The following is a 57,671-nucleotide window of genomic DNA, read 5'->3' as shown; positions in this document are numbered from 1 at the left end:
CGATGGCCTATGCGCAGGTCAAGGAAAGTCGAGTTCGCCATGGTCTGTGCTCGGTGCAGCAGAGCTACCAGCCCTGCTACGCCTGACCTCCTGCGGTTGTCTGAACCCGGAAGTGGTTGTTTCACATCGTATTCCACTATTGACGGCGCTCGCGCGTACGAGCTCTATCAGTCTCGGGACGCGAATGTGAACAAAGGTGGTCCTAGACCTGCGCACATGATTCGCTGGTTGATCGCGGACGGCTCCTCATGGTGCGATGAACCGTCCGCGACCAGTTCATCCGATCAGCCGCTCATTTTCGGGCCAGTAATTTTCGCGCAGAGCCCTTTTCAGCAGCTTGCCGTTGGCGTTGCGAGGTAGAGTCTCGACGAAGTCCACCGATTTGGGTCGCTTGTATCCGGCGAGCCGGTCTCGCAAGCCATCCAGCAACTCGGCTTCGGAAAGTGCGTGACCCTGGTTGACCACCACAATCGCTTTGACGGCTTCTCCCCACTTCGGATCCGGAACTCCGATGACCGCGACATCTCGCACGGCGGGGTGCTTAGCGATCTCGTTCTCCACTTCAGCGGGGTAGACGTTCTCGCCGCCGGATACGATCATGTCCTTCACACGGTCGACCAGATACAGGTAACCTTCGGCGTCAATCCAGCCTGCATCCCCGGTGCGCAACCAGCCTTCGTCGGTCCTGAGCTGGTTGGTTGCCTCATCGCGGTGCCAGTACCCGGGCGTGGATTGCACAGCACGTATTTGGACTTCACCGACATTCCCGACGTCCTTGCGCACGCCGCTCGCGAAGTCGACAACTCGCAACTCCACCCACGGGTAAGGTTTCCCGGCGGAGCGGAGAAGATGCTCACGAGGACCGTCTGGATCGTGGTCTGCAGGCATGAGCTGGCACACTGCACCGGTCGTCTCCGTCATCCCGTACACCTGAGTAACTTCGACACCGAACACGTCGATGGCACGGCGCAGTGTGGTCGACGTGATGGGGGATGCCCCGTACACGATCCGGCGGAGTGAGCTGAAGTCGCGCGTACTCACGGTGTGATCGTCCAGAAGCATCGCGATCATCGAGGGAACGAGAAATGCGTTGGTGATTCTATGGCTTTCGATCAGATCCAGGACGCCTTCGGTCGTGAAGTCGCCGAGGAGAACGTACTCGCCGCCCGCATGGAGACAGGACAAGGCGAGGTTGATGCCACCGATGTGGAACAACGGAGGAACACCCAGGACGACGGATCCTGCGTCGATCGCAAGTAGTTCGGTTGCGTTGAGGTAGTGTCCAAGGTTCGACTCGGTGATGATAACCCCCTTGGCAATTCCCGTCGTGCCTGATGTGTACTGCTGGAGGACGGCACGATCTCTCGACTTCGCGGCGCCGGCCGGGTCGGGCAACTCGACCTCGTTGTCTGCCTGTAGCCACTCTGTCCAGGACAAGTCGATGTCGACAACCTCCTCGTCAAGCAGGTCGGTGAGTCCAGCGGCGAACTCATGCTCGGTGAACACGAGCCGAGCGCAGGAATCTACTATCTGGGGCGCCAACTCGTGTGGCGTAAGCCTCCAGTTCAGCGGCACCAAGGCAGCACCGATCCAGGCACAACCAAACCACAGTTCGAAGAACTCCAGTCGATTTCGGGCGAGGAAGCAGATCCGATGGCCCGGCTGCACTCGCGCCTTCAGGAGTTGCTGCGCGACCCGGTGCGCGTTGTCGGACAGCTCCCCATAAGTACGTTGCCGCTCACCGTCTCGGATCGCGACAGCGGAGGCGCGTGCCGCCGCGTGGGCCCGCAGGAGTGCGGTCGTACTGAAGTCGTCGCCGAGGGCAATATCGCTGCCGAGGACGTGGGGACTATTGAAATCCTCATGAGCCACGACACTATGACAGCATGCATAGATCTCAGATATCAATACATTTGCCTTAAAACTTTGAACACGCTCCCGCTTGCGTGCACACGCCCAGGAACGGAGATCCTAGGTGTGCCCAACCTCCTTTATCACATCGGTGTCGTGGTCCCGGACCTCGACGACGCGCTCATGGTCTACATTTGCGCATTTGGCATGGAATCCACTCCACCGCAGCAGCACTCACTCGATCTCTGTGACGCGACGAGAACGTTTCATGACGAGTTGCGACTCGCACTCACGTCAAGGGCCCCACCGCCTCGAGGTCGTTGCGCTCGCGGAGTCCTTTCTGGGCCAGGACTTGTCGGCATTCGAGAAGCTCCATCGCCTGGCTCGTAAGCACATGGACAACGTCGCCAGGCGAAACCTGGAGCTCGGTGTCACGTTGCGTGAGCTCGACTCATTGACAGGCGAGGGATGTGCCGAGATGCAGGACCTCCGCGATCGCACCGAGAATCGCTGGGTCGATATTGTCCAAGAGGGCATCGACAGCGCCGAAATCGTCGATCTTGATCAGTTGTTCGTGAAGCTGATCCTCGGACTGGGGAACTACGCCGTACTGTGGTATCGCCTCGGCGGCACGTTGAGGCCGGATGAAATCGCGGACTGTACAGTTGATCTAATGCTCAGTTCCTGCGTGAGGCATGCTCGGCCCAGCTGACGCTCAGCGTCGCCGGATCGAGTACATCTACGACCACGCGTTCGGTCGCGATGACTACCTGCTTCAACCGGAACGATTCTGTGGATGGAAGCTTCCGGCCTCTCGGGTGCCACCCCGACGTTCGCGAAGCTCATCGGTGGCGGCGCGCAGAACGTGCGTTCTACGGCAAAGTTCCAGGACTCTCGGGCCACAAGCAACGGTGCAATCATGCGCGAGAGGGAAGTTTTGAACGCACTCGGTGTAGTGCGGATGTGACGTCCCTACGCCACTCCGTCCATCGCTCCGCCTGCGGAACCGAGCAGCGCGAGTGTTTGTGGGGAAGGAGGTACGGCCATGACGACCTCAACGATATCGGTCAGGTGGCTGACGAACAGCGGGCTCGATCCGCTGACCGCTGACCGCGCCCGCCGCGCCAACTCGACGTGCGCGAGTCGGATTGCAGTAAATCGCCGGTGCAGGGGCCGGCCGACCGAAGCGGCAGGCAACACCGGGTCGCACAGACTAATCCACCGCTCCATGCTCCCCTCATTGTCGTGAATGAGTGACCACAGAGCGTCACCAGGCGCTAGTTCCTGGCTTGCGCTATTCATCAGATGACTTACGACCTGCAGAAACGCTCGTCCAAACGGGCCTGAGTCGAGTTCGCCTATCAATGGGATGACGTAGAGCGAGGCCACGTCGCGCACTGTGGTGACACGACACTGGGCCTGGCGGTCGAGCAGTGCGTGGCGGCGAATCGCAACCGAACTCGCGCCCCGCTCGACCACGGCTTTGACCAAACCGGCCCGACCGCCGAAGTGGTACTGCAGCGCCGTGCTGTTTCGCTGGCCCGCCGCCCGGGTCACCTCCCGAAGGGATACACCTTCGATTCCGCGGTCGGCGAAGAGTTCCGCACCCGCACTGATCAATGCATCTCTACCCCCTCGGGTTCGTGTACGGGGGGAGCTGCTCGACTTGCCATCGGCCATGACGCCATTTTGCCAGACGCCGTCCGACCCAACCTGCATCAACTGCCTTTCGAGCCTTCGAACTGGCACTTACTATAAAGCAAGTGCCTTACTCGTGTGTGTTTCTGATTGCTTACAGTCGACTTGCCCGTCCAGGTGAGAGCGTGCGTCAGCTGCGCGCCCGGGCCGAGACCCTCGCCCCGTCAGCCATCTTCTGCGCCAAGTGCGCGTACACGAACGTGGTCATCGAGACGGCGCGAGGGCACGGACGTCGCAGGGAAGCCTCTTGTCTTCGACGCGCGAGCTCGGGGGATCGGTGTCGTGACACGTTCGGCAAATTCAACTAATTGGTTGACTACGAAGAATGGTGTTGTTACCGTCACATTTGCGAGGCGGCGGGTCGGACTTACTACTTCGTCGACGAATGTTGCACCCAAACGGATCTCATGGAAGAGCCGAGCACCCGATGGCTCGCGTCGATGGCGTTCGGCGGTCTCGCAATCCGTGGGCGGCACATGTGAGGTGATGTCGCAGAGTCTGCCGCCCCGTCGAGGTCGGGCCCTCGCGGACCTGAATTTCCGAAATGGCGACCCGACGGGTCTCCGCTGAGTTTCACCAATTTCGAAGGAGAGGACGCATGACCGTCGTTAACGAGGCGTCGATCGACTTGCCGGATTTCTCGGATCCGGCGACCTTTGCCGACCAGGTTCCTCACGAGGCTTTCGATCAGGTGAGGTCGATGTCCGGACTGTACTGGCAGCCGACCGAGTATGGCACGCTCCGCGAGGGGTTCTGGCTCGCCACGCGCTTCGCGGATATCGTTGCCGTCGAGGCTAAGAGCCAGGAAGTCACCTGCAAGCAGGGATTCAACTTTCCCTTGAACATCCTCAGCGAGTCGCCCGAACAAGCGGAGTTCAACTCCCACATGTTGATGCGCAAGGATCCGCCCGATCACGGTCGGATGAGGCGGGTGGCCGCCGCTGCCTTCGGTCCTCGAGTTGTCGCGCGCTTCGACGGCTGGATTCGTGACATCGTGAACGAGGCGCTCGATTCAGCGCTCGCGAAGCCGGAGTTCGACTGGGTGGTGGAGGTCGGGAAGTACATCCCGTCGCGTGTTGTGGCTCGGGTGCTCGGTGTGGCCGACGACCGTATCGAGGATGTTGTCGACTGGACCGACGCAGTCTTCGCGGTGTCCTCCGAGGCGGACGCAGGAGCGAAGCAGAGCGAGGCTGCTCAGGCGTTGTACATGTATTGTGCCGAACTGCAGCAGGCGAAGCTGCGTGCGCCGGACGACGACGTCGCTACCGCGCTAGCGCAAGCGGTGGAACGTGGTGACTTGAATGACACCGAATTCTTGACGTTCATCGGCTTGTTACTCGTGGCGGGTTACGAAACCACGCATACATTGATCAATCACTCAATGCGTCTGATCGTCGAGAATGATGAGATCCGCAAGTACGCCGGAGACGCTCTCGAAGAGGGCACCGTCGATCGTCTGGTGGACGAATTCCTGCGGTACATCACGCCGGCGATGAACATGGCCCGGATCGCTACGACGGATTTCGAGATTGCGGGAACGACGATTCGCAAGGACGACATGATCCAGTTGATGTTCGTGGCGGCAAACCGCGACCCGGCAGTCTTTTCGCGGCCTCACGAGTTCGATCCGCACCGGCCGGAGACCGCAACTTTGACGTTCGGAAGCGGCCCGCACCGGTGTCTGGGTAGTGCGCTGGCGAAGCTCGAGCTTCGAATTCTGTTCGAGCAGTTGGCTGAGCGTGGTGTCAAGCTTGAACTGAACGGTGAACCGAAACGCGGATGGAGTGCTTGGATCAACCAGCTGCACTCGCTCCCCGTGCGCGTCGTATAACGAGTGAAGGCGCCGATGGTGCGGAGAACTCGGGGTCGGTCTCCATTGTTGTGGAGACTACACAGGAGCGACTGCGATAGTCACCGCCGTTCGGGTGAAACGCTTTTCACCATGGTGGTGATGAGTTCGAGATAACGCTGCTGGAACTCCTTGGAGTCAGGCTCGGCGTGCGTGACAACCATCTTCGCCACTTGTGGCAACGAAGTGGTGATCCCGCTCATGGAAATGAGAAGCAGCGCGAACATCTCGTGGTCGAGGTCCGCCGATATCTCTCCGCGCTCCTGGGCGCGGCGAACGATCGCAACCCACCGTGACCACGACGCGGTCCTGGCAGCCTCGAGTCGAATCGTTCCATCTCCGCTCCCGTACTCGAGTCCCTCCCAGGCGAGGAGTCGACGCCAAACGGCACTGAATTCACTCCAGTCGCTGAGCCTCCACAATGCCGCCTCCAGCGAGGGCGCTGTTTCGAGGAAGTCCCACATTTTCGACGTCTCCTCGACCATGTGTTCGAGCACAGACTCGTACAGGTCGGACTTACTCTGAAAGTAGTAGTAAATCAACTGCTTGTTTGCGCCGGCAGATGCTGCGATCTCGTCGATCCGGACCGCGGCAAAACCTTTGTCCGCGAACTGCTCCATGGCAGTGTGGAGAATCCGATCACGCCTCGAGGAATCGTAATCGACGCGACCTCGCCGCCGGGTTCCCGTGTGTGCTCGTGACTCGGAACTCATGGCAGCAAGGTATCAGAAATAGAGACGCAAGGACCGTCTCAACTAAATAGTTGAAACAGGGTAAGATGGCTACAACGTCTCCATCAGGCGAGCCATGACTAGGGAAGGAATCCCCGATGCTTGGAACCGACACCGACGTTGACGCCTCATTCCTCGAGATTGGGACGAAAGCGGCGGATATCGCTGCCGAGCTGTGGTCAGGACTCGGGGGAGACGGTGAAGCATTATCGCGGCTGACCTTCGTCGGTTCCGGCAACCTCTTGTGTCCCTTTCCGGTGATGGATGTGGCTGCGGCGTCATTCGGTGTAGCCGGGCTCGCCGTCTCAGAATTGCTGGCTGCAGCTGGAATGGACGCTCCCACTGTCATGGTCGATCGACGCCAGGCAACTACTTGGTTCGACTTCCCGTTGGCGCCGAGCCGATTTCTGGATGTTGTCGAAGAACACGGAATCCATCAGAAGTGGATGGTCGAGTTTCAGACCCTTGACGACAGGTGGATTCGAATTCAAGCCACCTACCCGAGTCTGCGGCGACGAATGCTGTCAGCGTTGGAATTACCGATGTCCGCGGGGCCCGAGCACGTGCAGCGCGCAATCGGCGCGTTGACGGCCGACGAAGCGGAGACCCGTCTCGTCGCGGCGGGCGCTGCGGCCGCCGTCGCGCGGACCATCGACGAGTGGGATCGTCATCCTCAGGGGATGGCCGTGGCCAAGGAGTCAATCGCGGATGTCCGAGGGACTTTGCCCGGGGGGTTCGCGTGGCGGCCGACTGCAGGCCGACCGCTTCTCGGTCTGCGGGTCCTCGACATGACCCGCGTGGTTGCTGCTCCGATGGCAACCAGGTTTCTGGCTTCTCTCGGTGCTGAGGTTCTGCGGATCGACCGACCCGGCAGCGACGAGGTGTCGCTGATCGGAGTCCATGACGTCTCGTTGGGCAAGCGGTGGGCGGTCCTGGACGCACGATCCACCGAGGGAAGAAATGACCTCCGCGAGCTGATCGCCAGCACAGATGTGATTGTCCACGGCTATCGTCCAGGCGCGCTCGACGATCTGGGGCTCGATGCCGATGCTCGCGCGACACTCCGTCGCGGACTCGTCGATGTCACACTCAACGCGTACGGATGGACTGGCCCGTGGAGTGACCGAAGGGGATTCGACACTCTCGTTCAGTTCTCCAGCGGCATAGCCGATGAGATCTCGCGTTGGGCCGGTGCCGACCCTGGACGTCGGCTTCCCATCAATGCCCTAGGGCACCACGTCGATGCCAGCCGCCCCCGTCACATGCCGGTCGAGGCTCTGGACTTCGGCACCGGATACCAAATGGCGGCGGCAGCATTATTGGGGCTTGTGAGGCGAATGAAATCGGGTGTGGGGTCGTACACGAGATTGTCACTGGCGCGCACCGCTCGAGTCGTCGTGGATCATGCAATGGAACCAGCTGATCCCACGTTCCGACTGCCTGATGATTCGGCCCCGGTCACAGAAGAAATCTATGGGATGGGTGGGCGGCCGACTCGGCGACTTGCGCAACCGTTGGTAGTGGACGAGGTTCCGATGTTCTGGGACAGGCCTGCAGAGCTTCCCGGATCCTCCATGCCAGTGTGGTCCTCCCCGAGACCTGATTCCGCTGAGTCTGGCCCACGCGCATAAGGATTGGCGACCGTATCGCTTACGCCGTGCCCTGCTCGGGATTCGAAATCGCCAACACATCGGGGGTATCAACAGGTCCAGACGCGGTACGCCGACGGTCGTCCCGACGAGTTGCGCCGCGGCGTCGCCGGCATCGCCGCAGCACGTGAGTGGCAAAGTGTGCGCGGGCACGCGTTGCCACTCAGTGATACTGGTTGGGTTCGTTGACGCGGACGGTCTGACTCGTTGCCGCTCTGACGTCCGCAAGGACTGTCCTTCAGGTGATCTGTCGACCGGTCGCGTCGACGAACGCACGCGGCCGGTCGGGCGGAGTGACCTGATAGGAGCCTGACTTCGACAAGTCCCATCACTGAGTTGTCCGCCGTCCCGACCGGTGCGTGGCCACCTGATGAAAGGGACAGCCATGACCAGCATGACCGAAACCCCGCCGGATGTCAGCCTGACCATCCACGCCGGCGTCGACACCCACAAACACACCCACCACGCCGCGATCGTCGACCACCTCGGACGCCCCCTCGCCGACCGCGAGTTCCCCGCCACCGATGCCGGCTACCACCAACTCCTGAGCTGGCTCGCCGGCACCGGCATCGTCGCCTCCGTCGGGGTCGAGGGCACCGGCAGCTACGGCGCCGGCCTCACCCACGTGTTGCACGACGCCGGCCTCACCGTCGTCGAGGTGGACCGCCCCGACCGTCGTTCCCGACGGCTGCACGGCAAATCCGACCCGCTCGACGCCTACGCCGCCGCCACCGCGGCCCTGACCGGACGCGCCACCACCGTCCCCAAGACCCACGACGGGGACGTCGAGGCAATCCGGTTCCTGCACAACGCCCGCCGCAGCGTGATCAACTCCCGGGCCGAGGCGATCACCACCCTCAAGGCGATGATCGTGAACGCACCCGAAACCCTCCGCGCCGCCCTGCGCGGGCTGTCCGACACCGCCCTGTTCGCCGCCTGCGCCGCGCTGCGTCCCGCCCCGATCGCCCCCGGCGACTTGACCGCGGCCGTCAAGACGGCGTTGCGGTCCCTCGCCCGCCGGATCCGCGCCCTCACCGTCGAGGGCCGGGCCCTGCGCAGGAACATCGAGATCCTGGTCGCCCACACCGCACCGCGGCTGCTGGAGCGGTGCGGTGTCGGTGTCGAGACCGCCGCCCAGCTGCTGATCACCGCCGGCGACAACCTGGACCGCATCACCTCCGAGGGTGCCTTCGCGAACCTCTGCGGGGTCGCCCCGATCCCGGCGTCGTCCGGGAAGACGACGCGGTATCGCCTCAACCGGGGCGGTGACCGGCAAGCCAACCGGGCACTGCACGTGATCGTGGTCAACAGACTCAAGTACGACGACCGCACCCGCGCCTACCGGGACAAACGGCTCGCCCAACACAAAAGCAAACGCGACATCATCCGTTGCCTCAAACGAGCCGTCGCCCGAGAAATCTTCGCCCTCCTCAACCCCGCAAACCCGGGTTGACGCTCATAGGAGCATCACCTGCGGTCAGGTCCAGACGGTGTCGATGTCGACGCCCTCGCGGGCCGGCGGGGTGGGAGCGCCGGCGGGGGTGCGGGAGAACCGGGGCGCCGGGGCGTGCTGGGTGACGCCGTCGAGGTCGATCAGCGAGCCGCGGGCGGCGAGGTGCTCGTTGGCGGGCGCCTCCGCGAACGTCAGCACCGGCGACACGCAGGCGTCGGTGCCGAGGAAGATGGCNGCCCACTCGTCGCGGGTCTTCGACAGGAACTTCTCGGCGAAGACCTTCTTCATCTGCGGCCACGCCGACACGTCCATCTGCTGCGNCAGTTCGGCGGGGTCGAGTTCGAGGCCCTGCAGCAGCAGGGCGTAGAACTGCGGCTCGATCGAGCCNACGGCCATGTACTTGCCGTCGGACGTCTCGTAGGTGTCGTAGAACGGCGCACCGGTGTCGAGCAGGTTNACGCCCCGCTCGTCGGACCAGACGCCGCGCCCGCGNANCGCCCACATCATGTGCGACAGNGCCAGCGCGCCGTCGACCATCGCCGCGTCCACGACCTGCCCCTTGCCGGACGACTGGCGTTCCACCAGCGCCGACAGGATCCCGAAGATCAGGAACATCGAACCGCCGCCGAAGTCGCCGACCATGTTCAGCGGCGGCACNGGACGCTCACCCTTGCGGCCGATGGCGTGCAGGACACCGGTCAGCGAGATGTAGTTGATGTCGTGGCCGGCGGCGCTGGCCAGTGGACCNTCCTGGCCCCAGCCNGTCATCCGNCCGTACACGAGTCGCTCGTTCCGCNCNAGGCAGACGTCCGGGCCCAGGCCCATGCGCTCGGTGACACCGGGCCGGAANCCNTCGATCACGACGTCGGCGCGCTCGATCAGCCCGAGCACCTTCTCGACCTGTGCGGGGTCCTTCAGGTTGGCCTCGACGACGCGGCGGCCGCGCTGGATCTGGTCGTACGGACCGTCCGGCGGGATCACGCCGGGGCGCTGGACGCAGACCACGTCGGCGCCGAGATCGGCCAGGAGGGCGGCGGCGTGCGGGCCCGGTCCGAGGCCTGCGAATTCGACGACGCGAATGCCCGCGAGGGGGCCCTTCTTCTCTGAAACTGGAGCAGACACGCGAGTTCCTCATTCCGGTGCGAGACGACCTGTCGAATCGACGTTAACTTGCGGTCGCCGGGCGGTGTGCCCCGGGTCACGGGATACCGCCGCTGGTGACGCCGCACTCTTGCCTGTCCACGGGTGCGCGGGGCACAGTTGATTCATGAGTCTTCAGGGTGAGCTCGTGAGTTTCGTGGCCAGCACCGACCTGGACGTCTCGGAGATGTTCTACGTGGAGACCCTGGGGCTGACGCGCGTCTCGCGGGACGAGTTCGCGTTGGCCGTCGACTGCAACGGTGCCCTGCTCCGGGTCACGCTGGTGCAGGCGAAATCAGACACCGGGTACACGGTGCTGGGGTGGAAGGTCGCCGATCTGAACGGGGTTGTCGATTCGCTGCGCAGCAAGGGCATCGAGTTCACCGAGTATCCGGGGATGGATCAGGACGAGCACGCGGCCTGGCTCGCACCGGACGGCATCCGGGTCGCGTGGTTCCGGGATCCGCACGGCAACGTGCTGTCGCTGTTCGAGGATCCGAACTGACGAGCGTCAGCCGCGGCCGGCGAGCAGTGCCTCGGTAGCGGCCCACAGCCGTGCGGCGAGTGCCGCGTCCCGTGCGTCCTTGCCGGGCTGAACGGCCTTGCAGCCCTTGATGTATTGGCCGGTGAACTTGCCGCTCTCCGTCGCGGTGGCGGTCCACACCGCGGTCTCCGCTGCCTTGGCGACCTCGGCCATGAACGGTGTGAGGAGTGTGCCGACCACCTGGTGGCCGAACGGCAGACCCCGGCCGAGCGCGGTGCCGCGGACGAATCCGGGGTCGGCGCAATTGACGACCAGCCTCGCGGGATCGGACCGGCGCGCCAACTCGCGGGTGAACAGGGTCAGGGCGAGCTTGGAGTTGTTGTACGCGCGCTGGCCGTGGAACGTGTCCTTCGTACCGTCGAGGTCGTCGAAGTCGAGGCTGCCGCCGCGATGCCCCGACGAACTGATGTCGACGATGCGCGACGGACGCCGGTAACCGGCGGCGTCGGCCGTCGACGCCCGCGCCATCGCCGGTGCCAGCGTCGTCGCCAGCACGAACGGCGCGAGGTAGTTCACGGCGAACGTCTCTTCGATGCCGTCCACCGTCAGCCGGCGCTGTCCCACGTCGACGCCCGCGTTGTTCACCAGCACGTCGATCCGCGGGAACCGATGCAGCAGTTCCCCGGACAGCGTGCGGACCCGGCCGAGCGAGGACAGATCGGCCGGCGCCGAATGCAGCCTGTCGCGGTCCGCACTCTCGGACAGGTCGGCGATCGCCGCGTCGATCCTGTCCTGGTCCCGGCCGACCAGGACGACGGTGGCGCCGCGCTGCGCGAGTTGGCGGCAGGTTTCCAGGCCGAGGCCCGAGGTGGCGCCGGTGACCACCATGGTGCGGCCTGCGAGGTCGTTCGACTCGGTCATTCTCGCCTCCCGAATGCAGGTCTCTACGAGAGTAGGGCAACCGGGAGGACCGCAACGGGGAACGCGCTGTCGGTCCCGCTAGCGCCGGTGCTCGTACCCCAGCCAGGCCCGCCGGCGCTGACCGAGCGGATCGTTCTCCACCCGGCTCGTGTCGTCGATGACGAGCGTTTCCCGGCGCTCCGGCGAGTACCGCGGCCATCCCGGCGCGGGGGTCCCGTGCCGGGCGAAATGCAGCCAGTGTGACTGGACGGTGTCGGTGACGGCCCGCAACCCGCGGCGTCCGCCGAGCGCGGTGAGCAACCGCGCCCACGGCCCGGTCAACCCGAACACCGCGTACAACTCCGTGGCGTGTGTGGCGCCCAACCCGAGGACGTGGAGCAACCGGGGTGCGAAGTCGTACCGGTAGCTGTAGGTCGGGGCGACGGTCGTGTGGCCCTGTGCGCACAGGACGGACGGTTCCCAGAACGTCACATCGCCGCCGAGGTCCGCAGCCGCACGCCGGCCAGGGTAACCGGGGTAGGCGGCGATCGCCCGCTCCTTCACCGACGCGTCCACGTGCGAGAACATCTTGTCGATCCGGGTGGGATCGGTGGGCAGAATGTTCAGGAACCGGGGAAAGACCCTGCCCTCGTGGCGGTTCGTGCCGATGATCAGCGGGACCGGGTGCCCCGATCCGGACGCGAAACTGTCAAGCGGATGGGTGGGAAGGAAAAAGCCGTCGACGACGGGCGCGAATGCGCGGGTGCCGGGTTCCTCGTCGGCGCCCCGGTGCGCCAGCGTCGTCCCCGCCGCGACGAAGTCGGCCGGATCGGCGGTCTCGAGCCACGTCGCGGCCTCGGACAGCGGGACCCCGGCGATCTCGAGGAATTCGCGCGACCACCGGGCCGCCCGCTCGGGATGGTAGGCGGAGGCCACCGGCGGGCTCTCGGCGATGGCCCGTGCGAATAGGCCTTTCGCGGCGGGTGTGGTCATCAGGGTGGTGACGGCGTTGGCGCCCGCGGATTCGCCGAAGACGGTGACGTTGTCGGGGTCGCCGCCGAATTCGGCGATGTTGCGCTGCACCCATTCGAGTGCGGCCACCTGGTCGCGGAGGCCGAGGTTGGAGTCGAAAGGTCTTTCGGGGGTGGAGAACTGGGTGAAGTCGAGGTACCCGAGGGATCCGAGTCGGTAGTTGATCGACACGTACACGATGTCGCCGCGGCGGACCAGCGACTGTCCGCCGTAGAGCGCGGTGGCCGACATGCCCAGCGTGTACGCACCGCCGTGGATGAACACCATCACCGGGCGCGCCCCGGACGTGCCGGGCGTGGCCAGCACGTTGAGCGTCAGGCAGTTCTCGCTGCTCGGCTGATATTTGCCCGGCCGCAGCGCGGTGAACTTCTTGTGCTGCACGGCGGCGTCGCCGAACTCGGTGGCATCGAGTTCCCCGGACCACGGCGTGACCGGCTGGGGTGCGCGCAACCGCAGCGGACCCACCGGGGGAGCGGCGTAGGGAATTCCCCGCCACGCGACCAGGTCGCCGACGCGCCGGCCCCGGACCACCCCTGCGGTCGTCCTCACCAGCGTGCCGGTTGTGAGAGTGTCAGACGCCATGTCGGCGACTATACGGAGACCGCCTGAGGAGACGCTGTCATCCGCCGGTGGTGTTCCGTTCGGGTCAGCGCCGCGCCTCCAGCAGTCGCAGCCACACCTCGCTCACGGTCGGGTACGACGGGACCGCGTGCCACAGCGTGTCGAGCGGCACCTTCCCGACCAGGGCGACGGTGGCGGCGTGGACGAGGTCGGCGACATCGGTGCCCGCGAACGTCGCCCCGACCAGGGTGTCGGTGGCCCGATCGACCACGAGTTTGGCGTGACCGCTGAAATCGTCGCGGGCCAGTGACGAACCGGCGACGGCGATGTCGACCTCCACGGTCTCGACGTCCACACCGGCGTCGCGCGCCTCCTGCTCGGTGACCCCGACGGCCGAGACCTCCGGATCGGCGAACACCACCTGGGGGACCTGCCCGTGGTCGGCGGTGGCCCGGAATCGGGACCCGTCCAGCGGCCTGCCCTCGGCGCGAGCGGCGATCACGTCTCCGCAGACGCGGCCCTGGTACTTGCCCATGTGAGTGAGCAGCGCGCGACCGTTGGCGTCGCCGACGGCGTACAACCACTCGTCGGCCGTCGTCAGATGGTCGTCGGTGGTGAGGTATCCGCGGGAGTTCAGCAGCCGCGCGTCGAGGCCGAGCGACGACGTTGCCGGGGTACGCCCGGTCGCGACCACGATCTCGTCGACGACGATCGGGTCCTGTCCCGCCACGTCCAGGGTGACCGGACCGCCGTGGATGCGACCGATCCCGGTGTCGCGGGCGTCGGCCCGTTCGACGCCGCGAAGGTCCGCGCCGAACAGGATCCGCGCACCCTTCTTCTCCAGGTTGCGGGCCACCCGTTCACCGGCGAACGGCTCGTTCTTCGGGAGCAGCGCCCGGCCGCGGACCACCATCGTCAGTTCCTGAGCGCCGAGGTCCAGCAGCCACGTCGCGCTCTCACAGGCGACGACGCCGCCGCCGATCACGGCGACCCGGCGCGGAATCTCCTTCAGGTTGGTGGCGTCCCGCGAGATCCACGGCAACGCCGCCCGCAGACCGGGGGTGTCCGGGACCGCGGCGGTCGTCCCGGTGGCGACCACGACGGCGTGCCGGGCGCGCAGCTCGCGGGAATCGCCGACCGTCACCGTGCGGTCCCCCGTGATGCGTGCCGATCCCCGGATGACGTCGATCCCCGCCGCGTCGGCCCACATCACCTGCGACGAGTCGTCGTGGTTGTTGGTGAACGAGTCGCGGCGCGCCAGCACGGCGTTCACGTCGAGCGGACCGGCCGACACCCCGGGCATGTTGCGGGCCGCACCGAGGACCTCACCCGGACGCAGCAGCGCCTTGCTGGGCATGCAGGCCCAGTAGGAGCATTCCCCGCCGACGAGCTCGTGCTCGATCAGCGCCGCCGTGCGGTCGCTGCCGGCGATGGCGTAACTCGCCGCGTTCTCACCCGCGGGACCGCCTCCGATCACGATGACATCGAACTCTTCCGCGCCGCTACCGGAGTCAGTCATACCTGTAACCGTAAGCCGGTCGGTGCACGATGTCAGAGGTTCCGGCGGGCCTCCCGCGTTGTTACCGCCGAGTAGATACTGTGTCGGGATGACACGGCAGAAGATTCTGATCACGGGGGCGAGCTCGGGGCTCGGCGAGGAGATGGCCCGGCGGTTCGCGGCGCAGGGCCGGGACCTCGCGCTGTGCGCGCGCCGCGTCGAACGACTCGAGGCCCTACGTGACGAATTGCGGGCGTCGCATCCCGGGATCGCCGTCGCCGTCCGCGAACTCGACGTCACCGACCACGACGCCGTCGTCCGGGTCTTCGGCGAACTGCGCGACGAACTCGGCGGACTCGACCGCGTCGTCGTCAACGCCGGACTCGGCAAGGGCGCCAGGATCGGAACGGGCCGGGCCGACGCCAATCTCGCCACCGTCCGCACCAACTTCGTCGGCGCCCTGTCGCAGTGCGAGGCGGCGCTCGGCATCTTCCGCAAGCAGAACTCCGGGCACCTGGTGCTCGTGTCCTCGGTCAGCGCGGACCGGGGTCTGCCCGGCCCGAAGGCGGCGTACTCGGCGAGCAAGGCGGGGGTCTCGGCACTCGGCGAGGCGCTGACCGCGGAACTGCGGAAGAGCCCGATCGCGGTGACCACCCTGCTTCCCGGGTACATCGCCACCGACATGTCGAGCAAGGCGGGCGACAGTTCCGGGCTGACGGCAAACCTCGCCGACGGCGTCGACGCGATGGTGGCGGCCATCGAGAAGGAGACGAGCCGCGCTGCACTGCCGGGCATCAAATGGCGGGGAATCGACGTCGCATTGCGCTTCCTTCCTCATGCATGGACATCCCGGTTCGTGTAGGACTGACCTATGACGACCGCCCAGGAATCCTCGTCCCTCGGCCTGCAGCGTTCGCGACCACGGGTCGTCATCATCGGGGGAGGGTTCGGCGGCATCTACGCGGCCCGCCGGCTGCGCGACGTCGACGTGGACGTCACCCTGCTCGACCGCGGAACCAGCCACGTCTTCCAGCCGCTGCTGTACCAGTGCGCGACGGGCCTGCTGTCCGAGGGCGAGATCAGCAGCCCGCTGCGCCACCTGCTGCGCGGGATCCGCAACGTGCACGTCGCCCTCGGCGAGGCGCAGGGAATCGACGCAGCCGGCCGGGTGCTGACCGCCAGCCGCTTCGACGGCTCCACGTTCGAACTTCCCTACGACTACCTGATCGTCGCGGCGGGCATGCGGCAGGCGTACCACGGACACGACGAGTACATCCAGTGGGCGCCGGGAATGAAGACCCTCGACGACGCACTCGCCATTCGCCGAAAACTGATCTCCGCCTTCGAGATGGCCGAATCGCTGCCCACCGCGGAGGAGCGCAGGCCGTGGCTCACGTTCGCCGTCGCGGGCGGTGGACCCACCGGAGTCGAACTGGCGGGTCAGATCCGGGAACTCGCCGTGCACGCGCTCGCCAACGAGTTCCAGTCCATCGACCCCTGTGAGGCCCGGGTGCTGCTGCTCCACGGCGGCGACCGCGTTCTCCCGTCGTTCAACCGGAAACTGTCCGCGGCGGCGCAGCGGACACTGGACAAGGTCGGCGTCGAAACGCACCTCGGTGTGCACGTCACCGACGTCTGCGAGACCAGCATCGAGACCACGGCCAAGAACGCAGCCCGCACCAAGAAGCGTTACGGGGCCCGCACCGTCCTGTGGACCGCGGGCGTCGAGGCCGTGCCGTTCGCTGCCGCTCTCGCGAATGCACTCGGCGTGAAGCAGATTCAGGGCGGGCGCATCGTGGTCGAACCCGACCTCACGGTGCCAGGACATCCGAACGTCTGGGTGATCGGCGACCTGATGTCGCTGAACGACCTTCCCGGTGTGGCCGAGGTCGCGATGCAGGGCGGCAGGCACGTCGCAGGATGCATCGCCCGCACGATCGAAGGCGGAACACCCGACCGCAAACCCTTCAAGTACCGCGACCTCGGCAGCGCCGCGTACATCGCCCGCAGGCATGCACTGCTCCAGGCCGGCCCGATCCAAATGTCCGGGTTCCTGGGCTGGGTGTCCTGGGGCGCCATCCACATCGCGTTCCTCGCCGGGTACCGCAACCGGTTCGGCACCCTGCTCAACTGGGCCGTCACGCTGGCGTCCCGGACGCGACGGGAGCGGGCGATCACGTACGGCGATCCGGAGTCGGCGCGGCAGCCGTACACCGATCTCACGACCGAGTCCATAGCCGTCACCAGGCCCGAGCGGTGAGCCCGTGCCGGGCGAGGACCTCGCCCGCCCGCTCGCGGAGCGCCGTGCGGTCCGGGCAGTCCAGCGACTCGAGCGCGAGGGTGTAGCTACCGCCGAAGCGGCTGAGATAGGCGGACAGCCGGGTGCGGCTGGTCACGACACCCGGATGGACGGCGCGGGTGGCGATGCCGGTGGCCCGGTGACCGCCGATCGTGACGAGCGCGTCGGGCAACGGTCCGATGTTGGAACACAGCACGTCCCGCTCACCGGGATTGCCCGTGAGGGCGTGCGCCACCCGGTCGGGCACCAGTTGCAGCATCTCCTCGGGAAAACCGGCCGGGCTCGTCATCGCGGGTGCGGAGAAGGCGGCGCGGCTTTTCGCCCGCACGTCCCCGACGGTGTCCCGCGGGGACACGTCCACCTCGACCACGGCGACGGAGTTCGCGGTGCCCGGCGGTTCGCCCTTGTCGCGCAGATCCATCGGCACGCTGATCGTCAGCGGCCGGGTCTCGCCGTCCCGCCGCGCCAACTCGCCCACCACGGTCAGGAACAGGCTGTTCGGGGTACCACCTGCCTGCTCCGCGACGGCGTCCCACCGTTCGGCGTCCACGTCCAGCACCACCCCCACAGGTGAGTGGCAAAGAGTCCCGGGGGACGCTTTGCCACTCACGTGCAGGAAGCGGCGCAGTTCCGCGCGACGGGACCCGCTCACCACCAGACCGGCGACCGCACGGGCCGTCCCCTCCGTCACACGGCGGGCGAGCCGGGTGGCGTCCCACATGTCCGCGACCGCGCCTCCCGCGCCACCCGCGTCCGACGGCGGCGCGCCCTGCAGGGCCGCCGCGATCGCGGCCGCCAGTCCGCGCGCGTCCGCGATCACGTGAGAACACACCAGCGACAGCACCGTGCCCCCGCCGGCCGGTCGTGCGCAGGCCAGCCGCCAGCCCGGACCACGTTCGGGGTCCACCGGCAACGAGGCCTGCTCGTCCGCCCACGCCAGGACCGCCCCGGCCTCGATCTCCGCGTATTCGACGGGAAAGGCGTCCGCGCTCGGCTCGAACCGGGGCCGGGCACCGGGGACCCGCGGACGCACCACCCGCCTGCCCAGCGGTCCGTGCGCGAGGTCGGCGATCAGGGAATCGAGCGTCGCGGCGTCCACCCGGCCGTCCGTGCGCCACAGTCCCTGCATCACGATCGGCGTTCCCCACCCCCGGTGGGTGCGCAGGAACATCTCGTCGACGACGCTCAATCGGGCGCTCACCAGCGAAGTGTACGACCGGTCGCGTCGGTCGCCGCAGGTCGGCCTCTGGACAACCGGCGCATACTGGAAGTGCAGCGCTGTACGGGACCGCACACGGAGAACACCATGGTTAGCGTCGAGAAATGGAAGGTGTGGGGTTCCGTCGTGGAGGTCGACGTCACCGAGGGCGCTGCCCTTCCGGAGGCCGCGGCGCTGATCGCGGCCGTCATCGACGAGGCCGAATCGGTCTGCGACATTCACCGCGGCGACGCCGAGATCCACGCCGTCAACCTGTCCCAGGGTGCGCCGGTCAAGGTCAGCAGGCGGATGTCCGCACTGCTGCGTTCTGCGCTCTGGGCGGCCCGGATGACCGACGGGGTGGTGAACCCGCTCGCCACCGAAACCCCCGACGAGGACCTGATCCCCACCGTGCATCCGGAACCCAGTTTCCTCGACGTCCAGATCGACGACGACGTCGTGTTCGCGCCGTGGGGTGCGTCGTTCGACATCACCGACACCGCCAAGGCCGACACGGTGGATCGGGCGGCGGAACTGGTCGCCCGGCAACTCGAGTGCGGCGCCGCCGTGCGCATCGGCGACGTCATCGCGACGGCCGGACACTGTCCTGCCGGCGGCTGGCAGATCCCGGTACCCGGCGACGGCGAGGTCGAACTGGTGAACGGGACGGCGATGGCGACGGCGGTCGCGCCGCCGGTCACCGAACCACCCACCGCCACCGAATGGGAGACGGTGACCGTGATCGCCGACGACGCACTCTGGGCGTACGCGGCCAGCGTCGCCGCCCTTTCCCGCGGCATCGGCGCGATCCGGTGGATCGAACAGCACGAACTGCGCGCCCGGCTGGTGGACCGCTCCGGCCGGGTCTACACCACCGAGAGTTGGTGAGTCAGGCCCGTCCGCGCTGACGGCGGTACCAGCGCACCAGGCTGTCCGTCGACGAATCGCTCTGCACGGCTGGTTCTTCCGCGGCGGTGAGCACCGGCTGCAGCTCCACGGCCTGGGTCTTGCCGAGCTCGACACCCCACTGGTCGAACGAGTCGATGCCCCACACGACACCCTCGACGAACACCTGGTGCTCGTACAGGGCGATCAGCTGCCCGATCACCGACGGAGTGAGCTTCGGCGCGAGGATCGTGGTGGACGGCCGGTTGCCGGGCATGACCTTGTGCGGCACCAGCTCTTCGGGGGTGCCCTCGGCGGCGATCTCCTCTGCCGTCTTGCCGAACGCCAGGACCTTCGTCTGCGCGAAGAAGTTGCTCATCAGCAGGTCGTGCATGCTGCCAGTGCCGTCGGCGGTGGGCAGGTCGTCCGTGGGCTCGCCGAAACCGATGAAATCGGCCGGCACGAGCCGCGTGCCCTGGTGCAGGAGCTGGTAGAAAGCGTGCTGGCCGTTGGTTCCGGGTTCGCCCCAGAAGATCTCACCGGTGGACGCGGGGACGGGGGAGCCGTCGGCGCGCACCGACTTGCCGTTCGATTCCATCGTCAGCTGCTGCAGATACGCCGCGAACCGCACGAGGTCGTTGGAATACGGCAGCACGGCACGGGATTCGGCGCCGAAGAAGTTCGAGTACCAGAGTCCGATCAGGCCGAGCAGGACCGGCGCGTTCTCCTCGAGCGGCGCCGTCCGGAAATGTTCGTCCACGGCGTGGAAGCCGGCGAGGAACTCCGCGAAACGTTCCTTGCCGATCGCCGCCATCACCGACAGTCCGATGGCGGAATCGACCGAGTACCGGCCGCCGACCCAATCCCAGAATCCGAACATGTTGGCCGTGTCGATGCCGAACTCCGCCACCCGGTCCGCGTGTGTCGAGACGGCGACGAAATGCTTTGCGACCGCTTCGTTTCCGAGGCCCAGGCCGCCGAGCAGCCACCGCCGGGCGGCCGTGGCGTTGGTGAGCGTCTCGAGGGTCGAGAACGTCTTGGACGCCACGATGAACAGGGTGGTGGCCGGGTCGAGGCCGTTCAGGCTGCGCACCAGGTCTGCGGGATCGACGTTGGAGATGAACCGGACGCTGATGCCGGCGTCGGCGTAGTGCCGCAGCGCGCGGTACACCATCACCGGGCCCAGATCCGACCCGCCGATGCCGATGTTGACGACGGTCTTGATTCGCTCGCCCGTCGCGCCCCGCCATTCGCCGGAGCGCACCCGATCGGTGAAATCGCCCATGCGATCGAGGACGTCGTGGACGTCGGCGACAACGTCCTGACCGTCTACGACGAGAGACGCGTCGGCAGGCAGCCTCAGCGCGGTGTGGAGAACGGCGCGGTCCTCGGACGTGTTGATGTGCTCGCCCGCGAACATCGCGTCACGGCGGGCCTCCAGGTCGACGCTGCGCGCCAACTCGAGCAGCAACCCGATCGTGTCGCGGTCGATGCGGTGCTTGCTGTAGTCGATGTACAGGTCGCCGGCCGAGACGGTGAGTTCCTGTCCGCGTGCCGGGTCCTTCTCGAAGAGCTCTCGAAGATGGACGGTCTGAATCTGGGCGTGATGATCACGCAATTTCTGCCAGGCCGCGGTTCCGGTGATGTCTGAGCTCACGAGATTCGAGCTTAATGCCCGCGCGTCGAAACTTCCGTGCGAACTTCGGTGCGGCGCATGATGGACGTCATGGATGCTGTCGAACTCATGCGAACCGTTCCCACGACCCTCTTCCTCGGCGGCGAGAAGCGCGACGCCGAGAACGGTGCCACGTTCACCGTTTTCGACCCGGCCACCGGCGACGCCCTCACCGAGGTGGCGGACGCCAGTCCGGGCGACGCGATGAAGGCCCTCGACGCCGCGGTGGCGGTGCAGCGGGAGTGGGCCGCCACCCCGGCACGGGAGCGCGGGGAACTGCTGCGCGCGGTGTTCGAGAAGATCACCGCCCGGGCCGACGACTTCGCGCTGCTGATGACGCTGGAGATGGGCAAGGCGCTGCCGGAGAGCGCCGCGGAGGTCAAGTACGGCGCCGAGTTCTTCCGGTGGTTCAGCGAGGAAGCGGTGCGCATCGCAGGCCGCTACACCCCGGCGCCCGCGGGGAACGGGCGCATTCTGGTGACCAAGCAGCCCGTCGGACCGTGTCTGGCGATCACGCCGTGGAACTTCCCGCTCGCGATGGGCACCCGCAAGATCGGGCCCGCGCTGGCCGCAGGCTGCACGATGATCGTCAAACCCGCCTCCGAGACGCCGCTGACGATGCTGCTGCTCGCCGAGATCATGGCCGACGCCGGACTGCCGAAGGGCGTGCTGTCCGTGCTGCCGACGTCGAAGTCGGGCGAGGTGACCGGTCCGCTGATCGACGACCCGCGGCTGCGCAAGCTCACGTTCACGGGCTCGACCGGGGTGGGGCGGATGCTCGTCGAGAAGTCGGCGAAGGGGCTGCTGCGTACGTCGATGGAGCTCGGCGGGAACGCGCCCTTCGTGGTCTTCGACGACGCGGACGTCGACAAGGCGGTGGCGGGCGCCCTTCTCGCCAAGATGCGCAACGGCGGCGAGGCCTGCACCGCGGCCAATCGTTTCCACGTCGCGAACAGTGTGCGGGAGGAGTTCACCGCGAAACTCGTCGACAAGCTGTCCTCGTACAAGCTGGGCCCCGGCACGGACAGCGACACGACGCTCGGCCCGCTGATCAACGCGGACCAACTGGAGAAGGTCGGGGAACTGGTGCAGGACGCCGTCGGCGCGGGCGCCCGGGTGCGGCTCGGCGGCGTCGCCCCGGAAGGTCCCGGCTACTTCTACCCGGCGACGGTGCTGGACGAGATTCCCGCCCAGGCTCGGATCCTGAAGGAGGAAGTGTTCGGGCCGGTGGCCGCGATCGCCGGGTTCGACACCGAGGAGGAGGGGATCGCCGCCGCCAACGACACGGAGTTCGGGCTGGCGGCGTACATCTTCACCCGCGACCTGGATCGTGCGCTCCGGGTGGCCGACGCCATCGAATCGGGCATGGTCGGCGTCAACCGAGGGGTCATCTCGGACACCGCTGCCCCCTTCGGCGGCGTCAAAGCGTCAGGCTTCGGGCGCGAAGGGGGCAGTGAAGGCATCGAGGAGTACCTGGAGACCAAGTACGTCGCACTCGAACCGTGACGACCGCCGTCGGGGGACGGCCGGCCGCTTCGGGAAACTCAGTGACCGAGGCGGCCGCGCCCGAGGCGCAGCAGCAGCATGGCGAGCGTGTGGCCTTCCTGGCCCAGCTCGTTGAACCGCTCGAGCACCTTCATCTCACGGCTGTGGACGAGGCGGGGACCGCCGGACGCCATCCGGGTGCGCCCGATGAGCTGCGAGACCTCGGCACGACGCTTGATCGCGGCGAGAATCTCGGCGTCGAGCTTGTCGATCTCCTGGCGGAGAACCTCGATCTCGGCCTCGCTGGTGGGCACAGCGGTTTCCTTGGCGGCTGAAGCGACGGTCTGAGTGCTCATTGGTTCGTCTCCCTCTTGTCAGAACTTGGATCGTTGTTTTGGCTCGAGTCGTTACCGATCCAGGCTCATTTGACGAAAAAAGCCCCGGATCCGGTGCGGACCTCGGGGCTCGTGAGCTGTTCAGTTCACGGGCACCGGAGGCCGGTACCCGTAAAAAAATCGCCACAGGGGGCGCGACGGCGGACTGAACATATGTACCAGTTTGCCATGGCGGCACCGCGCAGGCCAAGCCGCTGTGACGCTGTCGGTACACGCCGGTAAGTTGGATACCTGATGAACACTATCTCCGGCACCGCTTCTCCCCTGAGCGCCGAGTCGACTCCGCCCGCCGCCGCGCCGGCGCGCACGGGGTCCGACGCGCTCCTCCAGGGCCTCAACCCACCGCAACGGGAAGCGGTCGTGCACGCCGGATCTCCGCTGCTGATCGTCGCGGGCGCAGGCTCGGGCAAGACAGCTGTGCTCACCCGTCGCATCGCATATCTGCTGGCCGAGCGGGGGGTGATGCCCGGGCAGATCCTGGCCATCACGTTCACCAACAAGGCCGCCGCCGAGATGCGGGAGCGGGTCGCCCACCTCGTCGGCCCCCGGGCGAACAGCATGTGGGTGTCGACGTTCCATGCGAGCTGTGTGCGGATCCTGCGGGCCCAGGCGGCGCTGCTTCCGGGCCTCAACTCGAACTTCTCCATCTACGACGCGGACGATTCGCGGCGACTGCTGACGATGATCTCCAAGGATCTGAACATCGACACCAAGCGCTACTCGGCGCGGCTGCTCGCCACCCACATCTCGAATCTCAAGAACGAGTTGATCGGCCCGGAGCAGGCGAGCGCCGACGCCGACAAGGAACCGGCGGAACTGCCGCGGTTGATCGCCAAGGTGTACGGCCACTACCAGCAGCGGTTGCGGTCGGCGAACGCACTGGACTTCGACGACCTGATCGGCGAGACGGTCGCGATGCTGCAGGCGTTCCCGCAGGTGGCCGAGTACTACCGCCGACGGTTCCGGCACGTGCTGGTCGACGAGTACCAGGACACGAACCACGCCCAGTACATGCTGGTGCGTGAACTGGTCGGCGGCACCGCGGACGGTGAGGACGCGGACCACCGGGTCGCCCCGGCCGAGCTGTGTGTGGTGGGCGACGCGGATCAGTCGATCTACGCGTTCCGCGGCGCCACGATCCGCAACATCGAGGAGTTCGAGCGCGACTACCCGGACGCCCGCACCATCCTGCTGGAGCAGAACTACCGCTCCACCCAGAACATCCTGTCGGCGGCCAACTCGGTGATCTCGAAGAACACCGGCCGGCGGGAGAAGCGGCTGTGGACCGATTCGGGCGAGGGTGAACTCATCACCGGGTACGTCGCGGACAACGAGCACGACGAGGCGTCGTTCGTGGCGTCCGAGATCGACAAGCTCGTCGATTCGGGCGATGCCAAGTTCGGTGACGTCGCCGTGTTCTACCGCACCAACAACTCGTCCCGCGCCCTCGAAGAGATCTTCATCCGGCTCGGTGTTCCGTACAAGGTCGTCGGCGGGGTGCGGTTCTACGAGCGCAAGGAGGTGCGCGACATCGTCGCGTATCTGCGGGTCCTCGCCAACGAGGACGACACCGTCAGCCTGCGCCGGATCCTCAACACCCCGCGCCGCGGCATCGGCGACCGCGCGGAGGCGTGTGTGGCCGTCCATTCCGAACAGCGGGGCATCAGCTTCGCCGAGGCGCTGCGGGACGGTGGGGAGGGCCGGGTGCGGCTGCTCAACACCCGCTCCCAGAAGGCCATCGCGTCGTTCCTCGAGCTGATGGACGGACTGCGGGTGCTGATGCCGCCCGAGACCACGGCCGACGACATCGTCCCCGACCAGCTCGGCGACATCGGCGACGTCGTCGAGGCGGTTTTGGAGCGGACGGGTTATCGCGCCGAACTCGCGGCGAGCAGCGACCCGCAGGACGGGGCGCGCCTCGACAACCTCAACGAACTCGTCAGCGTGGCGCGGGAGTTCAGCTCCGACGCGCGGAACGCCGCAGGGCTGGTGGAACCGCCGGAGGACGGCGACGTCGACGCCAGGGACGGTGAACCCGACCCCGGTTCCCTCGCCGCGTTCCTCGAACGGGTGTCCCTCGTTGCGGATTCCGATCAGCTGCCCGACAACGACGAAGGCGTCGTCACGCTGATGACCCTGCACACCGCGAAGGGGCTCGAATTCCCCGTCGTCTTCGTCACCGGGTGGGAAGACGGGCAGTTCCCGCACATGCGGGCGCTCGGCGACCCCACGGAACTGTCGGAGGAGCGTCGGCTCGCCTACGTGGGCATCACCCGGGCCCGGCAGCGGCTGTACCTGACGCGGGCCGTCATGCGGTCGGCGTGGGGTCAGCCCATCCAGAACCCGGAGTCGCGGTTCCTGCAGGAGATCCCGTCGGATCTCGTGCACTGGCGCCGCGAGGACCCGGGCCCCCGTATGGGTTCCGGTGGTGCGATCGGCGGTGGCCGCGCGCGCGGATCGGGATACGGGCAGGGGTTCGGCGGCGGTTCCGGTTACGGCGGCGGTTCGGCGAGCACGAGCACCCCGAGCTTCGGCGCCGCGCGCTCCCGCAACAACAACCTGGTCCTCACGGTCGGCGACCGGGTCAGTCACGACAAGTACGGCCTCGGCACGGTCCTCGAGACCAAGGGCGCCGGGCCGACCGCGACGGTCACCATCGACTTCGGCAGCGCGGGCAAGGTCCGGCTGATGCTGATCGGTGGCGTCCCGATGATCAAGCTGTAGAGACACGAAACACGACTGCGGCGCATGCAATGCATGCGCCGCAGTCGTGTTGTGTTCGGGGTGGTGCCGGGAGGTCAGTCCATCTCGGGGCCGAGGCTGATGCCGCGCGAGGCCAGCCAGGGCAGGGGATCGATCTTGTTCTCGCCGGCGAGGTGCACCTCGAAGTGCAGGTGCGGGCCGGTGGAGAAGCCGCGGTTGCCGACGGTCGCGATCTGGTCGCCCGCCATGACCTTCTGGCCGACGGTGACGGTGGAGGTGTCGATGTGGCCGTAGACGGTGATGGTGCCGTCGGCGTGCTTGAGGCGGACCCACATGCCGAACCCGGAAGCCGGACCCGAGTCGATGACCTCGCCGTCGGCGACGGCCACGATGGGAGTGCCGATGGGGGCGGCGATGTCGACGCCCGCGTGCAGGGTGCCCCAACGGGTTCCGAAGTTGGAGGTGAAGGTTCCCACGGCGGGGAGGACGAACAGGGGGCGGCGGGCAGCGGCTTCGCGGGCGGCGCGCTCTTCGCTGAAACGCTGTCCCTTGGCGAGCAGGTTGCTGAACTGCGACAGGTCGGTCGGGTTCGCGATGTTGAGGACCTGCGGGGCGTTCGAATCGGCGGCGGCGGTGTCGGCGACCGTGGAGTACTGCGCGGCCTGCGGTTCTGCGGTGGTTCCGATGGCGCTCGACTCGTCACTGGCGAGGGCGACCTCGGAGTGATCGGAGGAGCTGGACGATCCGCTGGTGACTGCGGCCTGGCCTGCGGCGACTACGGCGCCTGCTGCGACTGCGAGGACTGCGGCGCGGCCTTTGAGAGCTGAGGGGGGAGTCGGGATGCGGTGGGCTCCGCGGCGGGAGTGGGAGGGTGCGCCCTCGAAGGACTCGGAACCGCTGCGGGGGATGAAGCCGGGGATCTCGGACTCGGTGTCGACGGTCGCGATGCCGTTGCCGGTGTCGACGCTGTCGTGGGTGGAGCGTGTGGACTGCGAATTGCGGAAGAACATGCTGGAAATCTCAGAACTATCGGTCTCGGGATAGTGCTCGACCGACTGTGGGGGATACGTGGGCGCGACTTCGTCGTTGTGACCCCGCAACTCGTCATCGTGGTGACTCACAAAACGGCTGGCCGTGAACTGGCTGCGATGGTGCATACGCCCGTCCGTCCTCCTGCTCGTGACCTGCCTGTGACTAAGACCTTGGCGACGGTAACGAAACGGTTGCGATGTGCGCAACCTGTAACGCAGAGGAACGGCTACATGTGACCGGCATCACAAACTGAGCTGGGGAAACGTCGAACCCACTTTTCGTCTCGGTTCAATCTCGCCCGTGCGCACGCGTGTCACAACCCGGGGGAGGCGGTGGGTAAGCGCTAGCGTCGGCCTGTGGCGTCATCAACTCGATCCCCGGACGGGCGCAGGGCCGAGCCCGAACGCATTCCTTCGTCCGGCGGTACCGGCTTGACGGCCGTCGACGAGCCCGATCCCGTCCGCGCGCGCCGGGGGACCGTGCTCGCGGTCGTGCTGGGCCTCGTCGGAGGTCTGGGGGTGGCGTCGGCGCCCGTCCTGCAGGCCGTCCGCGCGGTCGACGGGGCGGCAGCGCCGTCCGCGATCGGCGCGGCCGCGGTGTTTGCCGCCGTCTTCGCCGTTGCGGCACCGGTTCTGGCCGTTCCTGCGGTTCTCGCCCGCCGTACCGCGGTGGCGGGGGCATTGCTGGCCGGTGCAGGCGCCGTGTCCGTCGGCGCCGCCGTCCTCGACACGCAGCTGTGGACGGACGCCATCGACGCCAACCGGCTCGAATTGTTCCGGCCCGACACCGCGGCCGAGTTGGCCGCCGGGACCGGCGCCTACGCCGCCCTCGCCGGGCACGCGTTGATCGCGTTCGCGGGCCTGCTCGGCATGGTCGCCGTGCACCGGGCCTCGCTGATGGACGGATACGGCGACGCCCGCAGCGCCGAACAGGTCGGGCGCGCGACGGGCGCCCGCATCGGGTTCCTGCCCTCCGCCGTCGCGGTCGCCGCCGCCATCGTCCTGGTCGGCGCGCTGTTCGCTCCCGCCTTCGTGTCCGAGGACCCCGTCATCCTCGTCCCGACCGTCGTCGAGTCGGACCTCGCCGCGTCCGCGGGCGCCGGGATCCTGGCGGCGGCCGTCCTGATCGTCGTCGCTTCGGCGCTGGCATCGATTTCGCCCCCCGTCGCGTCCGGTGCGCTCGTCGGGGCGGGCCTGGCCGCGCTCGGCGTGGTCGGGACGCGCCTGGTCGCGGGGCTTGCCGCAGGCGAACGGATCCAGCCCGGTCCCGGCGCGGTGTGGGGGACCGTCGGCGCCGGCCTCCTGGTGCTCGTCGGCGTCTGCATCCCGATGATCGACCGGACCCGCGACGGCAGGATCCTGAAGACACTCGCGGCCTCGCCGACCGCGCCGGCGCAGGGCGGCCCGGCGAAGCAGGGGGCGGTCACTCCGTCCGCGAAGGGCGTCGCCAAGGCGGCGCTGCGAGCCGAAGCCGCCGCGGCCCGCGCCCGGATCGCGCGATGGCACGTCGCCGCCGGGGCCACCGGAATCGTCACCGCCCTACTGGCCGCCGCCGGAGCGCTGCTGCCCGTCCTCGACATCCCCGGCGACACGGCGCGCCCCGACGTCTACGCCACCCGGGTCGTGCTCGTCGCGGCCCTCGTCCTGGTCGTCGGCTGCGTCTGGCTGCTGCTGTCGGAGTTCGCGTCCGCCGTCCGGCCCGCGGTCGGGGTGCTGTGGGTGACGATCCCGTACTCCGTCGCGGCTGTGTCGCAGTCGGTGGTGCTCGCCACCGACGTGCCGGGGATCGGCGCCGGAATCGGTGCCGTGCTGCTGTGGTGCGCGGCCGTCGGCGCCGGTGTCACCGGCGTGCTGACGTGGTTCGCGGGCTCGGCGGAACGCGAGGAGATCGACACGTCCGAGGAGCCGTCCACCTCGATCGCGGTCCTGGCGGTCGGCGGCCCCGGTGCCGTCGCCGCGTTCGCCGGACTGGGACTGCCCCTCTTCCACGGGACCGACGCACGCGGCGACGAGTACGCGCCCGCGTCGTTCGCGGAAGTCCCGTGGAACCTCGACGTGTGGGGACGGGTGCTGCTCGGCGTCGCGGTCGTCCTCGCAGTGATAGTTGCCTCACGTGCCCGGCCCGCCAGGGCGGTCGCGTTGTTGCTCGGTTCGGTCGTTGCCGTGGGCGTATACCTCGTGTCGTGGCCGCTGACCGTCGCCCGGGTCACCGACCCCGAAATGGGGGCCGGTGTCGTCCCGGCAACGGTGGGCATAGTGTTGATTGCGGCTGCCGCGGCCCTCACTGCACGCCGCAGAAATCGGTGAGGTCCGCCCCGTTTGCAGCGGTGAGGCCCGCCTCAGTGCGTGATATCGCGTGATGTGGACCACATAGCAGACACGCGGGCGCAGAGCGGGCCCGGCAACTGGTTAAAGTCCAAAACAGACCCGCTCCTACCCCTCGAGCGGGTGTCAACGCAGACGAGACGGTGAGCAGATGGATCTCTTCGAATACCAGGCGAAGGAACTCTTCGCCAAGCACGAGGTGCCGACTTCGGCTGGGCGTGTTACCGACACGGTGGCCGGCGCACGCGAGATTGCCGAAGAAATCGGCAAGCCCGTGATGGTCAAGGCGCAGGTCAAGGTCGGCGGCCGCGGCAAGGCGGGTGGCGTCAAGTACTCCGCCGACGCCGATGCAGCGCAGGCCAACGCCGAGGCGATCCTGGGCCTCGACATCAAGGGTCACGTCGTCAAGAAGCTGCTGGTCGCAGAGGCGAGTGACATCGCCGAGGAGTACTACATCTCCTTCCTGCTCGACCGCACCAACCGCACCTACCTGGCCATGTGCTCGGTCGAGGGTGGCGTCGAGATCGAGGTCACCGCCGAAGAGAACCCCGACGCACTCGCGAAGATCCCCGTGGACGCCGTCAAGGGCGTCGACCTCGCGTTCGCGCGCAGCATCGCCGAGGCAGGAAAGCTGCCCGCCGAGGTGCTCGACGCAGCGGCCGTGACGATCCAGAAGCTGTGGGAGGTCTTCATCAACGAAGACGCTCTCCTCGTCGAGGTCAACCCGCTCGTCCGCACGCCCAGTGACGAGATCCTCGCGCTCGACGGCAAGGTCACGCTGGACGAGAACGCCGCGTTCCGTCAGCCCGGCCACGAGGCGTTCGAGGACCGGGACGCCACCGACCCGCTCGAGCTCAAGGCCAAGGAAAACGACCTCAACTACGTCAAGCTCGACGGTGAGGTCGGCATCATCGGTAACGGCGCCGGCCTGGTCATGTCGACCCTGGACGTCGTCGCCTACGCAGGTGAGAAGCACGGTGGCGTGAAGCCCGCCAACTTCCTCGACATCGGTGGCGGCGCCTCCGCAGAGGTCATGGCGAACGGCCTGGACGTCATCCTGAACGACGCGCAGGTCAAGAGCGTGTTCGTGAACGTTTTCGGTGGCATCACCGCGTGTGACGCGGTCGCCAACGGCATCGTCGGCGCCCTGAAGACGCTGGGTGACGAGGCCAACAAGCCGCTGGTCGTCCGCCTGGACGGCAACAACGTCGAAGAGGGTCGTCGTATCCTCGCCGAGGCCGCCCACCCGCTGGTCACGGTCGTCGGAACCATGGACGAGGCTGCCGACAAGGCCGCCGAGCTGGCCTTCGCCGCAAAGTAAAGGGACTTAAATCACATGGCTATCTTCCTGACCAAGGACTCCAAGGTCATCGTCCAGGGCATCACCGGCGGCGAGGGCACGAAGCACACCGCGCTGATGCTCAAGGCCGGCACCCAGGTCGTCGGCGGTGTCAACGCCCGTAAGGCCGGCACCACCGTCACCCACGACGGCGGCGTCGAGCTGCCCGTCTTCGGCACCGTCGCCGAGGCCATCGAGAAGACCGGCGCGGACGTCTCCATCGCGTTCGTTCCCCCGGCCTTCGCGAAGGACGCCATCGTCGAGGCCATCGACGCGGAGATCCCGCTGCTCGTGGTCATCACCGAGGGCATCCCCGTGCAGGACTCGGCGTACGCCTGGGCGTACAACGTCTCCAAGGGCAACAAGACCCGCATCATCGGACCCAACTGCCCCGGCATCATCACCCCCGGCGAGTCGCTGGTCGGCATCACCCCGGCCAACATCGCGGGCACCGGCCCGATCGGCCTCGTGTCCAAGTCGGGCACGCTGACCTACCAGATGATGTTCGAACTGCGTGACTTCGGCTTCTCCACCGCCATCGGCATCGGCGGCGACCCGGTCATCGGCACCACCCACATCGACGCCATCGAGGCGTTCGAGAGGGACCCCGAGACCAAGGTCATCGTGATGATCGGTGAGATCGGTGGCGACGCCGAGGAGCGTGCCGCCGATTACATCAAGGCGAACGTCACGAAGCCGGTCGTCGGCTACGTCGCGGGCTTCACCGCCCCCGAGGGCAAGACCATGGGCCACGCAGGCGCCATCGTCTCCGGTTCCTCGGGCACCGCGCAGGCCAAGAAGGACGCCCTCGAGGCTGCCGGCGTGAAGGTCGGCAAGACGCCCTCCGAGACCGCTGCGCTCGCTCGCGAGATCCTGCAGAGCCTGGCCGTCCAGGCCTAGGCCCTCCGGGCCCGTGTGCCTTTCTGGTTGCTCCGGCTACCGGAAAGGCGCACGGGTCGTTCAGGCGTCGACCCACATCTCCCCGGCCGGATCGAGTGTCCCCGTCCCCGACGTGACGGCAGCGACCAGATCGGCCAGCTCCGCAGAGTCCCTCGCCGCGAGGGTGAGGACCGCGGATTCCGCGTATGTCGTGTCCACCACGACGACGCCCCGCCCCCGCAGTTCCGACTCGACCCGGCCCGCCTCGGCGTGACCCACGGCGAGAGTGTGCAGGTGGCGGCGTTCCCTCCCCACGAGCGGTGCGGCATCGACCGCGGTGGCCACCGCGCCCGAGTAGGCGCGCACCAGTCCGCCCGCCCCCAGCTTGATTCCCCCGAAGTACCGGGTCACGACGACCGCGACGTCGACGAGGTCGCGGGCCTTGAGTACCTGCAGCATCGGAATGCCCGCGGTGCCACCGGGTTCGCCGTCGTCGTTCGCACGCTCGACCCGGTCGCTGGGCCCGTTACCGACGATGAACGCCGAACAGTGATGTCGCGCATCGGGATACGCGCTGCGACGATCCTGGACGAAAGCCTGCGCCGCCTCGGCGTCCTCGACGCGCCGCAGGGCCGCGATGAAGCGTGAATGCTTCACCTCCGTCTCGAGGATGAGATCGGCGGTGCGTGGAGCGAGGGTGTACGGCACCGGACCATTGTCTCCTGTGCTGCTCCCGGCTCCCGCACACGTGACCGACAGCGGTGACCGACGGGTATACGTAGGCTAGCGTCGGAAGAGCGCACGCAGACGACCACTTGTCGACTAGGAGAAGTCATGACGTTCACGCCCGGCGGGCCGAATTACGGTCCGCCCGCGCAACCGACTGCAGGGAGAGAATCGAAAGGCCTGGGCTTCTTCCTCCTCATCGGTGTCGCAGTTCTCGGTGTCCTCAACCTGCTGCTCGGATTCGCGCCGTATGCCACGCTGGCGCGAGAATCCGTGAACTCGTTCGAAGCCAACACGGACGGGCTCGGACTGCTGTTCCTCGGTGGTCTGCTCGCGGCGGCATCCCTCCTTCCGAGGCAGTCCTATGCGGGTGCGGCCGCAGCGGCGTCCATCGCGGGCTGGATCGTCGCGTTGTTCGTCTTCCTGAACGTCGACGCGGATTCCGGGTGGGGCGCAATTTTGATCCTCGTTCTCGGCTTCATCCAGTCGGCTGTGGCCGTGGCGGCGGCGCTGTTCGACATCGGCCTCCTCAAGCAGCCGGCGCCGAAGCCCGCCGCGGCCGCGGGCTTCGGTCAGGCCGGCCAAACTCCTCCGCAGGGTTACGGCCAGAGCGCCGCGCAGGGGTACGCGCAGGGCTCGCAGCAGTCGTACGGGCAGCAGCAGCCGCAGGGTTACGGCCAGAGCGCCCCGCAGGGCTACGGGCAGCAGGGCCAGTCGCAACCCGGCTACGGGCAGCAGAACCAGCCCGGCTACGGCCAGCAGGGTTACGGCCAGCAGGGTCAGCCGTCGCAGGGGCAGCCCGGCTACGCCCAGGGCTACGGGCAGCCTCAGCAGCCGGGTTACGGAGCGAGCACGGGTGCCGGATCCGGGTCGTACGACGCCCCGACCACCGCCTACCAGCAGCCGCAGTACCAGGGGTACTCGCAGCCGTCGACGCCGTCGCAGCCCACCGGAACGCCCAGCTCGCAGTACCCGGCCGGCACCAGCTACGGTTCGGCGCAGCACGCGGCGCCGGCGTACGGTTCGCAGGCCGAGTCCTCGCCCGTGGAGCGCACGCTGGAGTACGGCGAGCAGCCGTCCACCGAGGCGAAGCCGGCCGAGTCGGCCGAGAAGTCCGAATCGGAGGGGTACAGCGCGCCTACGCAGGCGTTCGACACGCGCGCCGACAGGGACGACAAGTAGCGGTCCATCCAGCAGGTGGCCTCTGACCGAACCTGGTCGGAGGCCACTTCTGTGCGGCGCGCCTGACCGCTGTCGCGGCGTCGGAGTGCCACTCTCGAGGGGATGAGTTCTTTGGTTGATCGTGCTCAGCGCGTCGCACAGGGTGCACGACGGCGAGCCGTCCGTGACGACGAGCGGCGAGCCGTCCGTGATGACGAGCGGCGAGCCGTCCGTGACGACAGGCGGCGAGCGGTCCGTGACGATGCGCGGCGAGCCCCGCGACAGCGTCCGGTGCCCGACGCGGACGAGATGCGGGCGCTGCTGTCGGTCGCGTTCCGGCCCGCGGGGGTCACGGTCGTCCTGCTGTCCGCGCTCATCGTCGTCACGCTGGTGGCGGCGAACAGCGACCTCACAGGAACGTTCGGTGCCATCGCGGCGTCGTGGCTGGCGATTCACCAGGTGCCGTTGACGATCGACGGCACGTCCCTCGGTGTTCTCCCTCTGATCCCGACGGCGGGGATGATGTGGGTGGTCGCCCGCGGGTGCGCGGCGGCGGTGCATCCAGCGTCCTCGCGGCGGTACGCCCTGCAGGTGATCGGCGCCGCGGTGGCCGGACCGCTGGTCGTGACGGCCATCGCCCTCGCGGTCATCGCGGACGCGTCGGCGGTCATCCCGCTGTCCTCCCCGAATGCGCTCGCCGCGTTCGGGTGGGTGCTGGTGGTGCACCTGCTCGCGGCGGGGATCGGTGTGGCGGTCGCGATGTGGCCGACGCTCGGTGCGCAGGTTCCGTCGTGGGTCCGGGACGCGGTGCGGCCGGGACTGCGCGCGATGGCGGCGATCGTCGGTGCCGGGGCGGTGCTGGTCACGATCTCGCTGCTGATGGAGTGGTCCACGGTCGGGGCGCTGCTCGAACGCGGCGACGGCGTCGTCGGGCTGCTCGGACTGACGATCCTGTCCGTGCTGTACCTGCCGAACGTGGTGGTGGGCGCGGCGGCCGCCGTCATGGGCGGGACGGCGCAGATCGGGGACGTCTCGGTCAGCGTGTTCGGGAACGTCGGTGGTTCGCTGCCGCCGTTGCCGCTGCTCGGCGCGGTTCCCGACGGGGTGTCGGGTGGTGCCTGGCCGGCGTTGCTGGTGGTTCCGCTGCTGATCGGTGTGATGCTCGGACGCGACTATGGACGTCGCGTCGCCGGGCAGGAGGCGCTGTTCACCGTGCTGACCGCCGCCGCGGGTGTGGGTGTGGTGACGGCGGTACTCGGACTCGTGTCGGGCGGCAGGCTCGGCGCGTTCGGAACGGTCGAGCTGAACTGGTGGGCGTTCGGGCTGCTCACGTTCGCGTGGCTCGGACTCGCGGGCGCGGTGACGGCAGTGGTCGTCGCCTGGCACCGGAGCCGGGGCGCCGCCGACGAGGCCGACACGGAGGACGAGGAACCGCACCTTCCCGGTGCGGAGGAGGTTCCGGCGATCGCCGCCCCGATCGCCGACGAGCCGGAGGCCCCGGCAGCCGCCGCTCCCGGCCGGGTGATCGAAGCCGAACTCGTCGACGACACCGAGGCGCCGGCGGCCCCCGTCGCACCGCAGGACACCGACGCCGAGGCCGAGGTCGTGGTGGATGCCGAGGTCGAGGAGGACGCGGCGGCGGCAGAACCCGAGGGGGCCGGGAAGGCGGGCGAGGCCCCGGAAGCAGACCTGCCCCGCGGGCCTGCAACCCCCAGCGACTAGGCTCTTGGTCGGTCGACGATGCGACCGCCCCCTTTCGATTCACCCGGCCTTTCGATTGTTCAGGAGTAGAGCGCTGACTTCCTCGCGTGACCACCTGGGGCCCACGACCACTTCGCCGGTCGCGTCCGCGCCGGCGCGGATCGTCGTACTCGCCTCCGGTGCGGGAACGCTCCTGAAATCGTTGATCGATGCGACCCACACCGACGGGTATCCCGCCGAGATCGTCGCCGTCGGCGTCGACCGCGACTGCGACGCCATCCGGCACGCCGAGTCCGCGGGCATCACCCACTTCCGGGTCGGGCTGCGCGACCACGCCGACCGGTCGGCGTGGGATGTCGCGCTGACCGAGGCCGTCGCGTCGCACCAGCCGTCGCTCGTGGTGTCGGCGGGATTCATGAAGATCCTCGGCCCCGCCTTCCTGGACCGCTTCGGCGGTCGCATCATCAACACGCACCCCGCGTTGCTGCCCGCATTCCCCGGCGCGCACGCGGTCCCGGATGCGCTGGCCTACGGCGTCAAGGTGTCGGGTTCGACGGTCCACCTCGTGGACGCGGGCGTCGACACCGGACCGATCCTGGCGCAGGAGCCCGTGCCGGTGCTCGACGGCGACGACGAGTCGACCCTGCACGAGCGCATCAAGACTGTGGAGCGACGGTTGTTGGCGGACGTCATCGCCGCTGTCGCCACCCGTGGAGTTGTTTCCGATGGACGAAAGGCCGTGATCCCCAGTGAGTGAACGCAAGGCAGTACGCCGAGCGCTCGTCAGCGTCTACGACAAGACCGGTCTGGTCGAACTGGCTACGGGCCTGCACAAGGCAGGCGTCGAGCTGGTGTCGACAGGGTCGACCGCAGCGAAGATCGCCGACGCCGGCATCCCGGTCACCCCCGTGGAGGCGCTGACGGGCTTCCCCGAGTGCCTCGAGGGCCGGGTCAAGACCCTGCATCCGCGGGTGCACGCCGGCGTCCTCGCGGACACCCGGAAGCCGGAGCACCTCGCGCAGCTCGAGGAACTCGGCATCGAGGCATTCCAGCTGGTGGTCGTGAACCTGTACCCGTTCACCCAGACCGTCGCCTCCGGTGCGACCCCCGACGAATGCGTCGAGCAGATCGACATCGGCGGTCCGTCCATGGTGCGCGCGGCCGCGAAGAACCACCCGTCGGTGGCCGTCGTGGTCGATCCCGCCCGCTACGACGATGTGCTCACCGCGATCGCGGACGGCGGTTTCACGCTGCCCGAGCGCACCGCCCTCGCAGCGCAGGCGTTCCAGCACACCGCGTCGTACGACGTCGCGGTCGCGAGCTGGATGACGTCCACGCTGGTGGACAGCGGTGACTCGCAGTTCCCCGAGTGGGCAGGCGCCACCTGGGACCGCTCGGCGGTCCTGCGGTACGGCGAGAACCCGCACCAGGCCGCGGCCCTCTACGTGAACTCCGCCGCCCCGGCCGGTCTGGCCCAGGCCGAGCAGCTGCACGGCAAGGAAATGTCGTACAACAACTACACCGACGGCGACGCGGCATGGCGTGCGGCGTTCGACTTCAGTGAGCCGGCCGTCGCGATCATCAAGCACGCGAACCCGTGTGGCATCGCGGTCGGAGCCGACATCGCCGAGGCGCACCGCAAGGCACATGCCTGCGACCCGGTCAGCGCGTACGGCGGAGTCATCGCCGCGAACCGCGAGATCACCGTCGAAATGGCCGAGCAGGTCGCCGAGATCTTCACCGAGGTGATCATCGCTCCGTCCTACGCCGACGGCGCGCTCGGTGTGCTGCAGCGCAAGAAGAACGTCCGCGTCCTTCTCGCGAAGGCGCCCACCGCGACGGGGATCGAACTGCGTCCCGTGTCCGGTGGGGCACTCCTCCAGGAGCGCGACGTGCTCGACGCCGAAGGCGACGACCCCGCAAACTGGACCCTGGCCGTCGGCGACGCCGCCGACGAGCAGACCTTGAAGGATCTCGAGTTCGCGTGGCGCGCGTGCCGTTCGGTGAAGTCCAACGCCATCCTGCTCGCCTCCGACGGTGCGTCGGTCGGCGTCGGCATGGGCCAGGTCAACCGCGTCGACTCCGCGCACCTCGCGGTGCAGCGGGCCGGTGACCGGGTGGTCGGGTCGGTGGGCGCGTCGGACGCGTTCTTCCCGTTCCCCGACGGACTGCAGGTGCTCGCGAACGCCGGCGTCAAGGCAGTCGTGCAGCCGGGTGGTTCCGTCCGCGACAACGAGGTGATCGATGCGGCGAAGGAAGCCGGCATCACCATGTACCTGACGGGTGCGCGGCACTTCGCGCACTAGCGTTCAGCTTCTTTCTCGAACGGGTCTCGGCATCGCGCCGGGGCCCGTTCTGCGTTGTCAGGCCGCTGCGGCCCCGTGCACGCGGCCGGTGCCCTCGAGTTCCCGCGGCGAACCGGTGATGACGACGCGGGCGGCACCGCGACTGCGGACCTCGCTGATCAGTTCGCCCAGTCCGGCCTCGTGGGCGGCGTCGCAGTGCGACAGGTCGAGGGTGACGGCGTAACCGGTGAGGTCGTCCGGCAGGTCCAGATACGGGGGCGAGGTGGACAGTTGGTTGATGCGAAGTTTCATGTGGTGCTCCTGAAAGTGAAGGGTAAAAGAAAAGGCACCCGAGGGGTTTGCCCTGGGTGCCCGAGAACGACTTGGTTGAGTCTCAACGTTCGCGGGGTGCGCCGTACTTGGTGATGTGCTTGTCGGCGGAGCATCGACGCCATGCGGGTACGGATGCGAAGAGCGCGTGAAGCTGCATCATGGCCGTACCTTTCTGCGTGTCGTTGCTGGTTGGTAGATGACCGTACAGCACCGGTTGAGGGTTTGCACTTCCATTATCCGGCCACCGTGCAGGAATGCGCGGTTGAGCAGCGACTCTTCGCCCAGAGTTGCCGTGCCGTTCACATCCGCAGATCGATTCGGCGGACGCGCGGGCAATTGCGTGGGAATCCGGCGAATCGGTGCGCGTCCGTCGCATCCCACCACTTTGGTTACAGGTTGCTTTCGATCCGGACTCGAGCGGCACGAACGCGCGGTGCAGCTGATTCACTCGGGGCTGATGTGACTCGAGTGGCACCTGTGGAAGGAGAGTGGCGCCCGGACTGCGACGGTGCGCCCATCCCCGTTATGAACCGTTTTGCAATCAAGGCCGGCCTCGGCGCCTGCGTTCTGGGTGCGTCCGTGCTCATCCCTGCTCAGGTGTCGGCGGAACCCGCGGCGACGGCGACGGGCACCGAACTGTCCGGGATGACGGTGTTCCTCGACCCCGGACATCAGGGTTCCAGCGAGGGTCACGACCTCGCGCAGCAGGTGAACGACGGCCGCGGCAACACCAAGGACTGCCAGACGAGCGGCATGACGTCGCTCGGCGGGGTGCCCGAGCACACCATCAACTGGAACGTCACCCAGCTGGTGAAGAGCAGCCTCGAGAGCCTCGGCGCGAAGGTCGTCCTGAGCCGTCAGGACGACACCGGCTGGGGCGGGTGCATCGACGAAAGGGCCCGTGCGGCAAGCGAATCGAACGCCGATCTGGCGGTGAGTATCCACGCGGACTCGACGGCGCAGGGTGAGGACGCGGGCAAGCACGGGTTCCACATGATCATCCCGTCGCTGCCCATCCCCGACGAGAAGGCGGACGCGGCGCAGTCCGGCGGCGGGCTCGAGGCGTCGAAGATGATGCGCGACGCCTACAAGTCCGACGGCTTCGTACCCGCCAACTACGCAGGCGTGAACGACGGCCTGCAGACCCGCGCCGATGTAGCCGGGCCGGCACTGACCCAGGTTCCGCTGGTGTTCGTCGAGATGGGCAACGGGTCCAACAAGGAGGACTCCGCGCAGCTGGAGAGCTCCGACGGCCAGTTGAAGCACGCCATCACCATCACGACGGGCATCGTCACCTACCTGCTGACGGGGTCGGAGACGGCGCCCGCCCAGGAGCTGGCGGCCGCGCCGGCCGCGACCACGGCACCCGAGGCGAGCGAGGACAGCGCGTCGTCGACCACCACCACGACCCCGAAGGCGACCACCCCGAAGTCGACGAACCCCAAGTCGACGGCGCCGGACTCGGCGCAGCTGTCCGAGCTGATGGAGATGCTCGCGCCGCTGCTCGAGGTCCAGGGGCTGGACGGCCTGCAGGACCTCGTCAACGACAAGAACCTCGGGCTCGTATCCGATCTGGCGAGCACACTGATGGCCGTGATCACCGGGGCCGGCGGGAACTGATCACAGCGACGCGATCCACCGGCCGAACGGTTCGGTGAACTCCGCCGAGTAGGGCAGCGGTTCCACGTAATCAGGTCCGGTGGACGGACGGTCGCCGACGTCCTTGAGGACGTGATTGGCGTTCGTCATCCGCACCGGCGTCAGCGCGGTGTGCGCGAGGGCGTCGTTCAGGCCGTCGACGTCCGCTTGTTGCACCTGAATGTCCTTCGCGGAGCAGCTCGTGAGAACCGGGAACCCGGCGGGCAGCCGGCCGGCCAGTGCGCGGGGGTCGAGGGCGTCCTCCTCCGCGAGGGCCTTGGCGTTGGCGTGGACCAGCCCGGCGTTCTGCAGGGGTTCCGGCAGGTCGTCGGGGATCGTGCCCGACGTGCGGAGCGATTCGACGGTGTCCGCGAGCGCGAGCCGTAGTTCGTCGGCCAATTCCACCGGCAGCTGCCCGGCGCCGACGACGGCGTCGAGCTGCCCGTGGATCTGTGTGGTGAGCAGGTCGAGGAGCCGGACGCTGAGCGGTTCGAGCAGTCCGACGGCGCGCACCCGCGACTCGTTTTCCGCGGTGGCGAGCGCGAGGGCGACGAGACCGCCGTCGCTGTGTCCGATGACGATCAGCTGCGACGGGTCGACCCCGGGTTGGGCGGCCAGGAAGTCGAGGCCCGCGGACGCGGCGTCGACGAAGGTGGTGAAGCCGAGACCGCCGACCTCTTCCACCTCGTACGGGCCGAGGGCGGTTTCGCCGCTGCCGATCTTGTCGTAGCGCAGGCTCGCAATGCCGTGCTGTTCGAGCACGTCGGCGAGGTGGCGCAGGGTTCCGATGTCACCGGGGAGCAGGGCGCTGTCGCCGTTGCGATCGGTCGGACCGCTGCCGGCGAGCAGCAGTGCGGCGGGCGCCGACCCGTTCGCGTCGGCGAGGGTGCGGAGGCTGCCGTAGTAGGTGACGGCACCGCTGGCGAAGGTGATCTCGGTGTCAGGCATGGGGACTGTCTACCAGTTCACGTCGCGCGCAGTCGCTTGGTCATGGCACGCGGGCATCGCGGCCGAGATCTCAGAGAAGCATCACAGAACTCACAAATTCGGCGATTAGCGTCAGCATCACCAGTTGTTCCAACGGATTACGTCCGAGAAGAGCTCCCGACTCCAGGAAGGTGCCGCATCATGAACGTCGTACAGCTGACCACCGGTGATTTCGTCGCCGCCATGTTCTCCCTCGACTTCGTCGACGGCGGGTTCCGCCGGGAGGCCGTCGAGCGGATTCACCTGGGCGCGATCGACGAGTGGGTGTCTGCGCTCACAGGCTCGGGACTGTTCTCGAACCGCGCGGTCGCGAACGTGGTCCGGGCATGGCGAGCTGATCCGCGACTCCTGCTGGACTCGCTTCTGACGGCGGCCGATCCGGTGACGGTCGAGCAGTACCGCGCCGCGTGGAGCGAGTTGGACGCCGCGTCGTCGTACGCGGTTGCGGCGTAGGAGCGCAGTGCTCAGGCGGGCCGCCGAGCATTAACCGCGTGCCGATTCGCCCGAACCCTCGTAGCGTGGAGTGGTGACGTCATCGGAACACAGACCTTCCACCGTCGGCGAACTCCGCGAGTCGGGCCACGTTCAACGCACCGTCAAGGAAGAGATCCGCGAGAATCTGCTCGCGGCCCTACGCGACGGTCGTGACCCGTGGCCCGGCATCGTCGGTTTCGAGGAGACGGTGGAACCGCAACTCGAACGGGCACTCATCGCAGGTCACGACGTGGTGTTGCTCGGCGAACGAGGTCAGGGCAAGACCCGCCTCCTCCGCACCCTCAATCTGCTCCTCGACGAATGGACCCCGGTGATCGCCGGTTCCGAACTCGGGGAGCATCCCTATGAGCCCATCACCCCGGCGTCGATCCGCCGGGCGCAGGAACTGGGCGACAGCCTCCCCGTCGCGTGGCGGCACCGCAGTGAGCGGTACTCGGAGAAGCTCGCGACCCCCGACACGTCGGTGGCAGACCTCGTCGGCGACGTGGACCCGGTGAAGGTTGCGGAGGGCCGGAGTCTCGGCGACCCGGAGACCATCCACTTCGGTCTCGTTCCCCGCGCGCACCGGGGCATCGTCGCCATCAACGAGTTGCCCGACCTCGCCGAACGCATCCAGGTGTCGCTGCTCAACGTCATGGAGGAACGCGACATCCAGGTCCGCGGGTACACCCTCCGGTTGCCGCTGGACGTCCTCATGGTGGCCAGTGCCAACCCGGAGGACTACACGAACCGCGGTCGCATCATCACCCCGCTGAAGGACCGGTTCGGCGCCGAGATCCGGACCCACTACCCGACGCGTCTCGACGACGAGGTCGCGGTCATCCTCCAGGAAGCGCACCTCACCGCCGAGGTGCCCGAGTACCTGCTCGAGATCCTGGCCCGGTTCACTCGGCTGCTCCGCGAGTCGACGTCGGTCGATCAGCGGTCGGGGGTGTCCGCCCGCTTCGCGGTGGCAGGCGCCGAAACCGTGAGCGCTGCGGCGGTGCATCGCGGCGCCGTCCTCGGGGAGGCGGACCCGGTCGCGCGGCCCGTCGACCTCGAGACCGTCGTCGACGTGCTGCGGGGCAAGGTGGAATTCGAATCCGGTGAGGAGGGACGCGAGATCGAGGTCCTCGAGCACCTGCTCCGGCGGGCGACGGCCGACACGGTCCGCACCCGGCTCGGCGGGATCGACCTCGCCGAACTCGTGGACGCCGTCGAACAGGGCGACCCGGTGGTCACCGGCGAACGGATCACGGCGAAGGCGTTGCTGAACGAACTGCCCGAACTCGAGGTCCTCGACGTGCTCGCCGAGCGGCTGGGCGCGGAGTCCGACGGAGAGCGGGCCGCGGCGGCCGAGTTCGCCCTCGAAGGGCTGTACCTGGCCCGGCGGATCTCCAAGAACCCGGACATCAACGGGCAGACGGTGTATTCGTAATGTCCCGCAAGGCGGAACGCGGGCCGCACAATGCGCGGTACGGGCCGTACGAGGGTGGTGATCCGCTGGCGGCGCCGGTGGACCTGCGCGAGGCGCTCGCCGCGATCGGTGACGACGTGTTCGCGGGCAGTTCGCCGCGGCAGGCGTTGCGTGAGATGCTGCGCCGTGGCAACCGGGACATGCGCGGGCTGGACGAGCTTGCGGCCGAGGCCAATCGGCGCCGCCGCGAACTGCTGAAGCGGAACAATCTGAACGGCACCCTCGAGGAGGTCCGGGAACTCCTCGACCGCGCGGTACTCGAGGAACGCAAGACGCTGGCCCGCGCGCTCGACGACGACGCCCGCTTCTCCGAGATGCGCCTCGAGGAACTGTCGCCGTCCACCGCGCAGGCCGTGCAGGAACTCGCCGACTACGACTGGCGCAGTTCCGAAGCCCGCGCCGACTACGAGAAGATCCGGGACCTGCTGGGCCGCGAGGTGCTGGACCAGCGGTTCGCCGGCATGAAGCAGGCGCTCGAGGGTGCCACGGAAGAAGACCGCGAACGCATCCGGGAGATGCTCGCCGATCTCAACGACCTGCTCGACAAGCATTCCCGCGGCGAGGACACGCAGGAGCAGTTCGACGAGTTCATGGACAAACACGGGGAGTACTTCCCCGAGAACCCGCGCAACGTCGAGGAACTGCTCGACTCGCTGGCGCAACGGGCGGCGGCGGCGCAGCGGCTGCGGAACTCGCTGTCGCAGGAGCAGCGCGACGAACTCGACGCGCTGGCGCAGCAGGCGTTCGGCGATCCGTCGCTGATCGGACAGCTGGACCGCCTCGACCAGCACCTGCAGGCGGCGCGTCCCGGCGAGGACTGGCAGGGCGCGCAGCGGTTCCGCGGCGACGACGGCATGGGCCTCGGCGAGGGCACCGGGGCGTTGCAGGACATCGCGGAACTCGAGTCGCTCGCCGAGCAACTGTCGCAGCAGTACGCGGGCGCACAACTCGACGACATCGACGCCGAAGCCCTGGCCCGGCAACTGGGCGACGAGGCGGCGGCGGACGCGCAGACCCTCGCCGAACTCGAGAAGGCCCTGCGGGACCAGGGTTTCTTCGACCGCGGGGCGGACGGCCAATGGCGGCTGTCGCCCAAGGCGATGCGCCAACTCGGTCAGACGGCCCTGCGGGACGTCGCGCAGCAACTGTCTTCGCGTGGCGGGCAACGGGAGACGCGGCGCGCCGGGGCGATGGGGGAGCCGACGGGGGCGTCCCGCGAGTGGGCGTTCGGCGACACCGAGCCGTGGGACGTCACGCGCACCATCACCAACGCGGTGCTGCGGGCGGCGTCCGATCCGGTCGAACGCGGTCGCGTCCCGGTCCGGTTGTCCGTCGCGGACGTGGAGGTGATGGAGACCGAGCAGCGGTCGCAGGCGGCGGTCGCGTTGCTGGTCGACACGTCGTTCTCGATGGTGATGGAGGGGCGGTGGGTGCCGATGAAACGCACCGCCCTCGCGCTGAACCACCTGGTGAGCACCCGGTTCCGCAGCGACGAACTGCAGCTCATCTCGTTCGGCAGGCACGCGCAGGTGCTGACGCCGTCGGAGTTGGCCGGGCTGGACGGCGCCTGGGATCAGGGCACCAACCTGCACCACGCGCTGCTGCTGGCCGCCCGGCATCTGCGCAGGCACCCCAACGCGCAGCCGGTGGTCCTGATCGTCACCGACGGTGAGCCGACGGCGCACCTCGAGCCGGACGGCTTCGCGTATTTCGACTACCCGCCGAGTGCCCGGACCCTCGGTCTGACGGTCCGGGCACTCGACACCCTCGCCCGGCTCGGCGCCCACGTCACGTTCTTCCGGCTCGGTGAGGATCCCGGTCTCGCGCGGGTGGTGGACCGGATGGCGGAACGGGTCGGCGGACGCGTCGTGGCCCCCGGCCTGGACGGTCTCGGCGCCGCCGTCGTCAGCGACTACATGCGTCGCAGGCGCTGACCCGTGAGTACTTCTTAACCGCCGGCGGTTAAGAAGTGCTCACGGGTGCGTCAGCGCACAGCGGCGGGCTGGTGCTGGGTGATGCAGTGGATGCCGCCGCCGCGCGCGAAGAGCGGGCGGGCGTCGACCGGCACGACAGTGCGTCCGGGGTAGGCGGCCGACAGGATCGCGACCGCTTCCTCGTCCGCGGGATCGTCGAAGCTGCACGCGATGACGCCGCCGTTGACGACGAAATGGTTGATGTAGCTGTAGTCGACGAAGCCCTCTTCGTCGCGCAGGATCTGCGGCGCGGGGACGGTGATGATCTCCCACGACTCACCGCGGGCGTCCGTGGTCTGCTTCAGCACGTCGATGACGGCCTTGCTGACCTCGAAGTCGGGGTGCTCGGGGTTGCGCTGATCGTGCACGAGGACGACACCGGGCGACGGGATGGCGGCGACGATGTCGACGTGCCCGCGGGTGCCGTACGTGTCGGAGTCACGGGTCAGGCCGCGCGGCAGCCAGATCACCGTGGTGGCACCGATCGTGCGGGCGAGTTCCGCCTCGATGTCGGCCTTCGACAGGTCCGGGTTGCGGCCGGGGTCGAGTTGCACGGTCTCGGTCACCAGCACGGTGCCGAGGCCGTCGACCTGAATGCCGCCGCCCTCGTTGACGATCGGCGAGTCTACGAGTTCCGCCCCGGACCGCTCGACCACCAGGGCGCCGATCTTCGAGTCCTTGTCCCACTGGGCCCAGTCCTGGCCGCCCCAGCCGTTGAAGATCCAGTCGACGCCGCCGAGGCGTCCGTCCTCGGACAGCACGAACGTGGGTCCGATGTCGCGCATCCAGGCGTCGTTCAGCGGTGCCTCGACGATGTCGATGTCGGCGGACAGGTACTCCGTGGCCGCGGGCACCTCACCGGGGTCGACGACGACGGTGACGGGTTCGAATCGGGCGACCGCGTGCGCCACCTCGGCCCACGTTGTGCGCGCCTCGTGCTGCTCCTCGGGGGTGTCGCCCAGGGAGTAGCCCGCGCTGGGGTAGGCCATCCAGGTGCGTTCGTGCAGTTCGCCTTCCGCGGGCATGCGCCAGGTCATCAGTTCCTCCCGAACGGGGACGCGTGATCGACGGGCTCGGTCAGGACGCCGTACGTGTCGGGGCGCCGGGTGGCCAGGAACGGGAACAGGGCCAGCCAGTCCTCGCGCTGCTGGAGGTCGAGGTCGGCGACCAGCACCGCGGATTCGTCGCGCGGGGCCTGCGCGAGGATGCGGCCGTAGGGGTCGGAGATGAACGAAGAGCCGTAGAACGTCATGAGGCCTTCGCCGCCGTGGCGGTTGGGCACCACCATGAACGTGCCGTTCGCGATGCCGTTGCCGACGATCACCTGCTGCCACAGCGGCTGGGTGTCGAACTGCGGGTGGTCGGGTTCCGAGCCGATCGCGGTGGGGTACACCAGGATTTCGGCGCCGCCGAGCGAGTAGGCGCGGGCGACCTCGGGGAACCATTCGTCCCAGCAGGTGGGGAGTCCGAGCTTGACGCCGCCCAGTGCCTCGGCGGTGTGGACGGGGTACGGGTTCTCGGCCGGGCCGCCGCGGAAGTAGGTGTCCTCGTAGTAGCCGGCAGTGACGGGGATGTGCAGCTTGCGGGTGCGCGCGAGCAGTTCTCCGGAGGGGGCGACGAGGATGGCGGTGTTGAAACCGAGTCCGTCCTCGTACCGGACGCCGTTCTCGGAGTCGTTGCGCTCGTACAGGGACGCATGGACGAGGACGCCGTGTTCGGCGGCGGCCTTGGCAGCGAACGTGAACGTGGGCCCCGTGAGCAGGTCCTCGGCCTGGCGGCCGGGGTTGTCACCGCCTTCGACGAAGGCGGGGTACCGGCTCAGCGTGAGTTCGGGGAGGAACACCACGCGCGCCCCGAGCTTGGCTGCCGCGGCGATGCCCTCGTCGAGTTCGGCCCGCAGATCCTGCTCGTTCTCGTGCCAGCGGTGCTGGACGAGGCCGACGCGGAGCGGGGTGCGTCCGGTCTCGCGCGTCCTCGACAGGGACTCGGGAGGGGTGAGGGCGGTGATCGTCAACATTGTGATTCCTCGGATGTTCGGTTCGGCGAGCGCCTAAAACGAATTGGATTCGTTAAGTATGGTGGGTAAACGCTCGGCGATCAAGGGGCGGGGAGCGAAGATTTCGATTCCTTCGGTATCCGCCCTGGTCGCCGGTGACATACACCGACCAGGAGGGCACCCATGCCACGGCCATCACAGCGACTGCTGTCGCCGGAGATCATCACCGAAGCCGCCATGCGCATGGTGGACCTCACGGGTGATTTCACGATGCCGGGTCTCGCCGAACGGCTGAAGGTGCGGCCCTCCTCGCTGTACAACCACGTGTCCGGGAGGGCGGAGATCATCGAACTGATGCGTGCCCGAATGATGGCGGGCATCGTGGTGGCGGACCCCGACGGCAAGTGGAGCGAGACGGTGGCCGGCCTGGCGCGCGAATATCGGCGCAACTACGCCGAGCACCCTCGGCTGATTCCTCTGTTCACCGCGCACACAGTGCAGTCCGGTGTGGCTTTCGCTCTGTACAACGCTCTGGCGCAGGCGTTCTCGGACGGCGGCTTCACGCCCGAGGAGATTCTGCACGCCATCACGACGGTCGACAGTTTCGTGCTGGGGTCGGCTCTGGACCTCGCCGCACCCGAGGTGGTCTGGGCGACCGCCCCGGAGGCGAACGAGTCCATGCGGGCCGCCCTGGCCACGTCCGGGCCGAACCCCGGACGGGCGGATGCAGCATTCGAGTTCGGGCTGCGGACGCTTATCGCTGGCTTGGTGGCGCAGGCTCCGAACGAGCCGTGAGATCGCCCTCGTCCCGCAACGCGGAGGTGTCGCGGTTGAGGGTCTTGCCCTCGAAGAACGCGGGACTGCGGAAGCGCATGATCATCATCAGCACGGCGCCGAGCAGGAGGATGCCGAAGCCGAGGAAGAAGACCAGGCCGATGCCGCCGATGGAGGCGCCGCTCGCGTTGTCCGGGTTCATACTCTCCTCGATCGAGATCACGAACACCGCGAGCAGCATGAGGCCGCCGAGGAGCGGGAACGCGAATCGGAAGACGATGTTGCGGAAACTCGTGAACAGGCTGTCCCGGAAGTACCAGACACACGCGAACGCCGTGATGCCGTAGTACCAGCAGATCATGATTCCCAGAGCGGCGATCGTGTCGAGCAGTGTGCGCTCGGACAGGAACGTGACCACCGTGTAGAACACCGCGGTGACGACACCGGCGACGACCGTGGCATACGACGGGACCAGGAACCGGGGGCTCACGTCGGCGAGCTTCTTGGGGAATGCGCCGTAGGCGCCCATGGCGAGCATGGTCCGCGCGGCCGGCAGGAACGTGGTCTGCAGGCTCGCGACCGAGGAGACGAACACCGCGAGGAACAGCAGCATGCCACCCCAGTTGCCGAGCACCGGATCGGCGAGGGCGCCGAAGACGTTCTCCGAGTTGTCCGGGTTGCCCAGTCCGAGACCGTCCTCGCCGACGCCGGCGTACATCATCGCGGCGACCGACACGAGCAGGTAGGTCAGCAGAATCGTGATCACGCACAGCAGTCCGGCGCGACCGGGGGTCTTCTTCGGGTTCTTCGACTCCTCGCCCAGCGTCAGGCAGGTGTCCCAGCCCCAGAACGCGAAGATCGAACCCGTCAGGCCGATCACGAACGCGCCGACGGCCAGTCCCGTGAACGGGTTGAACCAGCTCAGATCGAACGACAGCCCGGCGGGGGCGTCCCCGTTGCCGACGTGGACCAGTGCCACCACCGCGAACGCGATGAGCAGGACCATCTGGAAGCCGACGAGCGCAAACTGCAGCTTCTCGCTGGTGGTGATGCCGCGACTGGCGATCCACGTGGCGAGCGCGATGAAGAGCAGGGTGGTGCCGACGTTCACGAATTTGTTGCCGGGCAGGTCCGCGATGCTCGGGGCGTCGAACAATTTCGCGATGAACAGATAGAAGAACTGCACGGCGATCGCCGCGAGGTTCGAGAGCACGATGATCGTGGCGATCACCATGCCCCAGCCGCACATCCACCCGACGTACGGTCCGAACGCCTTCGTCGACCACGTGAACGACGCGCCGCAGTCGGGGGATTCGGAGTTGAGTTCCCGGTAGGCGTACGCCGTGAGGAACATGGGGATGAAGCCGGCGATGAAGATGGCGGGCATCTTCAACCCGACCGCGGCGACGATCAGCCCGATGCTGGCCGTCAGTGTGTAACCCGGTGCCACGGAGGAGATTCCGAGGATCGCCCCGGCAAAGGTTCCGACCGCGCCGGTGGCCAGCCCTTTGGTGCTCACGGCAACGCCGGACGAGGCCGGTGCGCCTTCGCTGTTCGTCATGTCTGAACCTCCGGTCGGGAACGATCGTGGATCCGGGGTGGGTGTCGCGGACGGTTTACTCACTGTTGGGGAACTCCTGCTTGGGGACGACGACCATGGGCACCGGCAGGACGCGGAGCATCTTGGCCGCGGTGGATCCCAGGAACAGTCGACGAGGTTGGGCGAGACGGCTGGAGCCGACCATGACGAGGTCGCCGTCCTGCCAGTCGAGTTTGCGGACGGCCGATTCGACGGCGTCGCCGTCGGCGATCGTCACGGAGACGGGGAAGTCTTCGGGTAGTGCGGACTTCGCCTCGTCGAGGGTGGACTGCGCATGGGCGACCGCACGCTCGCGGACGCTCTCGGAGGTGTCCCGATGATCGCGAAGGTGGTGGTGCGGGTCCAGTTCGACGAGCGAGACGAGGCGCAGCGGGGTTTCCATCCGCTTGCTGGTCCGCACGGCGGTGCGCAGCAGCACGTCGGCGCCGACGCGCGTCCCGAGTGCGCACGTGACCTCGCGGATCTTCTTCGCGGAGGAATGCCGATGACCGCGCGGCGCGAGGCAGATGGGCACGTGTGCGGAGTGCAGCAATTCCGTCGACACGGATCCGACCGAGTGCCTGCCGAGCAGGCCGTCACCCGCGGCGCCGACGACGATCGCGTGCGCGTGGAGGCGGGTGACCTCGTCGAGGAGGCCCTGCGCGAACGAGTCGTGGAAACTCAGGTGCACGTCCACGTCGATGTCGCTCGGCACCGACGACTTCGCCTCGTCCAGCCAGCGCTGCGCGCGGGAGGCGAGGATGTCGTCGTAGCCGGTCTCTGCCGGAACTCTCGCCGGGACCGTGCGGTCCGGCGGGAGAACCATGCAGATGTCGAGCTGTGCGCCGAGACTGCGGGCGAGCTGCGCCCCGAGGGCCAGACCGTCCTGCCCGCTGGGGGTGGCGAGATATCCAACGACCAATCGCATGGTGACGGTTCCGTTCTGTCTCGGGGCGGGGGGTTACGCGAAGCCGACGTACTTGGTCTCGAGGTACTCCTCGATGCCTTCGGTGCCGCCTTCGCTGCCGAGTCCGGACTGCTTGACTCCACCGAACGGCGCGGCGACGTCGGAGATCACTCCGCGGTTGACGCCGACCATGCCGCTCTCGAGCTTGTCGGCGACGCGGAACGCGCGTTCGACGTTCTGTGTGTAGATGTAGGCGGCGAGACCGTATTCGGTGTCGTTCGCAGCGGCGACGCCCTCGGCCTCGGTGTCGAATCCGGTGATCGCGGCGACGGGTCCAAAGATCTCCTCGCGGACGATGCGGGCGTTCGCGGGCACCTCGTCGAGGACGGTGGGCTGGAAGAAGTAGCCGGGACCGTCGACGGACTTGCCGCCGGTGCGGACGCGGGCGCCCGCGGCGACGGCGTCGTCGACGAGGGACGCCACGTTGCGGCGCTGCTTCTCGTTGACGAGGGGACCGACGTTGGTGCCGTCCGCGCTGCCCGGTCCGACGGTGAGCGCGGCGATCCGGTCGGTGAGCTTGGTGGTGAACTCCTCGCGCACCGAGTTCGCGACGATGAGGCGGTTGGCGGCGGTGCACGCCTCGCCGCCGTTGCGCATCTTCGCGGCCATCGCGCCCTCGACCGCGGCGTCGATGTCGGCGTCGTCGAACACCACGAACGGGGCGTTGCCGCCGAGTTCCATCGACGTGCGCAGAACCTGCTGGGCGGACTGCTCGATGAGGATCTTGCCGACGCGGGTGGATCCGGTGAACGTCACCTTCCGCAGCCGCGGGTCGGCGAGCAGCGGTTCGGTGACCGCGGCGGCGTTCGACGCGGGCAGCACCGACAGCACGCCGGCGGGCAGCCCTGCCTCGGCGAAGATCTCGGCGAGCAGCAGCATGGTGAGCGGGGTGTCCTCGGCGGGCTTGACGATGATCGTGCAGCCTGCGGCGAGCGCGGGCCCGATCTTGCGGGTGCCCATCGCGAGCGGGAAGTTCCACGGTGTGACGGCGAGGGTGGGTCCGACGGGCACCTTGGTGACCATGATCCGTCCGCTGCCGGACGGCGACGTGGTGTAGCGGCCCTGGATGCGGACGGCTTCTTCGCTGAACCAGCGCAGGAACTCGGCGCCGTAGTTCACCTCGCCGCGGCTCTCGGGGAGGGCCTTGCCCATCTCCATCGTCATGAGCAGCGCGAGGTCGTCGGTGCGCTCGATGACCTTCTCCCACGCCGACCGCAGGATGATCGACCGCTGCCGGGGTGCTGTCGCCGCCCATTCCTCCTGGACCGCCGCGGCGGAGTCCAGTGCGCGCATCGCGTCCTTGCCACCCGCATCCGCGACGTCCGCGATGAGGGTCCCCGTTGCCGGGTCGTACACCGGGAAGGTGCCGCCGTCGATCGGGTCGGTCTGGGCGCCGTCGATCCACAGACCGGTGGGCAGGGTGGCGCGGAGCCGTTCGAAATCAGTCATCGGAGTCCTCGTGGTGGGGATGGTGGTGATCGCACGCCTCCGGGGTGGGGGCGACGTCGAGGGCGGGGTTGCGGTCGAAGAATCCGGCCGGCTTCAGCCAGAAGGACACGGTGTCCGCAGGCATGATCGGCCAGTCCTCCGGCCGCGGAATGTGGTGGATCCCGAACGTGTACCAGAGCACCACGTCGGTGTTCTCGATCGGGCGGTCGGCCGCGGTCCAGGCGGGGAGTCCGTGATCGACCTTGCTCTGGTTCACGAATTCCCCGGCGGGCCAGCGTTCGTCGGGGGAGTTGGGCGTCACCCAGACGGTGTGGCCGATGGCGCCGGTGCGCTGGAAGATGGGGGACGCCGGGTCGAACATCGACGGGATCGCGCCGCCGGGAACGAGTTTGTAGGCGGGGGCGGTGCCGAGCCCGGTGGTCGTGTTGTCGTTGACGACCTTCCACGCCCGCTGGCTCTGCCAGTCGAAGTCCTGCCTGCCTTCGAGTTCGGTGCGCAGCGGGGTGTTCTTCTGGCGCAGTGCCAGACCCAGCGGATTGTCCGGGCCCATCGGCACGATCTCGGTCTCGGTCGCGTACACCGTGTTCTCGGTGCCGTCGACGTCGAGATCGAGCCGCGCGACCAGGAAGTGCTGGTGGAACGGCGCGTACGTGCGGTTGTCGACCAGCGTCCCGCTCGGGTGCTCACCGCCTTCGGGGAAGTGGCTGACCACCATGATCCCGGTGGCGCGGACCTCGCACTCGATGTTGCCGTCCTGGTAGAACCGCCAGTAGACGAGGTACTCGTAGTTCGCGACCGTCACGTGCGTCGACACTGTCAGCCGCCGCATGCGGCGCACCTCGGCGCCGTCGTGGTCGACGTGCTTCCAGAGGACGGCGTTGTCCTCCTCGTGGATGCAGATCGCGTTCTCGATCGTGAACGGCACGCCGTGGCTGTCGTGGAGGACGGCGTCGAGGTACCGGATCTCGCCGAGGCAGTCGCAGCCCAGGGTGAGCGAGGTGGTCATGAACCCGATGCCCCACTCGCCGATGTCGAAGGCGGTGCGGCGGTAGTGATCGGGGCTGGTGTCGCGGTACGGCACCGCCATCTCCGCGAACGACATCCGGTTCGCGATCGAACGCACCCGGCCGTTGTCGTTGTACGTCACCGCGTGCAGGGTCATGCCCTCGCGGTAGTTGAACCCCACCCGCAGCGACCAGTTCTGCCATTCGAGTTTGTTGCCCTCGAGGGTGAACGACGGTCCCTCCGGCTGGACGATGTCCAACGCCTTCAACGGCGGCCGGGTGCTCGCGTTCCGGATCCGCTCCGGGATGTGGCGGGGCACGTACTCGCCCATGACCTCGGGACGTTCGACGCTGAACGTGTCCTCGATCTCGAGCAGTTCCATCTTGTTGACGTCGATCACACAGTGGAAACCGTTGACCGGGCCCGCATACGGGTTGGCGCCCTCGGCCGACCGCACCCAGGTGTCCGACCACCCGAGCCGGCGGCCCCTGTACTTCTCCGGGGTCACCGCGTCGCCGTACGTCCACACGTCCATGAACACCAGGCTCATGTCCGTGATCCCGCGTTTCGCGAGCGCGGCGATCACGTCCGGGTGCCCGCGGAGGAAGGCGTCGGCCTCTTCCCATTCGTCGACCGTGAAATTGGCCTGGACGTCCGGGATGTGCTGCCAGGAGACCACGTTGTCTCCGGTCAGCGAGACGAGCGCCTTATAGGTGTCTCCGCTGCCGCGGTCGAAGCACACGACGATCGCCCGGCGGTCCGGGACGGTGCCCGAACTGTCGAACGCCGACACCGCGGCCTTGTCCGGTTCGGCGAGTTCGATCGACGCGAACCGCCAGCCGTCCCCGACCCCGTGTTCCCGGGCGAGGACGGCCGCGGCCTTCGCGAATTCGTCCGCCCCCAAGGGGTCCAGAGGATGGAACGTGCCGGTGGTCGTCCGGGTCATGATGTCTCCTCTGGTCGATGGGTGGGCGGTTCGTTCTCGTGCGCCTTTCCGGTAGTGGTGGCTACCGAAAAGGCGCACGGGTCAGACGAGCGAGCGCACGATCTGCTCGATCACGGTCAGGGCGTCGTCGAGCAGGTCGTCGCCGATCACCAGCGGCGGAAGCAGCCGGATGACGTTGCCGTACGTACCGCATGTCAGCAGAATGACACCTTGTTCGAGCGCACGGGCGGCAATGGCCTTCGTCAGTTCCGCGTCCGGCTCGGTCGTGCCGGGCTTGACGAACTCCATCGCGAGCATCGCGCCGCGTCCACGCACCTCACCGATGACCCCGACCTCGGCGGCGAGGGCCTGCAGCCGCGGCAGGGCCAGGTCGCCGATGTGCTGTGCGCGACCGGGCAGGTCGAACTTCCGCATGCTGTCGATCGCGGCGAGCGCGGCGGCACACGCGACGGGGTTGCCGCCGTACGTGCCACCCAGTCCGCCGGGGTGCACCTTGTCGAGGAGTTCGGCGCGGCCCGTGATCGCGGACAGCGGCATGCCGCCCGCCATGCCCTTGGCCATCGTGATGATGTCCGGGACGATCTCCTCGTGCTCGCACGCGAACCAGGCGCCGGTGCGGGAGAAGCCGGTCTGCACCTCGTCGGCGATGAACACGACACCGTTGGCGCGGGCCCACTCCACCAGGGTGGGGAGGAATCCTTCGGCGGGAACGATGAATCCGCCCTCGCCCTGGATCGGCTCGATGATGATCGCCGCGAGCGAATCGGCGCCGATCTGCTTCTCCATCTGGCTGATGGCGCGCTGAGCGGCCTGCTCGCCGGTCAGTCCGTCCTGGTCCCGGTACGGGTAGGACATCGGGAGCCGGTACACCTCGGGCGCGAACGGGCCGAAGTGGGCCTTGTAGGGCATCGACTTGGCGGTGAGGGCCATCGTGAGGTTCGTGCGACCGTGGTAGGCGTGGTCGAATGCGACGACGGCGTCGCGGCCGGTGGCGAGGCGGGCGACCTTGATCGCGTTCTCCACCGCCTCGGCGCCCGAGTTGAACAGGACGGTGCGCTTCTCGTGATCGCCGGGGGTGAGGGCGGCGAGTTCCTCCGCCACGCGGACGTAGCCCTCGTACGGGGTGACCATGAAACAGGTGTGGGTGAAGTGCCCGACCTGCTCCCGGACCGCCTCGGCGACGGCCGGATCGGACGCGCCCACGCTGGTGACGGCGATGCCCGAGCCGAGGTCGATGAGGGAGTTGCCGTCGACGTCGACGACCACACCACCGTCGGCATCCGCCGCGTACACGGGGACGCTGGAGCCGACGCCCGCGGCCACGGTGGCGCGGCGACGTGCGGTGAGGGCCGCCGACTTCGGGCCGGGGAGCTCGGTGACCAGGGCGCGCTTCTGCGGCAGCCGGTACTGGATGTCGTTCATGATGGTGCAGTCCTCAAAGGTCGTGACGTGGATGGATGGGTGGGAGCGACATCAGTCGTTGGAGCTCATGACGTGCTTGATGCGGGTGTAGTCCTCGACGCCGTAGCCGGAGAGGTCCTTGCCGTAGCCGGAGTACTTGAATCCGCCGTGCGGCATCTCGGCGACCAGCGGGATATGGCAGTTGATCCAGACGGCACCGAAATCGAGTGCGGCCGAAAGTCGTTGCGTGACGCCGTGATCGTTGGTCCACACGCTCGACGCCAGACCGTACCGGACGTCGTTGGCGAGGGTCACGGCCTCCTTCTCGTCGGAGAAGCTCTGCACGGTGAGGATGGGACCGAACGTCTCCTCCTGCACGATGTCGTCCCGCTGGTCGACTCCGGTGATCACGGTCGGTTCGAAGAAGAAACCCTGCTCTCCCGAACGCTTTCCGCCGGTGACGATCTTCGCCGACGTGGGGAGTTCGGCGATCTTCGAGCTGACCGCGTTGAAGTGGTTGACGTTGTTGAGCGGGCCGTAGAACGTGTCCGGGTCGTCCGGCAGGCCGGGCTTGAGCGTCTCGGCCTTGCGGACGAGGGCGTCGACGAGCTGGTCGTGGATGGACTCGTGGACGAGGACGCGGGTGGCGGCGGTGCAGTCCTGGCCGCCGTTGAAGAAGGCGGCCTCGGCGATGCCGCTCGCGGTCTTCTCGATGTCGACGTCGCCGAAGACGATCGCGGGAGCCTTGCCGCCCAGCTCGAGGTGGGCACGCTTGAGCTGGCGTGCGGCGGAGACGGCGACGGCGATGCCCGCCCGCACGGATCCGGTGATCGACACCAGGCCGAGGGCGGGGTTCTCCACGAGAGTGGCGCCGGTCTCGCCGTTGCCGAGGACGACGTTGAAGACACCGTCCGGGAGGATCCCCTTGGTCAGCCGGGCCAGGACGAGCGTGCTGTTCGGGGTGGTGTCGCTCGGCTTGAGGACGATCGTGTTGCCCGCGGCGAGCGCGGGGCCGATCTTCCACAGGGCCATCATGAACGGGTAGTTCCACGGGGTGACCTGACCGACGACGCCGATCGGCTCGCGGCGCACGTAGGACGTGAAGCCGTCCATGTACTCGCCGGCGGCCTTGCCTTCGAGCATGCGGGCCGCGCCCGCGAAGAAGCGGAGCTGGTCGGCGCCCACCTTGATCTCTTCGTCGGCGATGACCTGCTTGGGCTGTCCGGTGTTGCGGCACTCGGCCTCGACGAGTTCGTCGCTGTGCGCCTCGATCGCGTCGGCAAGCTTCAGCAACGCGGTCTGCCGCACGCTCGGAGTGGTCTTGCCCCACGTGACGAACGCCCGCTCGGCAGCCTCGACGGCCGCGTCCACGTCGGCCTTGGTGGAGACGGGCGCCCGCCCGACGACGCTCTCGTCCACAGGGTTGATCAAGTCCAGCGTCTCCGTCGCGGATGAGGCGACGAACTCACCGTTGATGTAGTTCTCGAGTACGTCGATCGACATCGGTACCGGTTCCTCTCGTGGGGTCGAAACTCGTGGTCCGCAGCGGTCCGTCGGTGGAACGGTCCGACCGGGGCCCGGAGTTGCAGAACATCTGAAAACAAGTGTGCGCTGTCTCACAAGCCGGAGGCAGCTGACAAAATGGTGAAAGACGCGCCCCCCGCCGCGCCGAGTTGTCCAATCCGGCGTCACCCGTGCGAGCAGGTGTGCCCGGCCGCTCCGGAACCGGCGAACGGCACGTCCGCGGGGGCGCTCGCGACGGTGGCGTCGTGCACGACCTCGCCGCCGACGAGGGTGAGGTCGGCCCGCTGGTCCAGCAGGTCTCCGGGTTCGAGCGCGTAGAGGTCCGCCGACCAGACGACCAGGTCGGCGTGGGCGCCGGGACGGATCACCCCGAGGTCGTCCTCGGCGTGCCAGGCCCACGCGCCGCCGCGGGTGTACGCCCGCAACGCCGAATCCAGGTCCATCCGTTCGTGCGGAGTCCAGTCGGTGCGGCCGTCCAGACCCGAGCGGGTCAGCGCGGAGTAGAGGCCGATGAGCGGATCCATCTCCCCGACCTGCCAGTCGCTGGAGAACGCCAGCGCCGCCCCCGACTCGGCGAGCGAACGGAAACGCCACGCCCGGTCCCACCGGTCCTCCCCGACGTTCTCCATCCACGTCCCCGCGACGAGGTCGGGCGAGCAGTGCCGCGGCTGCATCGCCGCGACGACGCCGAGGTCCCGGAACCGGGGAAGGTCCTCGGGATGCAGGCACTCGACGTGAACGATGCCGTGCCGCCGGTCGATGGTGCCGTTCACACGGGCCGCGTGCTCGATCGAGTCGAGCGCCAGCCGGATGCCCCAGTCGCCCGTCGCGTGCGTGTGCGTCTGGAAACCGAGACGGTCGAGTTCGGTGAGCATCGCGGTGAACTCCTGCGGCGGCAGGCTCGGCGCCCCGCGGTGGCCCGGCCGGTTCGCGTAGTCGGCGAGCATGGCGGCGGTGTGCGGCTCGATCACGTCGTCGGCGTACAGCTTGACCGGCCCGAGCCGGAGCATGTCGTCGACCGGCGCGCCGTCGACGGCCTCCCGCAGGTCCCGGCGGAACGCGGCGTCGGCGCCGACCGGGTGGAACAGGGCGGTGATCACCCGTGAATGCATCCGCCCCTCGGCGCGCGCCCGGTACATCAGGTCGAGTTCGGCCAGCGGGACCTGCGGTTCGACGACGGTGGTGATGCCGCACGCGGTCGCCATCTCCAGGCTGGACGTGATCCTCCGGTACCGGCGGTCGGGGGAGTACATCGGGATGTCGCGCTGCAGACCGGCCAGACCGGCCCGCGTCATCGCGCTGGTGTAGAAGTCCGTGACCCAGCCGGTTGGCAAGCCGTTTCCGTCGAATTCCGGACGTCCCCAGGGGATCCGGGTGCCGCGGTCGATGCCGAGCTTCCGCAGCGCGGCGTCGTTCAGCCACACCGAGTGCTGGTCGTAGGTGGTGATGAAGACCGGGCGGTCCGTGAGGCCGCGGAGGTCGTCGGCGTTCGGCCTGCGCCCGGTCACCACGGAGTACACGGCGTTCTCGGCGCAGATCCAGTCGAGGTCGGGGCGGGCGGCCGCGTGTGCGCCGATCCGCCGCCGGACCTCCGTGAGGTCCTGTGCGCCTTCGAGACTCACCGCGTCGGGGTGGAAGCCGAGGAGCAGGTGGTTGTGGCTGTCGACGATGCCGGGGGTCACCAGCCGGCCGTGCAGGTCGATGGTCCGCCGGGCCGCCGGGGCGTCCTCGGTGGTCCCGACGTACCGGATCCGGCCGTCCGCGATGCCGACGGCCTCGGCCCGGCCGGGCGCGTCGAACGTGCGGACGACGCCGTTGTTCAGCAGCAGGTCGAGCATCAGCAGGTCTCCTCGGGGGCGGCGTCGAGCAGCAGCAGGTGGGTGTTCTTGCGCGGTCGCAGGTACAGGGCGAAATAGACGAAACCGGCGGCGACGAGTCCCAGGGAGATGCCGAGACTGAGCCACTGCTCCGGGTCGAGCAGGGTGACGACGAAGACGAGACCGAGTGCGGCGATGCAGATTCCCGGGGCGAGCGGCCACAACGGCATGCGGTAGCCGGCTCGGGTGGTTCCGCCGCGGCGGTGGTTGATCGCGGCCAGCGCGATGAACAGGTAGGTGAACGTCAGGGTCGACCCGGTGGCGGTGAGCAGGACGTCCAGCGGGACGAAGCACGCGGCGAACGCGATGGCGCCCATCACGACGGTGGCGAGCACGGG

General features: G+C 67.9%; 47 protein-coding genes (2 of these 47 only partly in view). 23 read left to right on the top strand and 24 right to left on the bottom strand.

Features of this window, described 5'->3' with window-relative positions; all coding sequences use genetic code 11:
• Positions 1-86, top strand: the final stretch of a protein-coding gene (locus CA951_RS43485; RefSeq protein ID WP_179220265.1) for a zinc-binding dehydrogenase. The gene continues 265 nt to the left of window position 1, outside the view; 86 of the gene's 351 nt are visible here — the last part of the coding sequence; its start codon lies off the left edge, out of view; its stop codon occupies positions 84-86.
• Between the two features lie 190 nt (positions 87-276).
• On the opposite strand, the gene CA951_RS21440 is transcribed toward CA951_RS43485, so the two are convergent.
• Positions 277-1,872 (bottom strand): AMP-binding protein, encoded by a 1,596-nt coding sequence (locus CA951_RS21440; RefSeq protein ID WP_256974017.1) that lies wholly within the window; start codon positions 1,870-1,872, stop codon positions 277-279.
• A gap of 247 nt (positions 1,873-2,119) precedes the next feature.
• On the opposite strand from CA951_RS21440, the gene CA951_RS21435 reads away from it, so the two are divergent.
• Complete coding sequence (locus CA951_RS21435; protein WP_087558724.1) at positions 2,120-2,563, top strand: hypothetical protein; 444 nt, start codon at positions 2,120-2,122, stop codon at positions 2,561-2,563.
• Between the two features lie 260 nt (positions 2,564-2,823).
• On the opposite strand, the gene CA951_RS21430 is transcribed toward CA951_RS21435, so the two are convergent.
• Positions 2,824-3,531: a TetR/AcrR family transcriptional regulator gene (locus CA951_RS21430; protein WP_179220264.1), complete on the bottom strand. Its 708-nt coding sequence runs from the start codon at positions 3,529-3,531 to the stop codon at positions 2,824-2,826.
• 616 nt (positions 3,532-4,147) lie between these two features.
• Between CA951_RS21430 and CA951_RS21425 the strand changes: the two genes are divergently transcribed.
• Entirely contained in the window at positions 4,148-5,380 is a 1,233-nt protein-coding gene (locus tag CA951_RS21425) for a cytochrome P450 (protein ID WP_179220263.1), read from the top strand.
• A gap of 80 nt (positions 5,381-5,460) precedes the next feature.
• On the opposite strand, the gene CA951_RS21420 is transcribed toward CA951_RS21425, so the two are convergent.
• Positions 5,461-6,111 carry a TetR/AcrR family transcriptional regulator gene (locus CA951_RS21420; RefSeq protein ID WP_087558721.1) on the bottom strand — a complete coding sequence of 217 codons (651 nt, stop codon included), beginning with the start codon at positions 6,109-6,111 and terminating at the stop codon, positions 5,461-5,463.
• Between the two features lie 116 nt (positions 6,112-6,227).
• On the opposite strand from CA951_RS21420, the gene CA951_RS21415 reads away from it, so the two are divergent.
• Positions 6,228-7,760, top strand: a complete 1,533-nt coding sequence (locus CA951_RS21415) for a CoA transferase (protein ID WP_087558720.1) — start codon at positions 6,228-6,230, stop codon at positions 7,758-7,760.
• A gap of 403 nt (positions 7,761-8,163) precedes the next feature.
• Complete coding sequence (locus CA951_RS21410) at positions 8,164-9,231, top strand: IS110 family transposase (protein WP_143543078.1); 1,068 nt, start codon at positions 8,164-8,166, stop codon at positions 9,229-9,231.
• 24 nt (positions 9,232-9,255) lie between these two features.
• Here CA951_RS21410 and CA951_RS21405 read toward each other — a convergent pair whose 3' ends face one another.
• Entirely contained in the window at positions 9,256-10,353 is a 1,098-nt protein-coding gene (locus tag CA951_RS21405; RefSeq protein WP_087558719.1) for a CaiB/BaiF CoA-transferase family protein, read from the bottom strand.
• A 145-nt stretch (positions 10,354-10,498) separates the two neighbouring features.
• Between CA951_RS21405 and CA951_RS21400 the strand changes: the two genes are divergently transcribed.
• On the top strand, positions 10,499-10,876 hold the full coding sequence (locus CA951_RS21400) for a VOC family protein (protein WP_087558718.1): 378 nt from the start codon (positions 10,499-10,501) through the stop codon (positions 10,874-10,876).
• Between the two features lie 6 nt (positions 10,877-10,882).
• On the opposite strand, the gene CA951_RS21395 is transcribed toward CA951_RS21400, so the two are convergent.
• The 3 genes from CA951_RS21395 to CA951_RS21385 all read right to left on the bottom strand — a co-directional run bounded on the left by CA951_RS21395 (position 10,883) and on the right by CA951_RS21385 (position 14,867).
• Entirely contained in the window at positions 10,883-11,776 is an 894-nt protein-coding gene (locus tag CA951_RS21395; protein WP_087558717.1) for an SDR family NAD(P)-dependent oxidoreductase, read from the bottom strand.
• A gap of 78 nt (positions 11,777-11,854) precedes the next feature.
• Complete coding sequence (locus CA951_RS21390) at positions 11,855-13,369, bottom strand: carboxylesterase/lipase family protein (protein WP_087558716.1); 1,515 nt, start codon at positions 13,367-13,369, stop codon at positions 11,855-11,857.
• Positions 13,370-13,433: 64 nt separating this feature from the next.
• Complete coding sequence (locus tag CA951_RS21385; RefSeq protein WP_087558715.1) at positions 13,434-14,867, bottom strand: NAD(P)/FAD-dependent oxidoreductase; 1,434 nt, start codon at positions 14,865-14,867, stop codon at positions 13,434-13,436.
• Between the two features lie 88 nt (positions 14,868-14,955).
• Here CA951_RS21385 and CA951_RS21380 point away from each other — a divergent pair, with 88 nt between their 5' ends.
• Positions 14,956-15,708 (top strand): SDR family oxidoreductase, encoded by a 753-nt coding sequence (locus CA951_RS21380; RefSeq protein ID WP_087558714.1) that lies wholly within the window; start codon positions 14,956-14,958, stop codon positions 15,706-15,708.
• Positions 15,709-15,717: 9 nt separating this feature from the next.
• Positions 15,718-17,106 carry an NAD(P)/FAD-dependent oxidoreductase gene (locus CA951_RS21375; protein WP_087558713.1) on the top strand — a complete coding sequence of 463 codons (1,389 nt, stop codon included), beginning with the start codon at positions 15,718-15,720 and terminating at the stop codon, positions 17,104-17,106.
• Here CA951_RS21375 and CA951_RS21370 read toward each other — a convergent pair.
• Positions 17,087-18,346 carry a hypothetical protein gene (locus tag CA951_RS21370; protein WP_087558712.1) on the bottom strand — a complete coding sequence of 420 codons (1,260 nt, stop codon included), beginning with the start codon at positions 18,344-18,346 and terminating at the stop codon, positions 17,087-17,089. The two genes, CA951_RS21375 and CA951_RS21370, sit on opposite strands and share 20 nt — an antisense overlap.
• Before the next feature lie 105 nt (positions 18,347-18,451).
• Between CA951_RS21370 and CA951_RS21365 the strand changes: the two genes are divergently transcribed.
• Positions 18,452-19,231, top strand: coding sequence for an FAD:protein FMN transferase (locus tag CA951_RS21365; RefSeq protein WP_087558711.1), 780 nt, complete (start codon positions 18,452-18,454; stop codon positions 19,229-19,231).
• 1 nt (position 19,232) lies between these two features.
• On the opposite strand, the gene pgi is transcribed toward CA951_RS21365, so the two are convergent.
• Positions 19,233-20,885 carry a glucose-6-phosphate isomerase gene (pgi, locus tag CA951_RS21360; RefSeq protein ID WP_087558710.1) on the bottom strand — a complete coding sequence of 551 codons (1,653 nt, stop codon included), beginning with the start codon at positions 20,883-20,885 and terminating at the stop codon, positions 19,233-19,235.
• A 69-nt stretch (positions 20,886-20,954) separates the two neighbouring features.
• Here pgi and CA951_RS21355 point away from each other — a divergent pair, with 69 nt between their 5' ends.
• On the top strand, positions 20,955-22,409 hold the full coding sequence (locus CA951_RS21355; RefSeq protein WP_179220261.1) for an NAD-dependent succinate-semialdehyde dehydrogenase: 1,455 nt from the start codon (positions 20,955-20,957) through the stop codon (positions 22,407-22,409).
• Positions 22,410-22,447: 38 nt separating this feature from the next.
• On the opposite strand, the gene CA951_RS21350 is transcribed toward CA951_RS21355, so the two are convergent.
• Positions 22,448-22,744 (bottom strand): chorismate mutase, encoded by a 297-nt coding sequence (locus CA951_RS21350; protein ID WP_005238528.1) that lies wholly within the window; start codon positions 22,742-22,744, stop codon positions 22,448-22,450.
• A gap of 273 nt (positions 22,745-23,017) precedes the next feature.
• On the opposite strand from CA951_RS21350, the gene pcrA reads away from it, so the two are divergent.
• Positions 23,018-25,507 (top strand): DNA helicase PcrA, encoded by a 2,490-nt coding sequence (gene pcrA / locus CA951_RS21345; protein ID WP_087558708.1) that lies wholly within the window; start codon positions 23,018-23,020, stop codon positions 25,505-25,507.
• Positions 25,508-25,581: 74 nt separating this feature from the next.
• Here pcrA and CA951_RS21340 read toward each other — a convergent pair whose 3' ends face one another.
• Positions 25,582-26,643, bottom strand: a complete 1,062-nt coding sequence (locus CA951_RS21340; RefSeq protein ID WP_087558707.1) for a M23 family metallopeptidase — start codon at positions 26,641-26,643, stop codon at positions 25,582-25,584.
• A 231-nt stretch (positions 26,644-26,874) separates the two neighbouring features.
• Between CA951_RS21340 and CA951_RS21335 the strand changes: the two genes are divergently transcribed.
• The 3 genes from CA951_RS21335 (at position 26,875) to sucD (ending at position 31,081) form a co-directional block, all read left to right on the top strand.
• On the top strand, positions 26,875-28,824 hold the full coding sequence (locus CA951_RS21335; protein WP_087558706.1) for a hypothetical protein: 1,950 nt from the start codon (positions 26,875-26,877) through the stop codon (positions 28,822-28,824).
• A gap of 169 nt (positions 28,825-28,993) precedes the next feature.
• Positions 28,994-30,163, top strand: coding sequence for an ADP-forming succinate--CoA ligase subunit beta (sucC, locus tag CA951_RS21330; RefSeq protein WP_087558705.1), 1,170 nt, complete (start codon positions 28,994-28,996; stop codon positions 30,161-30,163).
• A gap of 15 nt (positions 30,164-30,178) precedes the next feature.
• Positions 30,179-31,081, top strand: coding sequence for a succinate--CoA ligase subunit alpha (sucD, locus tag CA951_RS21325; protein WP_087558704.1), 903 nt, complete (start codon positions 30,179-30,181; stop codon positions 31,079-31,081).
• A gap of 60 nt (positions 31,082-31,141) precedes the next feature.
• Here the strand turns inward: sucD and CA951_RS21320 are convergent, their stop codons facing one another.
• Entirely contained in the window at positions 31,142-31,768 is a 627-nt protein-coding gene (locus tag CA951_RS21320) for a YigZ family protein (RefSeq protein ID WP_087558703.1), read from the bottom strand.
• A gap of 126 nt (positions 31,769-31,894) precedes the next feature.
• Between CA951_RS21320 and CA951_RS21315 the strand changes: the two genes are divergently transcribed.
• The 4 genes from CA951_RS21315 (at position 31,895) to purH (ending at position 36,954) form a co-directional block, all read left to right on the top strand.
• Positions 31,895-32,968, top strand: a complete 1,074-nt coding sequence (locus tag CA951_RS21315) for a DUF5336 domain-containing protein (RefSeq protein ID WP_087558702.1) — start codon at positions 31,895-31,897, stop codon at positions 32,966-32,968.
• A gap of 111 nt (positions 32,969-33,079) precedes the next feature.
• A complete protein-coding gene (locus CA951_RS21310; RefSeq protein ID WP_087558701.1) occupies positions 33,080-34,669 on the top strand; it encodes a DUF6350 family protein in 1,590 nt (529 codons plus the stop codon).
• A 55-nt stretch (positions 34,670-34,724) separates the two neighbouring features.
• Positions 34,725-35,405 (top strand): phosphoribosylglycinamide formyltransferase, encoded by a 681-nt coding sequence (purN, locus tag CA951_RS21305; RefSeq protein ID WP_143543077.1) that lies wholly within the window; start codon positions 34,725-34,727, stop codon positions 35,403-35,405.
• Positions 35,398-36,954, top strand: coding sequence for a bifunctional phosphoribosylaminoimidazolecarboxamide formyltransferase/IMP cyclohydrolase (gene purH / locus CA951_RS21300; protein ID WP_087558700.1), 1,557 nt, complete (start codon positions 35,398-35,400; stop codon positions 36,952-36,954). Before purN ends, purH begins: the two co-directional genes overlap by 8 nt.
• A gap of 57 nt (positions 36,955-37,011) precedes the next feature.
• Here the strand turns inward: purH and CA951_RS21295 are convergent, their stop codons facing one another.
• Entirely contained in the window at positions 37,012-37,245 is a 234-nt protein-coding gene (locus CA951_RS21295) for a hypothetical protein (protein ID WP_087558699.1), read from the bottom strand.
• 546 nt (positions 37,246-37,791) lie between these two features.
• Between CA951_RS21295 and CA951_RS21290 the strand changes: the two genes are divergently transcribed.
• Complete coding sequence (locus CA951_RS21290) at positions 37,792-38,886, top strand: N-acetylmuramoyl-L-alanine amidase (protein ID WP_087558698.1); 1,095 nt, start codon at positions 37,792-37,794, stop codon at positions 38,884-38,886.
• Here CA951_RS21290 and CA951_RS21285 read toward each other — a convergent pair whose 3' ends face one another.
• On the bottom strand, positions 38,887-39,852 hold the full coding sequence (locus tag CA951_RS21285; protein WP_087558697.1) for an alpha/beta hydrolase: 966 nt from the start codon (positions 39,850-39,852) through the stop codon (positions 38,887-38,889). It lies immediately after the preceding gene.
• A 180-nt stretch (positions 39,853-40,032) separates the two neighbouring features.
• Between CA951_RS21285 and CA951_RS21280 the strand changes: the two genes are divergently transcribed.
• The 3 genes from CA951_RS21280 (at position 40,033) to CA951_RS21270 (ending at position 43,776) form a co-directional block, all read left to right on the top strand.
• Positions 40,033-40,344, top strand: a complete 312-nt coding sequence (locus CA951_RS21280; protein ID WP_087558696.1) for a hypothetical protein — start codon at positions 40,033-40,035, stop codon at positions 40,342-40,344.
• Positions 40,345-40,417: 73 nt separating this feature from the next.
• The gene (locus tag CA951_RS21275; RefSeq protein ID WP_015889399.1) at positions 40,418-41,803 is read left to right on the top strand and encodes a sigma 54-interacting transcriptional regulator; all 1,386 of its coding nucleotides are present in this window, start codon (positions 40,418-40,420) and stop codon (positions 41,801-41,803) included.
• Positions 41,803-43,776, top strand: a complete 1,974-nt coding sequence (locus tag CA951_RS21270) for a VWA domain-containing protein (RefSeq protein WP_087558695.1) — start codon at positions 41,803-41,805, stop codon at positions 43,774-43,776. Before CA951_RS21275 ends, CA951_RS21270 begins: the two co-directional genes overlap by 1 nt.
• Before the next feature lie 50 nt (positions 43,777-43,826).
• Here CA951_RS21270 and CA951_RS21265 read toward each other — a convergent pair whose 3' ends face one another.
• Both CA951_RS21265 and CA951_RS21260 read right to left on the bottom strand, forming a co-directional pair.
• On the bottom strand, positions 43,827-44,852 hold the full coding sequence (locus CA951_RS21265; RefSeq protein ID WP_087558694.1) for an agmatine/peptidylarginine deiminase: 1,026 nt from the start codon (positions 44,850-44,852) through the stop codon (positions 43,827-43,829).
• On the bottom strand, positions 44,852-45,832 hold the full coding sequence (locus tag CA951_RS21260) for a nitrilase-related carbon-nitrogen hydrolase (RefSeq protein WP_087558693.1): 981 nt from the start codon (positions 45,830-45,832) through the stop codon (positions 44,852-44,854). Before CA951_RS21260 ends, CA951_RS21265 begins: the two co-directional genes overlap by 1 nt.
• Positions 45,833-45,994: 162 nt before the next feature.
• Here CA951_RS21260 and CA951_RS21255 point away from each other — a divergent pair, with 162 nt between their 5' ends.
• Positions 45,995-46,606, top strand: coding sequence for a TetR/AcrR family transcriptional regulator (locus tag CA951_RS21255; protein ID WP_015889403.1), 612 nt, complete (start codon positions 45,995-45,997; stop codon positions 46,604-46,606).
• Here CA951_RS21255 and CA951_RS21250 read toward each other — a convergent pair.
• From CA951_RS21250 to CA951_RS21215, 8 genes are all read right to left on the bottom strand, one after another.
• Positions 46,566-48,146, bottom strand: a complete 1,581-nt coding sequence (locus tag CA951_RS21250; protein WP_087558692.1) for an APC family permease — start codon at positions 48,144-48,146, stop codon at positions 46,566-46,568. The genes CA951_RS21255 and CA951_RS21250 overlap by 41 nt on opposite strands.
• A 55-nt stretch (positions 48,147-48,201) precedes the next feature.
• On the bottom strand, positions 48,202-49,092 hold the full coding sequence (locus CA951_RS21245; RefSeq protein WP_087558691.1) for a universal stress protein: 891 nt from the start codon (positions 49,090-49,092) through the stop codon (positions 48,202-48,204).
• A gap of 33 nt (positions 49,093-49,125) precedes the next feature.
• Positions 49,126-50,580: an NAD-dependent succinate-semialdehyde dehydrogenase gene (locus CA951_RS21240; protein WP_087558690.1), complete on the bottom strand. Its 1,455-nt coding sequence runs from the start codon at positions 50,578-50,580 to the stop codon at positions 49,126-49,128.
• A complete protein-coding gene (locus CA951_RS21235; protein WP_087558689.1) occupies positions 50,573-52,531 on the bottom strand; it encodes a primary-amine oxidase in 1,959 nt (652 codons plus the stop codon). Before CA951_RS21235 ends, CA951_RS21240 begins: the two co-directional genes overlap by 8 nt.
• Before the next feature lie 81 nt (positions 52,532-52,612).
• Complete coding sequence (gabT, locus tag CA951_RS21230; protein WP_087558688.1) at positions 52,613-53,953, bottom strand: 4-aminobutyrate--2-oxoglutarate transaminase; 1,341 nt, start codon at positions 53,951-53,953, stop codon at positions 52,613-52,615.
• Between the two features lie 51 nt (positions 53,954-54,004).
• The gene (locus CA951_RS21225) at positions 54,005-55,435 is read right to left on the bottom strand and encodes a gamma-aminobutyraldehyde dehydrogenase (protein WP_087558687.1); all 1,431 of its coding nucleotides are present in this window, start codon (positions 55,433-55,435) and stop codon (positions 54,005-54,007) included.
• A 185-nt stretch (positions 55,436-55,620) separates the two neighbouring features.
• Positions 55,621-57,294: an amidohydrolase gene (locus CA951_RS21220; protein WP_087558686.1), complete on the bottom strand. Its 1,674-nt coding sequence runs from the start codon at positions 57,292-57,294 to the stop codon at positions 55,621-55,623.
• Positions 57,294-57,671 carry the end of an APC family permease gene (locus CA951_RS21215; protein ID WP_087558685.1) on the bottom strand. The gene runs 1,053 nt beyond the window's last position, so 378 of the gene's 1,431 nt are visible here — the last part of the coding sequence; its start codon lies off the right edge, out of view — the gene reads right to left on this strand; it ends in the stop codon at positions 57,294-57,296. Before CA951_RS21215 ends, CA951_RS21220 begins: the two co-directional genes overlap by 1 nt.

Origin of the sequence: Rhodococcus sp. NCIMB 12038, from assembly GCF_002165735.1 — a bacterium.
Taxonomy (GTDB): domain Bacteria; phylum Actinomycetota; class Actinomycetes; order Mycobacteriales; family Mycobacteriaceae; genus Rhodococcus_F.
This window is presented reverse-complemented; position numbering and strand designations above follow the sequence as displayed.

Coding starts and splice junctions, on each gene's coding strand:
- CA951_RS21435 (WP_087558724.1), top strand. CDS start 2,120: ATGACGAGTTGCGACTCGCACTCACGTCAAGGGCCCCACCGCCTCGAG.
- CA951_RS21430 (WP_179220264.1), bottom strand. CDS start 3,531: ATGGCCGATGGCAAGTCGAGCAGCTCCCCCCGTACACGAACCCGAGGG.
- CA951_RS21425 (WP_179220263.1), top strand. CDS start 4,148: ATGACCGTCGTTAACGAGGCGTCGATCGACTTGCCGGATTTCTCGGAT.
- CA951_RS21420 (WP_087558721.1), bottom strand. CDS start 6,111: ATGAGTTCCGAGTCACGAGCACACACGGGAACCCGGCGGCGAGGTCGC.
- CA951_RS21415 (WP_087558720.1), top strand. CDS start 6,228: ATGCTTGGAACCGACACCGACGTTGACGCCTCATTCCTCGAGATTGGG.
- CA951_RS21410 (WP_143543078.1), top strand. CDS start 8,164: ATGACCAGCATGACCGAAACCCCGCCGGATGTCAGCCTGACCATCCAC.
- CA951_RS21400 (WP_087558718.1), top strand. CDS start 10,499: ATGAGTCTTCAGGGTGAGCTCGTGAGTTTCGTGGCCAGCACCGACCTG.
- CA951_RS21395 (WP_087558717.1), bottom strand. CDS start 11,776: ATGACCGAGTCGAACGACCTCGCAGGCCGCACCATGGTGGTCACCGGC.
- CA951_RS21390 (WP_087558716.1), bottom strand. CDS start 13,369: ATGGCGTCTGACACTCTCACAACCGGCACGCTGGTGAGGACGACCGCA.
- CA951_RS21385 (WP_087558715.1), bottom strand. CDS start 14,867: ATGACTGACTCCGGTAGCGGCGCGGAAGAGTTCGATGTCATCGTGATC.
- CA951_RS21380 (WP_087558714.1), top strand. CDS start 14,956: ATGACACGGCAGAAGATTCTGATCACGGGGGCGAGCTCGGGGCTCGGC.
- CA951_RS21375 (WP_087558713.1), top strand. CDS start 15,718: ATGACGACCGCCCAGGAATCCTCGTCCCTCGGCCTGCAGCGTTCGCGA.
- CA951_RS21365 (WP_087558711.1), top strand. CDS start 18,452: ATGGTTAGCGTCGAGAAATGGAAGGTGTGGGGTTCCGTCGTGGAGGTC.
- CA951_RS21355 (WP_179220261.1), top strand. CDS start 20,955: ATGGATGCTGTCGAACTCATGCGAACCGTTCCCACGACCCTCTTCCTC.
- CA951_RS21350 (WP_005238528.1), bottom strand. CDS start 22,744: ATGAGCACTCAGACCGTCGCTTCAGCCGCCAAGGAAACCGCTGTGCCC.
- pcrA (WP_087558708.1), top strand. CDS start 23,018: ATGAACACTATCTCCGGCACCGCTTCTCCCCTGAGCGCCGAGTCGACT.
- CA951_RS21340 (WP_087558707.1), bottom strand. CDS start 26,643: ATGCACCATCGCAGCCAGTTCACGGCCAGCCGTTTTGTGAGTCACCAC.
- sucC (WP_087558705.1), top strand. CDS start 28,994: ATGGATCTCTTCGAATACCAGGCGAAGGAACTCTTCGCCAAGCACGAG.
- sucD (WP_087558704.1), top strand. CDS start 30,179: ATGGCTATCTTCCTGACCAAGGACTCCAAGGTCATCGTCCAGGGCATC.
- CA951_RS21315 (WP_087558702.1), top strand. CDS start 31,895: ATGACGTTCACGCCCGGCGGGCCGAATTACGGTCCGCCCGCGCAACCG.
- CA951_RS21295 (WP_087558699.1), bottom strand. CDS start 37,245: ATGAAACTTCGCATCAACCAACTGTCCACCTCGCCCCCGTATCTGGAC.
- CA951_RS21290 (WP_087558698.1), top strand. CDS start 37,792: ATGAACCGTTTTGCAATCAAGGCCGGCCTCGGCGCCTGCGTTCTGGGT.
- CA951_RS21285 (WP_087558697.1), bottom strand. CDS start 39,852: ATGCCTGACACCGAGATCACCTTCGCCAGCGGTGCCGTCACCTACTAC.
- CA951_RS21280 (WP_087558696.1), top strand. CDS start 40,033: ATGAACGTCGTACAGCTGACCACCGGTGATTTCGTCGCCGCCATGTTC.
- CA951_RS21270 (WP_087558695.1), top strand. CDS start 41,803: ATGTCCCGCAAGGCGGAACGCGGGCCGCACAATGCGCGGTACGGGCCG.
- CA951_RS21265 (WP_087558694.1), bottom strand. CDS start 44,852: ATGACCTGGCGCATGCCCGCGGAAGGCGAACTGCACGAACGCACCTGG.
- CA951_RS21260 (WP_087558693.1), bottom strand. CDS start 45,832: ATGTTGACGATCACCGCCCTCACCCCTCCCGAGTCCCTGTCGAGGACG.
- CA951_RS21255 (WP_015889403.1), top strand. CDS start 45,995: ATGCCACGGCCATCACAGCGACTGCTGTCGCCGGAGATCATCACCGAA.
- CA951_RS21250 (WP_087558692.1), bottom strand. CDS start 48,146: ATGACGAACAGCGAAGGCGCACCGGCCTCGTCCGGCGTTGCCGTGAGC.
- CA951_RS21245 (WP_087558691.1), bottom strand. CDS start 49,092: ATGCGATTGGTCGTTGGATATCTCGCCACCCCCAGCGGGCAGGACGGT.
- CA951_RS21240 (WP_087558690.1), bottom strand. CDS start 50,580: ATGACTGATTTCGAACGGCTCCGCGCCACCCTGCCCACCGGTCTGTGG.
- CA951_RS21235 (WP_087558689.1), bottom strand. CDS start 52,531: ATGACCCGGACGACCACCGGCACGTTCCATCCTCTGGACCCCTTGGGG.
- gabT (WP_087558688.1), bottom strand. CDS start 53,953: ATGAACGACATCCAGTACCGGCTGCCGCAGAAGCGCGCCCTGGTCACC.
- CA951_RS21225 (WP_087558687.1), bottom strand. CDS start 55,435: ATGTCGATCGACGTACTCGAGAACTACATCAACGGTGAGTTCGTCGCC.
- CA951_RS21220 (WP_087558686.1), bottom strand. CDS start 57,294: ATGCTCGACCTGCTGCTGAACAACGGCGTCGTCCGCACGTTCGACGCG.